The sequence below is a fragment of the Streptomyces sp. NPDC014733 genome, from assembly GCF_043083385.1.
Taxonomy (GTDB): Bacteria; Actinomycetota; Actinomycetes; order Streptomycetales; family Streptomycetaceae; genus Streptomyces.
In genome coordinates this window covers 1-55150 of the sequence record NZ_JBIBYO010000018.1, presented here as the reverse complement: position 1 = coordinate 55150, position 55150 = coordinate 1, and the positions used below count along the sequence as shown (strand labels likewise).

50 protein-coding genes are annotated in these 55150 nt (G+C 72.9%); 19 read left to right on the top strand and 31 right to left on the bottom strand.

The features are described from left to right. The first annotated feature begins 195 nt into the window (after nucleotides 1–195). Entirely contained in the window at nucleotides 196–1440 is a 1245-nt protein-coding gene (locus ACF1BH_RS28455) for a pyridoxal phosphate-dependent aminotransferase (protein ID WP_391647106.1), read from the top strand. A gap of 175 nt (nucleotides 1441–1615) precedes the next feature. On the opposite strand, the gene ACF1BH_RS28450 is transcribed toward ACF1BH_RS28455, so the two are convergent. Both ACF1BH_RS28450 and ACF1BH_RS28445 read right to left on the bottom strand, forming a co-directional pair. After that, nucleotides 1616–2515: a MurR/RpiR family transcriptional regulator gene (locus ACF1BH_RS28450; protein WP_391647051.1), complete on the bottom strand. Its 900-nt coding sequence runs from the start codon at nucleotides 2513–2515 to the stop codon at nucleotides 1616–1618. A 69-nt stretch (nucleotides 2516–2584) separates the two neighbouring features. Next, nucleotides 2585–3724, bottom strand: coding sequence for a C45 family autoproteolytic acyltransferase/hydolase (locus ACF1BH_RS28445; RefSeq protein WP_391647049.1), 1140 nt, complete (start codon nucleotides 3722–3724; stop codon nucleotides 2585–2587). 305 nt (nucleotides 3725–4029) lie between these two features. Between ACF1BH_RS28445 and ACF1BH_RS28440 the strand changes: the two genes are divergently transcribed. The 3 genes from ACF1BH_RS28440 to ACF1BH_RS28430 all read left to right on the top strand — a co-directional run bounded on the left by ACF1BH_RS28440 (nucleotide 4030) and on the right by ACF1BH_RS28430 (nucleotide 5869). Further along, nucleotides 4030–4218: a hypothetical protein gene (locus ACF1BH_RS28440; RefSeq protein ID WP_391647047.1), complete on the top strand. Its 189-nt coding sequence runs from the start codon at nucleotides 4030–4032 to the stop codon at nucleotides 4216–4218. Between the two features lie 62 nt (nucleotides 4219–4280). Beyond that, nucleotides 4281–4907 carry a cytochrome b N-terminal domain-containing protein gene (locus tag ACF1BH_RS28435; protein WP_391647045.1) on the top strand — a complete coding sequence of 209 codons (627 nt, stop codon included), beginning with the start codon at nucleotides 4281–4283 and terminating at the stop codon, nucleotides 4905–4907. After that, a complete protein-coding gene (locus tag ACF1BH_RS28430) occupies nucleotides 4904–5869 on the top strand; it encodes a hypothetical protein (protein ID WP_391647043.1) in 966 nt (321 codons plus the stop codon). The genes ACF1BH_RS28435 and ACF1BH_RS28430 overlap by 4 nt, the downstream gene beginning before the upstream one ends. Nucleotides 5870–6548: 679 nt before the next feature. On the opposite strand, the gene ACF1BH_RS28425 is transcribed toward ACF1BH_RS28430, so the two are convergent. The 11 genes from ACF1BH_RS28425 to ACF1BH_RS28375 all read right to left on the bottom strand — a co-directional run bounded on the left by ACF1BH_RS28425 (nucleotide 6549) and on the right by ACF1BH_RS28375 (nucleotide 17620). Next, nucleotides 6549–7070, bottom strand: coding sequence for a DUF2231 domain-containing protein (locus ACF1BH_RS28425; RefSeq protein ID WP_391647041.1), 522 nt, complete (start codon nucleotides 7068–7070; stop codon nucleotides 6549–6551). Between the two features lie 1017 nt (nucleotides 7071–8087). After that, the gene (locus ACF1BH_RS28420; RefSeq protein WP_391647039.1) at nucleotides 8088–8300 is read right to left on the bottom strand and encodes a ferredoxin; all 213 of its coding nucleotides are present in this window, start codon (nucleotides 8298–8300) and stop codon (nucleotides 8088–8090) included. Further along, the gene (locus tag ACF1BH_RS28415) at nucleotides 8297–9622 is read right to left on the bottom strand and encodes an NADH-ubiquinone oxidoreductase-F iron-sulfur binding region domain-containing protein (RefSeq protein ID WP_391647037.1); all 1326 of its coding nucleotides are present in this window, start codon (nucleotides 9620–9622) and stop codon (nucleotides 8297–8299) included. The genes ACF1BH_RS28420 and ACF1BH_RS28415 overlap by 4 nt, the downstream gene beginning before the upstream one ends. Then, nucleotides 9619–10305 (bottom strand): ferric reductase-like transmembrane domain-containing protein, encoded by a 687-nt coding sequence (locus ACF1BH_RS28410; RefSeq protein WP_391647035.1) that lies wholly within the window; start codon nucleotides 10303–10305, stop codon nucleotides 9619–9621. Before ACF1BH_RS28410 ends, ACF1BH_RS28415 begins: the two co-directional genes overlap by 4 nt. Beyond that, a complete protein-coding gene (locus ACF1BH_RS28405) occupies nucleotides 10302–11273 on the bottom strand; it encodes an FAD:protein FMN transferase (RefSeq protein ID WP_391647033.1) in 972 nt (323 codons plus the stop codon). The genes ACF1BH_RS28410 and ACF1BH_RS28405 overlap by 4 nt, the downstream gene beginning before the upstream one ends. Then, nucleotides 11270–11632: a hypothetical protein gene (locus tag ACF1BH_RS28400; protein WP_391647031.1), complete on the bottom strand. Its 363-nt coding sequence runs from the start codon at nucleotides 11630–11632 to the stop codon at nucleotides 11270–11272. The genes ACF1BH_RS28405 and ACF1BH_RS28400 overlap by 4 nt, the downstream gene beginning before the upstream one ends. A 133-nt stretch (nucleotides 11633–11765) precedes the next feature. Next, nucleotides 11766–13112 (bottom strand): sensor histidine kinase, encoded by a 1347-nt coding sequence (locus tag ACF1BH_RS28395; RefSeq protein ID WP_391647029.1) that lies wholly within the window; start codon nucleotides 13110–13112, stop codon nucleotides 11766–11768. After that, a complete protein-coding gene (locus ACF1BH_RS28390) occupies nucleotides 13109–13813 on the bottom strand; it encodes a response regulator transcription factor (RefSeq protein WP_391647027.1) in 705 nt (234 codons plus the stop codon). Before ACF1BH_RS28390 ends, ACF1BH_RS28395 begins: the two co-directional genes overlap by 4 nt. Nucleotides 13814–14762: 949 nt before the next feature. After that, on the bottom strand, nucleotides 14763–15182 hold the full coding sequence (locus tag ACF1BH_RS28385) for a hypothetical protein (RefSeq protein ID WP_391647025.1): 420 nt from the start codon (nucleotides 15180–15182) through the stop codon (nucleotides 14763–14765). A 250-nt stretch (nucleotides 15183–15432) separates the two neighbouring features. Beyond that, nucleotides 15433–16380, bottom strand: coding sequence for a hypothetical protein (locus ACF1BH_RS28380; RefSeq protein WP_391647023.1), 948 nt, complete (start codon nucleotides 16378–16380; stop codon nucleotides 15433–15435). A 307-nt stretch (nucleotides 16381–16687) separates the two neighbouring features. Next, a complete protein-coding gene (locus tag ACF1BH_RS28375) occupies nucleotides 16688–17620 on the bottom strand; it encodes an NADP-dependent oxidoreductase (protein ID WP_391647021.1) in 933 nt (310 codons plus the stop codon). 88 nt (nucleotides 17621–17708) lie between these two features. Between ACF1BH_RS28375 and ACF1BH_RS28370 the strand changes: the two genes are divergently transcribed. Beyond that, nucleotides 17709–18089 (top strand): winged helix-turn-helix transcriptional regulator, encoded by a 381-nt coding sequence (locus tag ACF1BH_RS28370; RefSeq protein WP_391647019.1) that lies wholly within the window; start codon nucleotides 17709–17711, stop codon nucleotides 18087–18089. Nucleotides 18090–18167: 78 nt separating this feature from the next. Here ACF1BH_RS28370 and ACF1BH_RS28365 read toward each other — a convergent pair whose 3' ends face one another. Continuing rightward, nucleotides 18168–18572 carry an FKBP-type peptidyl-prolyl cis-trans isomerase gene (locus ACF1BH_RS28365; protein WP_391647017.1) on the bottom strand — a complete coding sequence of 135 codons (405 nt, stop codon included), beginning with the start codon at nucleotides 18570–18572 and terminating at the stop codon, nucleotides 18168–18170. A gap of 562 nt (nucleotides 18573–19134) precedes the next feature. Between ACF1BH_RS28365 and ACF1BH_RS28360 the strand changes: the two genes are divergently transcribed. The 3 genes from ACF1BH_RS28360 (at nucleotide 19135) to ACF1BH_RS28350 (ending at nucleotide 20830) form a co-directional block, all read left to right on the top strand. Continuing rightward, the gene (locus ACF1BH_RS28360) at nucleotides 19135–19428 is read left to right on the top strand and encodes a hypothetical protein (RefSeq protein ID WP_391647014.1); all 294 of its coding nucleotides are present in this window, start codon (nucleotides 19135–19137) and stop codon (nucleotides 19426–19428) included. Between the two features lie 12 nt (nucleotides 19429–19440). Continuing rightward, complete coding sequence (locus ACF1BH_RS28355; protein WP_391647012.1) at nucleotides 19441–20553, top strand: hypothetical protein; 1113 nt, start codon at nucleotides 19441–19443, stop codon at nucleotides 20551–20553. A gap of 85 nt (nucleotides 20554–20638) precedes the next feature. Beyond that, nucleotides 20639–20830 carry a hypothetical protein gene (locus ACF1BH_RS28350; protein WP_391647010.1) on the top strand — a complete coding sequence of 64 codons (192 nt, stop codon included), beginning with the start codon at nucleotides 20639–20641 and terminating at the stop codon, nucleotides 20828–20830. 377 nt (nucleotides 20831–21207) lie between these two features. Here ACF1BH_RS28350 and ACF1BH_RS28345 read toward each other — a convergent pair whose 3' ends face one another. After that, a complete protein-coding gene (locus tag ACF1BH_RS28345; RefSeq protein WP_391647008.1) occupies nucleotides 21208–22938 on the bottom strand; it encodes a helix-turn-helix domain-containing protein in 1731 nt (576 codons plus the stop codon). A gap of 72 nt (nucleotides 22939–23010) precedes the next feature. Here ACF1BH_RS28345 and ACF1BH_RS28340 point away from each other — a divergent pair, with 72 nt between their 5' ends. After that, nucleotides 23011–24420 (top strand): FAD-binding oxidoreductase, encoded by a 1410-nt coding sequence (locus ACF1BH_RS28340; RefSeq protein ID WP_391647006.1) that lies wholly within the window; start codon nucleotides 23011–23013, stop codon nucleotides 24418–24420. A gap of 357 nt (nucleotides 24421–24777) precedes the next feature. Here ACF1BH_RS28340 and ACF1BH_RS28335 read toward each other — a convergent pair whose 3' ends face one another. Continuing rightward, nucleotides 24778–25224, bottom strand: coding sequence for a DUF2690 domain-containing protein (locus ACF1BH_RS28335; protein ID WP_391647004.1), 447 nt, complete (start codon nucleotides 25222–25224; stop codon nucleotides 24778–24780). Between the two features lie 161 nt (nucleotides 25225–25385). Here ACF1BH_RS28335 and ACF1BH_RS28330 point away from each other — a divergent pair, with 161 nt between their 5' ends. Next, nucleotides 25386–28223, top strand: coding sequence for a BTAD domain-containing putative transcriptional regulator (locus ACF1BH_RS28330; RefSeq protein WP_391647002.1), 2838 nt, complete (start codon nucleotides 25386–25388; stop codon nucleotides 28221–28223). 21 nt (nucleotides 28224–28244) lie between these two features. Here the strand turns inward: ACF1BH_RS28330 and ACF1BH_RS28325 are convergent, their stop codons facing one another. Further along, nucleotides 28245–28946, bottom strand: a complete 702-nt coding sequence (locus tag ACF1BH_RS28325) for a TetR/AcrR family transcriptional regulator (protein ID WP_391647000.1) — start codon at nucleotides 28944–28946, stop codon at nucleotides 28245–28247. A gap of 102 nt (nucleotides 28947–29048) precedes the next feature. On the opposite strand from ACF1BH_RS28325, the gene ACF1BH_RS28320 reads away from it, so the two are divergent. Beyond that, on the top strand, nucleotides 29049–29789 hold the full coding sequence (locus tag ACF1BH_RS28320) for a nitroreductase family protein (protein WP_391646998.1): 741 nt from the start codon (nucleotides 29049–29051) through the stop codon (nucleotides 29787–29789). A 21-nt stretch (nucleotides 29790–29810) separates the two neighbouring features. Here ACF1BH_RS28320 and ACF1BH_RS28315 read toward each other — a convergent pair whose 3' ends face one another. Further along, nucleotides 29811–30230, bottom strand: a complete 420-nt coding sequence (locus tag ACF1BH_RS28315) for a hypothetical protein (RefSeq protein WP_391646994.1) — start codon at nucleotides 30228–30230, stop codon at nucleotides 29811–29813. A gap of 119 nt (nucleotides 30231–30349) precedes the next feature. On the opposite strand from ACF1BH_RS28315, the gene ACF1BH_RS28310 reads away from it, so the two are divergent. After that, nucleotides 30350–30970 (top strand): flavin reductase family protein, encoded by a 621-nt coding sequence (locus ACF1BH_RS28310; protein WP_391646992.1) that lies wholly within the window; start codon nucleotides 30350–30352, stop codon nucleotides 30968–30970. Between the two features lie 41 nt (nucleotides 30971–31011). On the opposite strand, the gene ACF1BH_RS28305 is transcribed toward ACF1BH_RS28310, so the two are convergent. The 3 genes from ACF1BH_RS28305 to ACF1BH_RS28295 form a co-directional block, all read right to left on the bottom strand. Next, nucleotides 31012–31248, bottom strand: coding sequence for a DUF2277 domain-containing protein (locus ACF1BH_RS28305; protein WP_391646990.1), 237 nt, complete (start codon nucleotides 31246–31248; stop codon nucleotides 31012–31014). A 78-nt stretch (nucleotides 31249–31326) separates the two neighbouring features. Then, entirely contained in the window at nucleotides 31327–32022 is a 696-nt protein-coding gene (locus ACF1BH_RS28300; RefSeq protein WP_391646988.1) for an alpha-ketoglutarate-dependent dioxygenase AlkB family protein, read from the bottom strand. A gap of 64 nt (nucleotides 32023–32086) precedes the next feature. After that, nucleotides 32087–32662 (bottom strand): hypothetical protein, encoded by a 576-nt coding sequence (locus ACF1BH_RS28295; RefSeq protein ID WP_391646986.1) that lies wholly within the window; start codon nucleotides 32660–32662, stop codon nucleotides 32087–32089. 606 nt (nucleotides 32663–33268) lie between these two features. Between ACF1BH_RS28295 and ACF1BH_RS28290 the strand changes: the two genes are divergently transcribed. Both ACF1BH_RS28290 and ACF1BH_RS28285 read left to right on the top strand, forming a co-directional pair. Then, complete coding sequence (locus ACF1BH_RS28290; RefSeq protein ID WP_391646984.1) at nucleotides 33269–34021, top strand: DUF4232 domain-containing protein; 753 nt, start codon at nucleotides 33269–33271, stop codon at nucleotides 34019–34021. A 301-nt stretch (nucleotides 34022–34322) separates the two neighbouring features. Continuing rightward, nucleotides 34323–35096, top strand: coding sequence for a glucose 1-dehydrogenase (locus tag ACF1BH_RS28285; protein WP_391647104.1), 774 nt, complete (start codon nucleotides 34323–34325; stop codon nucleotides 35094–35096). 120 nt (nucleotides 35097–35216) lie between these two features. Here the strand turns inward: ACF1BH_RS28285 and ACF1BH_RS28280 are convergent, their stop codons facing one another. Continuing rightward, entirely contained in the window at nucleotides 35217–36161 is a 945-nt protein-coding gene (locus ACF1BH_RS28280) for a ScbA/BarX family gamma-butyrolactone biosynthesis protein (protein ID WP_391646982.1), read from the bottom strand. A 191-nt stretch (nucleotides 36162–36352) separates the two neighbouring features. On the opposite strand from ACF1BH_RS28280, the gene ACF1BH_RS28275 reads away from it, so the two are divergent. After that, complete coding sequence (locus ACF1BH_RS28275; protein ID WP_391646980.1) at nucleotides 36353–37015, top strand: ScbR family autoregulator-binding transcription factor; 663 nt, start codon at nucleotides 36353–36355, stop codon at nucleotides 37013–37015. A gap of 34 nt (nucleotides 37016–37049) precedes the next feature. Here ACF1BH_RS28275 and ACF1BH_RS28270 read toward each other — a convergent pair whose 3' ends face one another. Further along, nucleotides 37050–37709 (bottom strand): ScbR family autoregulator-binding transcription factor, encoded by a 660-nt coding sequence (locus ACF1BH_RS28270; RefSeq protein ID WP_391646978.1) that lies wholly within the window; start codon nucleotides 37707–37709, stop codon nucleotides 37050–37052. 595 nt (nucleotides 37710–38304) lie between these two features. Between ACF1BH_RS28270 and ACF1BH_RS28265 the strand changes: the two genes are divergently transcribed. Beyond that, a complete protein-coding gene (locus tag ACF1BH_RS28265) occupies nucleotides 38305–39417 on the top strand; it encodes a PP2C family protein-serine/threonine phosphatase (RefSeq protein ID WP_391646976.1) in 1113 nt (370 codons plus the stop codon). A gap of 248 nt (nucleotides 39418–39665) precedes the next feature. Here the strand turns inward: ACF1BH_RS28265 and ACF1BH_RS28260 are convergent, their stop codons facing one another. The 4 genes from ACF1BH_RS28260 to ACF1BH_RS28245 all read right to left on the bottom strand — a co-directional run bounded on the left by ACF1BH_RS28260 (nucleotide 39666) and on the right by ACF1BH_RS28245 (nucleotide 42205). Beyond that, nucleotides 39666–40100: a VOC family protein gene (locus tag ACF1BH_RS28260; protein WP_391646974.1), complete on the bottom strand. Its 435-nt coding sequence runs from the start codon at nucleotides 40098–40100 to the stop codon at nucleotides 39666–39668. Between the two features lie 137 nt (nucleotides 40101–40237). Further along, complete coding sequence (gene gntA, locus ACF1BH_RS28255) at nucleotides 40238–40906, bottom strand: guanitoxin biosynthesis heme-dependent pre-guanitoxin N-hydroxylase GntA (protein ID WP_391646972.1); 669 nt, start codon at nucleotides 40904–40906, stop codon at nucleotides 40238–40240. A gap of 273 nt (nucleotides 40907–41179) precedes the next feature. Next, nucleotides 41180–41845 (bottom strand): DUF4232 domain-containing protein, encoded by a 666-nt coding sequence (locus tag ACF1BH_RS28250; protein WP_391646970.1) that lies wholly within the window; start codon nucleotides 41843–41845, stop codon nucleotides 41180–41182. A 150-nt stretch (nucleotides 41846–41995) separates the two neighbouring features. Then, nucleotides 41996–42205, bottom strand: coding sequence for a hypothetical protein (locus ACF1BH_RS28245; RefSeq protein WP_391646968.1), 210 nt, complete (start codon nucleotides 42203–42205; stop codon nucleotides 41996–41998). Nucleotides 42206–42466: 261 nt separating this feature from the next. Here ACF1BH_RS28245 and ACF1BH_RS28240 point away from each other — a divergent pair, with 261 nt between their 5' ends. After that, nucleotides 42467–43036, top strand: coding sequence for a GNAT family N-acetyltransferase (locus ACF1BH_RS28240; protein ID WP_391646966.1), 570 nt, complete (start codon nucleotides 42467–42469; stop codon nucleotides 43034–43036). A gap of 82 nt (nucleotides 43037–43118) precedes the next feature. Here the strand turns inward: ACF1BH_RS28240 and ACF1BH_RS28235 are convergent, their stop codons facing one another. From ACF1BH_RS28235 to ACF1BH_RS28225, 3 genes are all read right to left on the bottom strand, one after another. Continuing rightward, the gene (locus ACF1BH_RS28235; RefSeq protein ID WP_391646964.1) at nucleotides 43119–44813 is read right to left on the bottom strand and encodes a DUF885 domain-containing protein; all 1695 of its coding nucleotides are present in this window, start codon (nucleotides 44811–44813) and stop codon (nucleotides 43119–43121) included. Between the two features lie 98 nt (nucleotides 44814–44911). After that, on the bottom strand, nucleotides 44912–46348 hold the full coding sequence (locus tag ACF1BH_RS28230; protein WP_391646962.1) for a M1 family metallopeptidase: 1437 nt from the start codon (nucleotides 46346–46348) through the stop codon (nucleotides 44912–44914). A gap of 84 nt (nucleotides 46349–46432) precedes the next feature. Next, nucleotides 46433–50371, bottom strand: a complete 3939-nt coding sequence (locus ACF1BH_RS28225; RefSeq protein ID WP_391646960.1) for a Pls/PosA family non-ribosomal peptide synthetase — start codon at nucleotides 50369–50371, stop codon at nucleotides 46433–46435. A 738-nt stretch (nucleotides 50372–51109) separates the two neighbouring features. On the opposite strand from ACF1BH_RS28225, the gene ACF1BH_RS28220 reads away from it, so the two are divergent. Next, nucleotides 51110–52462, top strand: a complete 1353-nt coding sequence (locus tag ACF1BH_RS28220; protein ID WP_391646958.1) for a hypothetical protein — start codon at nucleotides 51110–51112, stop codon at nucleotides 52460–52462. 293 nt (nucleotides 52463–52755) lie between these two features. Here the strand turns inward: ACF1BH_RS28220 and ACF1BH_RS28215 are convergent, their stop codons facing one another. Beyond that, nucleotides 52756–53073 (bottom strand): hypothetical protein, encoded by a 318-nt coding sequence (locus tag ACF1BH_RS28215; protein ID WP_391646956.1) that lies wholly within the window; start codon nucleotides 53071–53073, stop codon nucleotides 52756–52758. A 492-nt stretch (nucleotides 53074–53565) separates the two neighbouring features. Between ACF1BH_RS28215 and ACF1BH_RS28210 the strand changes: the two genes are divergently transcribed. Next, nucleotides 53566–54726 (top strand): iron-containing alcohol dehydrogenase, encoded by a 1161-nt coding sequence (locus ACF1BH_RS28210; RefSeq protein WP_391646954.1) that lies wholly within the window; start codon nucleotides 53566–53568, stop codon nucleotides 54724–54726. Nucleotides 54727–55150 lie beyond the last annotated feature (424 nt).

Sequence of the window (55150 nt, the reverse complement as noted above, 5' to 3'; positions counted from 1 at the left end):
GGCCCGCCACACAGGGGCCGAACCGGTCCGCGCCGCCGCCGGACGGCCCGTTCGGCAACGGCACGGCGCCGATTCCGCGTCGTGCGCACCGGAAGCCCGCCTGGATGCAAACAAATTTGCATGTAATCTGGCGCGTGCAAGTTCAATTTCTTATGTCGCTATTGATCCGTGTGAGGAGTGTGGGGCGCCGTGACCATGCATTCGGCGACCTTGGCCATCAACGAGACCTTGCAGATCCGCCGGGCGGCAGGTGAGAAGGTGTTGCACCTGGGGTTCGGGGAAGCCGGACTGCCGGTACCGGCCCCGGTCGCGGCGGCGCTGTCGGCGGCGGCCGGGCGCAACGGCTACGGAGCCGTTGTCGGGTCCTCCGAGGCCCGCGAGGCCGCCGCCGGATGGTTCGCCAGGCGGGGCGTGGAGACCCGAGCGGAGCAGGTGCTGTTCGGGCCCGGCAGTAAGGCGCTGCTGTTCGCGCTGCTCGCTGCTCTGCCGGGCGATGTCGTGCTGCCGTGCCCGGCGTGGGTCAGTTACGCGGCTCAGGCCGCACTGGCGGGGAAGAAGACCATCGGTGTGCCCATCCCCGCGCAGGCAGGCGGCGTTCCCGACCCGGCCCTGCTGGAGCAGGCGCTTCGGGACGCGCGCGCGGCCGGTGCGCACCCAGGCGTCCTGGTGCTGACGGTGCCGGACAACCCCACCGGGACGATCGCCCGCGACGAGCACCTCCGCGAGGTCTGCGAGATCGCCGACCGGAACGGGCTGGCGGTGGTGTCCGACGAGATCTACGCCGAGGTCTGTCACTCCGGAAAGGCCCCCAGTGCACTCGGCCACCTGCCGGAACGCACGATCGTCACCAGCGGCTTGAGCAAGTCGATGGCCCTGGGCGGATGGCGCATCGGGTTCGCCCGGGTGCCGTCCGGCCCCTGGGGGGACCGTCTGATGCAGGACCTTGTCGGGGTGGCCAGCGAGGTGTGGTCCAGCCTGGCCGCACCGATGCAGGCCGCCGCCACGCACATCCTGCAGGACCCGCCCGAGGTGCTGGCCCATGTCAACGCCGCCCGCAGGCTCCACGCGACCGTGGCCACGGCGGTGCACTCCGCGTTCACGGCCGCCGGAGCGGTCTGCCGCCGCCCTGAGGCGGGCTTCTACCTCTACCCGGACTTCGAACCGGTGCGCCCCCTGCTCGCGGCCCGGGGCATCGACACCGGCGCCGCACTGGCCGCGGCCCTGCTGGAGGAGCACGGCGTCGGAGTGCTGGCCGGTGAAGCCTTCGGAGACACCGCGGACGGACTGCGCGCCCGGGTGGCGACCAGCCTGCTGTACGGGGACTCCGAAACCGAGCGCTGGGAGGCGCTGCGCAGCGACGACCCGCTCGCCCTGCCGTGGATCGCAGCCTCCCTGGACCATCTGCGCACCGCGCTCGGCGCGCTGACGGCTCAGGGCTGAAACGCAGCAGGCCGCCGGGGCTTCGGTCGGTCGCACGATGCCCGCCGGGCCCCTCGCGCGAACGCCGTGCGGTGGGCCCGGCAGCCGTCCGGCATGCCGGAGCCGGTTCGGCAACGGGTCGATCGGCACCAAGATGAGCAGTGCAAGGCGACCGGCACCAGGTGACCCGGGCCCTTCAGGGCAGCAGCGAGTCGGTGGTGTAGACGCCGAACTCCTCGAGGAGCTCCTCTTCCTGCAGGAGCGTCGAGCGCACCTCGTGGCCACGCAGTTGGGCGACGCCGGCGGCGAGCGCCTGCACCAGCGAGGTGAACGTGGTCAGCGAGCGCAATACGGAAGGGCCCGAAGCATCGACGTAGAAGACCTGCTCGGCCGAGGCCGTCAGCGGCGAGGACGGATCGTCGGTCAGTGCCACGCAGCGGGCACCGCGGGAGTGGGCCCAGGCCGCGGCACGTACGGTCTGCGCGCTGTACCGGCGGATCGAGAGGGCGACGAAGCAGTCGCCTTCCCGTACCCGGCGCAGGTCATCGGTGAGTGTGCCCGCGCCCAGCGTGACGGTCTCGACGTCCTCGCGCACCATCCGCAGCAGGTAGCCGAGCAGGTAGGCCGGCGCGTGGCACTTGCGCAGGCCCATGACGTGGACACGGGGGGCCTCGGCCAGTGCCCGCACCGCGGCTTCCCAGGTCTCGGGGGTGATCCGCGCGAAGGTGCGGGCGATGTTGGCCCGGTCCAGCGCGACGGTGTGTTCAAGCAGGCTCCCGCCGTCGGCGCTCAGCTGCTCCAGCTTGTCGTAACGGCGGAGCAACTGCGCCTGTTCCCGAAGCCGTTCACGGCAGAGCCTGGTCAACCCCGGGTATCCATCGAGGCCGAGGCTGTTGGCGAACCGCACCACGGTGGCCTCATTGACGCCGACGGCCGATGCCAGCTCCGAGACGGTCATGAACGCCACGCCTTCCGGGTCGGCCATGACGCGGTCGGCCAGGAGCCGTTGGGAGCGGGTCAGCGCCGCTTCGGGGTCCTGAAGCTCGGCGAGGAGCTCGTCGTAGGTCTGCGGAGGTCGCCGCGATGCTGTGGCCATGGAGCCAATTGTCCCTCGAAGCGGCCGTGGCGCGGCCAGGGACCTGCGGACCGGCCGTGGTGCCGGCGGCTACGGGCTGACGGTGCCGGCTTCCCCGCGGGCGAATGCGGAGAGTGGCAGGTCAGCGGTGCTGCCTGCCGGTCCGCGCACCGTGATCCGGTCGTCGGTGAGGTCGGCGACCACCGAGCACAGCGTCATCAGCGGGTCGGCGCCCGCGGCCGTGCGGTGCACGCCATGGGGCAGCGGCGCCGAGGTGAGGACGTCCAGGAACCATTGCGCGGCAGGGCCGCCGACCGGGGGCTGCAGACCGGCGAGGACCTCGCCGCGCGCGACGCTCTCCTCGTACGGGCCCAGGCTGCGGGCCGCCCGCGCGGCGTCGGACGCGTCCGCCGTGGCCGCGCCGGACGCGTCCGGCGGGACGGGCAGATGGCGCAGGTGGTTGGTGTGCCAGTGCAGCGGGTGATCCGCGTCGGCCTCCATGACGGCGGTCCTTCCGGCGGCGCTCTCCACCACGACGACCCGGCCGTCGGCTCGGTCGCCGATGGTGTAGGCGAAGCCGCCGGCGCTGGGCCGGCTGCGCAGATGGTCCACGGCGGCGCCCAGGGTCGGTGCCTGCTGCATGGCACGGGCGACGAAGTGCCGCCCCGGGGCGTGGGCCGGGCGCGCTGCCTGGACGTGGTTGATGCCCCAGACCAGTCCGTGGCCCGTGGCGGTGAAGGTGTTGGCGGGCAGGAAGCCCGGATACCACTGGACCGTCACCGGCACATCGCCGTCGACGAGCAGGGTGAGCAGCATCAGGTGGCCGTCGAGCGCGGGCGCCCCGTCCTCGTTGTGCGCCACGTAGGAACGCGTGCCGCGCCAGCCCAGGTCTGTGCAGCCGGTACCGTCGTCGACACCCAGGTCGCCGCGGAGGTTGGCCAGCAGCAGGTCTTCGAAGTCGGCGCCGGCGCCGGCGGCCAGGGCGCGCAGTTCGCCGAGCTGCCGGCCGCATGCCGCACGGGTGGCGTCCAGCAGTCGCTCGACCCGGATCCGCCCCCTTTCGGTGGCGGCCCAGCCGCGCAGCGCGTGACGCTCGGGCAGGGCCTCCTGGACCGCGTGGACGTCGGCGTGGGCCACCCGGCCGAGAGCGCGGAAGACGTCGTCGCGCTCCCCGGAGACGACCAGCCAGCGCATCCCGGCGAGCTCCTGCTCGCGGACTTGAGCACCCATTCCGACCTCCTGGAAGACATGACCGAGGGGGTTCCGGCCAGTCGTTCCACTGCCACAACCTTGGAGCAATTCTAACTGCAAGGATGCTTTGTATTGCAAATGAAATTGCAGGGGAGGCGGGGTGGCTGCGCGAGCACACGCTCGCACTCCGCCGACAGGCCGGCGACGGCGTAGCGCGGACGGTCGCCCGTGGGCTGGGACCGCAAGGGCGAAAGTGTTGCGCCGGATGGCGCAGCCATGGTCGACGGCGGTCCTGGTCGGCGGGTAGTCCTCGCCGTGAACACCTTCCCGGGAGAGAGGCTGCGATGGCCGACGGACCGATGTACCACGGGGGCGCCCTGTCCGCCCCCGTGGATCTGGGCGGCGCCGGACACTACATCCACTGGGGGGTGGTACAGATCTCGGCCGCGAACCTCGCGGTCATCGCCCTGATGGTGATCGTCTTCGTGCTCGCGCTGCTGCTGCCCTTCCCGCGCGGCCGGCAGCAGCGGTGAGCGGCATGGTGCGAGGGCGCTCCGAGGACCCGGACGACCGCGCGGGTGGGTGGACAGGGGCTGTGCGGCGGCGCGCCCTGCGCGCGTTTCCCCCGGAGAAGCTGCTGCCCACCACCCAGCCGGAGTACGTGGCCTCCTGGATCTACGTGTTCGGCGTCCTCACGCTCTCCAGCCTGGTGGTCGTCGTCCTCACCGGCTGCATCCTTGCCCTCAGGGGCCCTGCCTGGTGGCACCTTTCGGACGTCGGGAGGTACGTCAACAGCCTGCACCTGTGGAGTGTGGAGCTGTTCATGTTCGTCATGGTCGTCCACCTGTGGGGACAGTTCTTCATGGCGGCCTGGCGTGGGCGCCGGGGGCTCACCTGGGTCATCGGGGCCGTGGTCTTCCTCGTCTCGATGGGCACCGCCTTCACCGGCTATTCGGTGCAGCAGAACTTCGACTCCCAGTGGATCGCGGACCAGGCCAAGGACGGCCTGAACTCGGTGGGGATCGGCGCCTTTTTCAACGTCCTCGACTTCGGTCAGATGCTCATGTGGCACATCGTGCTGCTCCCCCTGGCCGTGGCCGTTCTGGCGGCGTGGCACATCCTGCTGGTGCGGCTGCGCGGGGTGGTGCCGCCCATCGGGGCCTCGCCCGAGCCGGGCCCCGCCGAACCTGTGGGCCCCGTGCGAGGAGAGGGAGCCGGATGATCGGAAAGCGCAGCCGTCGGACACCGGTCCCCGATCCGGCTTGGTTCCCCCAACGCCCGTACGACCTGGTCATGGAGTTCTCCGTCGCGCTGGTGGCGACCGTTCTGCTCACCGTCGGCCTCGCGGCGGTCTTCTCCTCACCCGACGAAAAGCCGGTCACCCTGGCGCGCTGGGCGAGAGCCTCGCCGGGCGACTTCACCGCCACCGCCGTCGCCGAACTGGGACACACCAGCGGCACCGCGCGCTACGGCCCCCCGTACAACGACACACCGGGTGCCGGGCAGAAGATCGGCCCGGTGAGCCTTCAGCGTGCCGTCGGGGTGACCATCCCGATCGACACCGCACGCGACTTCGTGCTCCGTCCGCTGGCCGACGCGCCGGAACCCCCTGCCGTCACCACTGCGCTGGCCACCTGGAACGCCGCCTCCGCCGGGCTGCGGCAGCAGTGGGCCGGCGCCTACGCCGACGCGCTCGGCAAGGCTCCGGGAGGCGATCCGGGCAGGGTCCAGCCGGGAACCTACGGGCCCGTCCCAGCGCTGACGGCCCGTCTGCTGGAGCTGGCCCGGGCGGGGGCACTCGACGGCCAGCTGCAGGCCGCGGGCCGCTTCTACCAGACGAACTACACCAAACCGCTGCTCTTCCTCGGTGACAGCTCGTACCTGGAGGACCAGGCCCGCGCCCGGCACCTGGCCGGTGACCAGTGGGGGATGATGAACGAGACGGGCAACTGGCCCGGCCAGCCCTGGCTGTGGCTGTTCGCGTTCTGGTACCAGATCGAGCCGTTCCGCAGCTCGGGCAACATCGATGCCCTGGTCTGGGCGCTGATGGCGCTGCTCAGCCTGGCGTTCGTCCTGGTGCCGTTCATCCCGGGTGTCCGCTCCATCCCGAGGTGGACCGGTGTGTACCGCCTGGTCTGGCGCGACTACTACCGCGCGCACCGGCCGGACCGGAGCAGTGAATGACGCGTGCCGCATCGCTGCCCCTGCTGCCCGCCGCACCGGGGCCGGCCTCGGACGCGGTCGGTGCCGGTCGACGTCCGGCTGAGGCGGGCCGCGGGCCCGTCGCGGCCGGAACGTGATCGCGGACGATCAGGACCTGCCTTTCGGCCCGCCCCTCCCGCCGGCCGGCAGGGCGACGTCGCAGTGACCGGCGAACGCGACCGCCTCCGGACGCAGCGGGCCCGCCTCACCTGGAGTTGCCGCCGCGGCGGCGAGCAGGATGAGGACCAGGCCGGGCAGGGCGCGGGAGCTGAGCCGGGCGACTTTGTCCAGGACAGCCGGCAGACCGTCGCGGTGAACTCTTCCGCCGCGGCCGGTGGTTGGCCGGCACTGATCAGGTCCCCGCGGTCGATGCCGACCTCGTCGGAGAGCAGCAGCGTCACCGACTGGCCGCAGGGAGCCTCCGCCACCGGCCCGCCTGGTGAGTCGATGCCTCGATGCGGCTGTGCAGGCCGGACGGCCAGACGGTGACCAACTCCCCTTGGCGGACGGTGCCGGCCGCGATCCGACCGGCGTAGCCGCGGTACTCGTGGTGGGCGGCGGTGCGGGGCCGGATGACGCACTGCACAGGGAACCGGAATGGGGCATCCGGGCGCCCTGCGTCGACCGGCACGGTCTCCAAGTGTTCCAGGAGCGTGGTCGGTCAGTCCTGCTGGCCCAGGCGTCGCTGCACGGGCTGGTGCCATGCTGCCTTCGCGCCCGAATGCCCGGCGTCGTAGGTGACGTAGCCGGCGCCCGCCGCGACGACCAACGTCACCATCACCCCCAGCAGCCGCACCACGAGACGGGGGCCGGCGGACTCCCGAGTCCCGGCCCCGTCCTCAGGTGCGGGGGATGTCCTTCTGCGGTGGGCCCACCACAGCAGGATGCTCACCGCCAACAGTGCCACCGTCCACGGCAGCAGCTGCTCGCCCACCTCGGCGTGCCGCTCCACCAGGTCGTTCTCCTGCACGTGCTCCTCCAGCCACGTCCCGGACCCCGTGGTGAACGGCACCAGCACCACACAGACCAGCGCGAGAAGCGGCAGGACCAGGCCGAAGCGGCGCAACACCAACGGCCGGACGGCGCAGGCCACTGCCGCCAGTGCGGTCAGCGGCACCAGCACCACGACAAAGTGCGCGAACAGCACGTGCGTGGGAATCCCGTCGAACAGCGAGGTCTGCACGGACCACCTCCTGGAAATCGCGAACGGCCCGGGGCTCGGGGGAGGACGTGGTGAGGCGCATCCGGCGGGGCGGGTGGCCCGGCCGCCCGGCCGTGCAACGCCCGGCGGGAGAACGGCCGAAGATCCCGTCCGTGCGACCGGCGGGAGGCGGTGGCTGAACACACCTCCTCGCTCCGGTCACTGCACCTGCCCGAGTCGAAAGGTACGGATGAACGCGCCACCGGCAAGGAAGCACGCCGATCACCGCGCCCGGTCGCACCAACTGCCCCAGCCCTTCCGGCAGGCAGCCGCCATGCCGACACGTCGAAGCCTCGACCATCCAGATGGAGGTGCGATCAAGGATGAGCCGATATGTATTGGTCAACCCCGATGCGACCACGGAATTCCGGGCAGCGGCCCTGCAGGAACTGCGGCCGAGGGGCGAATCCGTACGGCGGCGACACCACCGGCTTCGTCATCGGGTGCTCCCTCTCCGCGGGCTGGCATGCGGTTTCGGGGACGCCTGGGCAAGGGGTCACGTCGCCCCCGGCCGACGCTCCGCGAGCCGCTTCTTCGCCTCCGAGTAGGCATCCGCGTCGATCTCACCCGAGGCGAAGCGACGGTCCAATATCTCCTGTGGCGATTCCCGCCGCCGCTCCTCGCGTGTACCAGGGCCAGAACCTCCGCCGGAGCGCCCATGGACAAGGTGGACGACTGCCCAGACCACCAAGCCGATCAAGACGATCCACACAAGAGGCATGAAGGCCATCCAAGCCCAACCGCCGCCGTCCCAGTACATCACTGCCCTCACCGCCTTCCCCGGCGAATTCTCATCCTCATTCCAGTGTCCGCCTGTGACCACGGAAGCCGCTGCGCAGCGGCTTCCGGACGCCTGGCCGCGGCTGGACACCCGTCAACGCCAGGCGCGGAGAGGAGACAATCCCCTGCGTGATGACCGCACGGCGCACCTCGCCGCAGGCTTCGCGACCACCGTCACCCGGGTTCGCGGGACCCTTGCCGACCAGGGCTCCGGCATCCTTACCGAAACGTTCGGTCGGTGCGGAGAGCGAGGCGGGGGCAGGCGGCGACGGCTCGGCGGGCGTGGGCGCGCAGCTGGTCGGGTACGGTCCGTTCCTTCAGGACGGGGTAGCCCCATTCGTCGAGATCGATCAGTTCGGGGAGGAGTTCGGCGCACAGTCCCTGGCCGGTGCAGGTGATGCGGTCGATGCGCAGGCTTCGGCTTCTGGTCATCGCCATGTCTCCGGGGGCGTTGCGGTTGGGACGGGGATGAAGGGTGACTGGTGGGCTGCGGGGCAGGGGCCGTGGGTGAGGTGGTGGTCGACGTCGTCGGGGAAGGCGTGCAGGGCGGAGGCGGCGAGGCGGGCGGCACCGTCGGGGTGGCGGCAGGCGCCGCGGTCGGGCAGCAGACCGGTGCGACGGCGCAGGCGCGGCAGCAGGCCGGGGTCGGTCCGTCCGGCGGCCAGAGCGGCGAAGTCCTCGGCCACGGCGGGCAGCCCGAGACGGCAGGGGCCGCACTGGCGGGCGCTGTGTGCGGCCAGGTAGGCGAGCATCCGTGCCGTCTCGCGCACCGCGCAGGCCGCTCGGGGGAGCGCGATGAGGACGCCGGCGCCGGGCGCGGCACCCAGTGGGGCGAGGTCGTGCCGGGCGAGGGGCGTGTCCAGATGCGCCGACGGGAGCCAGGTACCGGCGAAACCGCCGAGCAGGACCGCCCGCAGGGGTGCGGTGGGTCCTCCGGCACGGCTGAGAATCGTGGTGAGCGGGGTGCCGAGCGCCACCTCCAGGACACCGGGGGTGGCGACGGCGCCGGAGACGGTGACGAGCGTGGTGCCGGGCTCGTCCGGGGTACCCGCCTGGCGGTACCAGTCGGGTCCGTAGTGGGCGATGAGGGCGAGGTGAGCCAGGGTCTCGGCGTTGCCGACGAGCGTGGGGCGCCGGCCGACGCCGCGTTCGTGGGTGCGCGGCGGGCTGCCCTGCGGGCGGGCCGGACCCCCGCCCAGCCAGCGCACCAAAGATGTCGACTCACTGGAGACGTAGGCGTGGGGAAGGGTGTGCAGCCGCAGCCGGACCCGATCGAGGCGGGCGCGTCGGCGCTCGTCCGAGACCGCACTCAACTGCCGGTACTGGGCATCGCGGTCGCGGGGCAGGCACACATGGACGGTGGCCGCGCCGACCGCGGCGGCGGCCAGCACGGCGCCGTCGAGCACGAGGTGGGGCGCGACGGCAAGGAGGAGCTGGTCCTTGCGGCTGGCCGGTTCGCTCTCCATGGCGTTGACAACGACCACGGCGCGGCCTCGGCCTTTCGCCACGGCGCGCAGCTTGCGGGCGGTGGGGAAGCCCGCGCCGCCGCGCCCGGTGAGCCCCGCCGCCTCGACGGCCTCCACCAGAGGCATCGACGTACGGCTGCCGGCAGCGGTGACAGGGGGCCGCCCGTAGCGCGTCAGGTGGTCGTTCAGGGTGGCCGGCCGCCCGGTGGCGTACCAGTCCGCCAGCAGTCGGGCCTCCCCCGGGGCGGGGAGGAGGGGCGTGAGGGGCGCCGTGGCCGAGGGGGTCATCGGCTGCCACCCAGGACGATCGTCGTGGCGGCCGCGCGCTGGGCCCAGCCGGGCTGCAACGGGCCGGCGGCGAGGAACACGCCGAGCACGGCGGGCACGGCAGCCGCGGCTGTGGCGGCCAGCAGGCGCCCGGTGAGGCGACCTGGGCCGGCCTTCGCCAGCCGCCACCACACGGCGGCCACCGCCGCACCGAGGCATCCGGCGTAGAGCCACAGCTGGAGAGGCAACCGGGTGTCGGTTCCGGTGCCGACACCGTGGAAGAGGGCGAGCGGCCAGGCCGCGTACGCCAGCCAGTGCACGGCTTTCCAGCGCCGCACGCCCAGACGCTGCCGGAGGGCGCTGGTGAGGAGCACCGCGAGCAGCAGGTCGGACGCGGCCGTGCCCAGCCCGAGCCAGAGCGGCCGGTAGGACGCGCCGAACGGCACCGCCAGCACCGCCCACCCCAGGTGGACGAACGGATCGAGCACGGCCGTCACCACGTGCACGGCGAGGAACACCAGCGTGAGCAGGGACAGGTTGCGGTGCAGCATGCCGATCTCGAACCGGCCGATGCGGTGGGGCGCGGCGCGGCCGCCGGAGGCGATGCCGAGGGCCACGGTGGCCGTGAGCAGAATCAGGGCGAGGGTGCCCCCCGCGCGGCTGGCGTACCAAAGCGGGCTGCCCGTGAGAGCCAGGACCGTCATCGCGGGCCTCCTGGCACGGGAGCGGGAGCGTCGGAGTCGGGAGGCCAGCCGCCGACACGAACGACATGGCCGTCGAGGCCGACCAGGCGAGCGGGCAACGCCGTGCCGCGCAGCCATTCGAGGGCCCGGTCACCCAGCACGATCGCCGCCGTGCCGGCGGTGTTGGCGTCCACGCACGTGGCCGCGGCGACGGTGCCCGTGCGCCAGACGGGGGCGGCGGGCTCTCCGGTCGCCGGGTCGACGATGTGGTGCAGGGTGCGGCCGGCGCGCCGCCAGGTGCGCACGCGGATCCCGGAGGTGGCCAGTGCGCCGCCGGTGATGGCGACGGCGGGGGCGTGGCCTGTGGCCGGCCGGGCATGGTCGTCGGCCAGGGCTATGCGCCAGCCGTCCCCGGGCGCCGGTCCTGCCGCCGAGAGGTCGCCGCCGAGGCTGACCAGGACGCCGCAGCCGACGGCCGTGGCGGCGTTGCGGGCGGCACGGTCGGCGGCGAGGGCCTTGGCGGTCGCTCCCAGGTCGAGGTGGGTGCGCGGGGGCAGGCACAGCCGTCGGGTGCGGGGGTCGAAGACGATCCGGCGCCATCCGGGGGCGGGGCGGGGAGATGGCAGAGGGCCGACGTCGTCGGGGCGCAGGGACACGAAGGTGCGGTCGTAGCCGAGCGTGGCCATCGCCCGGCCGACGGTCGGGTCCACGGCTCCGTCGGTGAGCTGGGCGGCCCGAAGAGCGGCCAGGAGGGCCTCGGCGAAGTATGCGCCGACCGTCGTCGGAGTGCCCGCGGCGCGGTTCACCCGGTTCAGTTCGGAGTCGGTGCGGAAACGGCTGCAGGCACGGTCGACTGCGGCCAGTTCGGCGCGCAGGATCACCTCGGCGGTGGGCAGGGCGGCCGGCTCCGTGACGAGCAGCGTGGCCGTGGTCCCCAGAGCAGGGAAGCTGACGTCGGCGGGTGCCGGCTTCGCTGGGTGCGTGGTCATGACGCCCCCGTGGTGGTGTGCGGCTTCTGCTGGGTGGCGGTGGGCGGCTGGGCCGGGGCCTGGGGAGCGGGCTTCGTGACGGATGGCGCCCCCTCGTCGCCCGAAGCGCCCTCCTCGTCCCCCTTGGGCGGGGTGGACGACGTCGGCGGGTCCTGCACGGACGGCGGCGACGGCGCGGTGGAGGGAGAGCTCCCGGGCATCAGGTGGGTGTAGATGCCACCGAGGGCGGCCGTCGCTGCTACGGCGGCGGCGGCGAGCCACCGGGTGAGGCGGCGCGTCCGCCGCAGTCCGCGTTCGCGAGCGCGGGGAGAGCCGGCTGGAGGGAGGGTCTGGTCGAAGTCGTCGGGGGAAGGCGCCATGGCACCGGCTCCTCGTGATGCGGCGGTCCGGATCGGCTGCGTGCCCTCTCAGCCTGCGACGGCGGTGTCCAGGAACTGGCTCGCGTCTTCTTCAGGATCGGTAAAGATCTCGGGTCACCCTGGGCGGTCCGGGTCAGCCCTGCGGCCACAGTGGCAGTTCCAGCACGACGGTCAGCCCGCCGCCCGGGGTGTCCTCCAGCCGTGCCGTACCGCCGTTGGCGGTGATCAGCCGGTGCACGATGGCGAGCCCCAGACCGGTGCCCCTGGCCTCCGGGTTGCCGAACCGGCGAAAGGCGACCGCCTTGGCCCCGGCGCTCATCCCGGGGCCGTCGTCCCGCACGCGCAGCCGAGCCAGCCCTCCGGCGGCCCGGTGGTCGAGCGTCACGCTCCCGCCCTCGGCCACCGCCTCCACGGCGTTGGCGATCAGATTGTCGAGGACCTGTTCCAGATGGCCCGCGCCGAGCGCTACGGACAGGGCGGTCCCTTCGGAGGCGATCAGCCGCACGCCGCGTTCCTCGGCCACCGGCGACCAGGCCGCGACCCGTTCGGCCACCGCCTCGTCGACCCGGACGGCGACCGGCCGGGGCGTCGCCTGCTCGGCGCGCGCGACCGCGAGCAGCCCGTCGACCAGCCGGGACAACCGGACGATTTCCTCCTGCGCGGAGGCCAGCTCCGCGGAGATGTCGCCCTCCGCCCCGGCGGCCATGACGTCGAGCCGCAGCCGCAGCGCGGCCAGCGGGGTCCGCAACTGGTGGGACACGTCGGCGAGCACCGCCCGGTGGCCGTGCACCAGCGTCTCCAAACGGGCCGCCATGGTGTTGAAGGTGGCAGCAAGACGGCGGACCTCCGGCGGTCCGCCGCCGACCTCGGCCCGCTCGTCGAGCGCGCCCTCACCCAGCCGCTGGGCACTGACGTCCAGTCTCGACAGCGGGCGGCTGACCCAGCGGGCCAGACGCAGGGACAGCATCACGGAGGCGGCCAGCCCCACCGCGCCAATCGCGGCGGACCAGCCCCAGAGAGTGGCGATCCGGGCGTTGAGCGGGGCCGCGGAGCGGGCCAGCACGACCACGCCGGAGGGGCCGCGAATCTCACCGGCCGGCTCCGCGGTCAACAGCCGGCCCTCGTTCTCCAGCAGCTCGGGCTCGTGCCCGGACACGACCTCCTCCACCAGTTCTTGCGCCTCCTGGCCCTGGGCCGCTGTACAGGGTGTACTGGCCACCAGGCGCCCGGAGGCGTCGTACACGGCAGCACAGTCCCCCGAGCGGGCCGCGGCGGCCAGTTCCTGATGCATGGCGGTGGCCGGCTTGCGGTCGGAGAGGTGTTCCTCGGCCGCCGCGGCGACCGCCCGGGTGGCCGCCCGCTGGCTGTCGCGGAAGGCGACACGCTCGCCGACCGTCATGGACACCGCGAGCGGTACGACCGCCAGCACCAGCAGCACGGACGTCAGGACCAGGAGCGTCCAGGTGATCCGGCGCGTCACGACCGATCCCGAAGCTCTTGGACCGCCCCGAGCCGGAAACCGTGCCCGTAGACGGTCTCGATCAGCCCCGGCACGGCGAGCTTGCGGCGCAGCGCCGCGACATGCACGTCCACCACCTTGGTCGGGCCGTACCAGTCGGCGTCCCAGGCCCGGTCCAGGATCTGCTGCCGGCTCACCACTCGACCGGGGTCGGCAGCCAAACACTCCAGGATGCCGAACTCCTTCGGCGTCAGCGTGACCACGCGTCCCTCCACCGAGACCTGCCGGGTGCGCAGGTCGAGCGCCAGCGGGCCGTGGCGGAGAATCTCCGGCTCCGCCGGGCGCCGACGGCGCAGCACCGCCCGGATCCGCGCGAGCAGCTCGGCCAGCCCGAACGGCTTGACCAGATAGTCGTCGGCGCCCTCGTCCAGGGCCACCACCCGGTCCGCCTCCTCGCCCCGCGCGGTGACGGCGATGATCGCGGCGTCCGACCGCGCCCGCAGCCTCCGGCACACCTCGACGCCGTCGATGTCGGGCAGCCCGAGATCGAGCAAGACGACGTCGGGGCTGGGCGCGGACAGCGCCGCACGTCCGGAACGGACGCCCTCGACCACGTAGCCGACCTGCCGCAGCCCGCGCACCAACGACTCCGCGATGCCCTTGTCGTCCTCGACGACCAGCACCCGCGTCTCCTCGGCCACACCTGCGTCCCTGTCTCTCATCCCTGATGGCTGACCTCACCGGAGATGAGAGCAGCCGCCTATTCCCCCTGACATCCAGCCTGCCAACTGGCAGCGGATGCGGCGACAGGGCCGTTCGTCCCCGGATCGCACTGCTCGATCACCGCCTCCTCCCGACACCCACGTCGGTCTCTGAAGCGTCTGCGACAGCCGGGCACACCCGTGCAGACGAGGGGCCGCGGCCCGGGCGGGCGCCGCCCGCACCGCGGCCACCTTCCGCTCGCGCGGAGCCGGCCAACGCCCCGACCCCGGGATACGAGCTCCGCCGGGAAGCTGCACACGGTCGGCGATGCCCGCGTCACCGGTAGGCAGTGCCCCTGCGGCACTGCCTACCGGTGAACTGGTCCTTGAGCGACCGCTTTGGGACCGACCGCTTCGGTCAGCGCCTGAGGGGGCACGCGCCCCAACCGGCCGCACCAGAAGCGCTTCAGGCGTCGGACGCGGGCTCGCCTTCGGTGGAGCCGGTGCGACGGCGCCGTCGTCCGGCCGCGCAGATGAGGACCCGCAACAGTCGCCACGCGCGCAGCGGCAGGCGCTCACGAAGCCCACCAACCCGAGGTGATACAGGGAAGATTGGAGAGGGAACGGGAGCGGAAGGGGCGGTTGAGGGCGAGGGCGAGGGCGAGGGCGAGGGCGACGTCGGCGGTGCGCCCTGCGGGGGCACGGACGTGACGGACCCCTTCTGCGGAGCCGGACGACCGTCGTTCTGCGGCCGGGTGGGAGTGGAGGGAGGGGACTCCGGGCGGGTGGGGTTGCGGGTGGCCTCGGCGCGTACGAGCGCGCCGAGGGCGGCGAAGATGTCTGCGGGCATGCCGGAACTCCTGCGGTGCTGAGGCCGTTGACGCGGACACGGCAGGCCGCGGGCACCCCTGGGGCCCCGTCACGAGGAGGGCGGGGTGGGGGCAGGGGCGCGGGGCGCGGCCGGGTCCGCTCAGCAGCGCAGTACGGTCACGCGAGAGGGCGTTCCGGCGTCGGCGGCCGGCAGAACGGCCCAGGGAGCGGCGAGCGCCACTGCGGCCGCGGACACCACCACGGGTGTTTCCCGTACCGCCTTGCCGCTCGGCCCCGTAGGAGCTTGCGGTCGCAGCGGGCACGCGGTGGCGTGGTACAGCCGCCGGAAGCCGTTGCCGGGGTGGCGCGTGTCGCCCTCGGCCTGTCCCCAGACATCGGCCTCGGGGTCGCACGTCCGGTTCGCCGGGCCGGTGGCGGCGGACATTTCGACGGCGGAGCACTTCGCGGCCGTGGGCGGCACCGCATCGGAGTAGGCGCTGGTCAATGCCGTGAACAGCAAGGTCAACAGCGCCAGGAGCCACAGCGTGCGGCCGCGGCCGGTGCTGACGCTGTCACGCATGGTGGTCTCCCAACCCAACGCTCTTCCGTAGAAGGCATCCCCGGGGAAAGATCGGGTATTCGGGAGCCATCGGAATGAGTCGGCTATTCCACTCGTTCCGGTTATGAAGTACGTGCCTGGACGTGCGGGGTTGAGGTCGGAGCGAGCCGGCCGCGGCGCGGGCACCGCGGAGACACCACCCCGCGGATGCACAGCCGGGGCCGCTCCCTCGCCACCTGTGCTGCCTGCTCGGCGGGGTGGGCGCCGCGCGTCAGGGGGTCTGGCGGGCGCGGGCGTAGTGGCGCGAGAAGCCCGTCAGCGGTTCCTCCTCCGCGTTCCACGGCCATGGCGTCGCCACGCCGCCGGTGGCGCGCAGCACGGCCGCGGCGTCGCTCGGTCGCGCGGCCTTGATCAGCGCGTAGGCCAGCAGGTTCAGATCGGCGAGCGCCTGCGCGTGGTGGAGGAAACCGGGACTCGGCCAGTGGTGGGCCGCGCGGTCGAGCGTGGTGACGGCGTCATGGCGGCGCCAGAACTCCCCGGCCCCGAGGGCGGTCACCCCGCCGGAAGCCATGGTGCGCTGGTGGTTGCGGACGAGCGCGGTGAGCTCCAGGCCGGCCGCGGGGGCGTTCGGCGGCATGGCGCGGACGCTGTCGAGCAGGCCCAGCACCTGGCCGCTGGAGCCGCACTCGTCGGGCGAGAGGTACCCCAGCGCCTGGAGGTGGGCCTCCCGGTTCCACGGGTCACGGGCCTTGATCTCGCGCCAGACCGCCGACAGTTCGGTGGACGGGCGGCGCTCCAGGCGCAGCGCCGCCAGGTACACCGTCCAGGGCGTGGGGTCGGCGGGCAGCAGTTCGGCGGCGAGCCGGCAGGACTCCCGGGTCGCGTCGAGGTCGACCCTGGAACCCTCCTGACCGGCCTGGAGCAGATCCGCCCAGGCGTGCAGCAGCACAGCGGACTGGTTGCCCGGGTTGCGTTCCCGCCAGATGCCGGGCAGCGCCCGCCCCGCGGATCCCGCGAGCACCCTCAGGCGGTGTGCCTTGCGGTCCCAGTCCTCACCGGCGTCGTCCAGAACGTCCGCCATCAGGGCCATGACAGGCGTGTCGAGCGAACCGCGGTCCCAGCACGCCTCGACGCGCCGCCGGACCTGCCCCAGGGCGGTGTCGTCAAGTTCGGGTAGCAGGCGGGGGTGACTGCCCTTACGGCGTCCGAATACGGGCATTTCCGCGATGGCCTTCCCGAGGAGATACGGGCGGGACGAAGTTCCGGCATCATACGGGCGGGGGCTCAGCGCGCAATCGGCGCCCGCAATCCGAGACGCGGCCGGATTCCCGGCAGTTCCCGGGGTACGTGGGGGAGCCGGGGAATCACCTTGCAGGGATGCTATTTGAGCGTGGACGCCGGGCGGCAGCGAACCGATGACGACGAAGCCCTGCCGGGCGCCTCGCTGAGCCCCTGGCCACGGCCAGTTGATCAACTTGTGGTGCAACGACCACTGGCACGGAAGCCCGCGAGGGCCCACGGCGGGATCAGACGGTGAGGACGAGCTTGCCCTGGAGGTGACCCTCGTCGAGCAGCCGGTGTGCGACGGCGACGCGCTCGAACGGGAAGGTCTCCTGCACGTGGATCCGGAGCCTGCCCTGTTCGACGAGGCGGACGAGCCCTCGCAGGGCGACCGGATCGGGGTCGACCGCGATGCCGCTGAAGCGCAGGCCGGCCGCCGCGCACGTGGCGCCGAGGGCCGAATCCCCCTCGGCGACCGCCGTCACCAGGTGACCGCCCGGGCGGAGTACGCCGAGCGACCGCTCGGCGGTGTCGCCGCCGATCGTGTCGAGCACGACGTCGATGTCGCGGACCGCCTCGGTCAAGTCGACCGCCGTGTAGTCGATCACCTCGTCCGCGCCGAACTCCTCGACGAACTTCCGCTTGCCCCCGCCGGCGGTCGCGATCACGTGCGCACCGAGCGCTTTCGCGATCTGGACCGCGACGTGGCCGACCCCGCCACCGCCGCCGTGGACCAGGACACGGTCGCCCTCGGTCACGCCGGCGAGGTCGACGAGCCCCTGCCACGCCGTCAGCCCGACGACCGGCAGGGCCGCCGCCTCGACGTGCGAGAGCGACGCGGGCTTGCGTACCAGGTGCAACGCCGGCGCGGACACGACCTCGGCGTAAGCGCTCCCCGCCCGCGGGAACAGCGGCATCCCGAACACCTCGTCGCCGGGCCTGAACCTGTACGTCAGCGACCCCTCCTCGACCACGCCGCTGATGTCCCAGCCGAGGATGAACGGCGGCCGGCCGAGCAGCGGCGGGAACTCGCCGGCGCGCAGGAGCGCCTCCAGCGGGTTCAGCCCGATCGCCTTGACGCGGACGAGAACCTCCGTGGGGAGGGGGCGGGGCTCGGGCGCGTCGACGACGGTGAGCACCTCGGGACCGCCGAGCGTCTGCTGGGTGATGACTCGCATGACTCTCCTGACTCTGGAGGGGGAGAGAACCCAGGCTAGGAATCCGATAGGAACCAGCAGGTACCTTCGGCGCGGGTACCTTTTGCGCATGAGCGGTTTCCGTCCCGGCGATCCCTTTCTCGCCGACTGCCCGGCGCGGTTGGCGGTCGAGGTGATCGCCGACAAGTGGACGGTGGTCGTGCTCTACGGCCTCAGCAGGGGCCCGGTGCGCCACGGCGAGCTGATCGAGCTGATCGGCGGCATCTCCCGCAAGATGCTCACCCAGACGCTCCGACGGCTCGAGGCGTACGGACTCATCCGCCGCCACGCCTATGCCGAGGGGCCGCCCCGCGTCGAGTACGAACTCACTCCGCTCGGGGCCACGCTGATCGAGCCGATCCACATGCTGACCGAGTGGGCCAGGGCGAACGGCGACGCCGTGCTCGATGCGCTCGACGCCGCCCCCGTGCCGGTCGCCCACAGCGACTGAGGCTCCGCGAGGGACCGTCCCTCCAGATGCACCCGAGCCGGGTTCGTCCGGCCCCTGTTGCCCGAGTCGCTGCGGTCGCTATGTGTTGCTCCACCCGGCTGTGCTGGAGTACGAGTCGAGCAGGTCCACCACGAAGACGAGGGTCGAGCCCGCTGGGATCAACGGCGAGGGTGACTGCTTGCCGTAGCCGAGACGCGGGGGAACGATGATCTGGCGCCGGCCGCCGACCTTCATGCCTCGCACTCCCCGGTCCATGCCCTTGATGACCTTGCCGCCGCCCAGGGCGAACTTGAACGGCTCGCCCCGGTCCCAGGAGGTGTCGAACTCCTTCCCGGACTCGTACGTCACTCCGACGTAGTGAACCCTGACCACCATGCCCGGCTTCACCTCGGCCCCGTCCCCGACGACCAGGTCCTGGACGGTCAGTTCGGCGGGGACGTCACCCTCCGGAACGTCGACCTCGGGCTTCGTCGGTTCACTCACTGCAGCCTCATCACTCTCCGCCGGAAGCCCTCGCACGGGCCAACCGGACACATGGACCGTCCAGGCTACCGAGAACGCCGATTCCCGGGGCACATCGAACCCAGCGGTGCACGGCGCCGGCCGGCCTCCCGCGGGGAGGCCCGGTCCGGTGCGGTGGCTCTCCACTGACCTGCCAACGGCTGCTCCGGCCGGGCGTAGACCTGGTCGATCCCGCCGGAGTCGGGAAGCTCCCTGTCGATGTCGGCGGTCAGGCCCGCGAGGGAGCAGGTAGGGAGTAGGTCTGGCCGTCCGTGGTGCGGACGGCCGGCATCTCTGCGCCGGGCGCACCGACCCGGAGGAGTTTCCCGCGCGCGCCGGAACTCCTCGCGCCTCTTGTGCGTCGCACGCCGGGCGCCGCGGTCAGCGGTGGCGATGACCTGGTGCGTACGCCGTCGTGCCGGTTCGGCCGGTGCGCCTGGCTCTTCCGCGGAGGGTTGGTTGCCGGCCTTTCGTGGAGCAACTCCCGCCGGATCCGGTACGGTTCCCCGACAAGGCAGGTCGGCCGCACTGCTCGGGGGGACGCATGGAAGCCGACACACACTGGATGCGCCAATGTGCCGACGACATGGACGCCACGGGCGGTGCCGTGGGAAAACTCCTCGGAAACGCCGATGGGGCGGTCGGTGCGCTCAAGGGCGCGGCGCCGGGATGGACGTTCACCGACAGCGTCGATGAACTGTCCTCGCGCTGGGAGACGCTCAACAAACTCGTCCGCGACGAACTGTCCGAAGCCGCGGAGAACATCCGCTTCAACGCCAGTGACATCGACGGCAACGAAAACATCATCACCGAGACCCTGCACAACATCTTCGGATAGGGGGGGCGACCCGTGGTGGACATGACAGGGTTGCTGACCCTGGACCTAGGAAAGATCCGGAGCGCCGCCTCCGACTGGGGCTGGATCGCCTCCCGCCTGCACCAGGCCAACGAGAGCTACACCGACTCCGTCACCGCACCCCTCAAGGCCGGGGCGCACTGGAGCGGCGACGACGCGGCCGAGGCCAGCCGCACCTGTGAGGGCATCGGCCTCGACATCGACGCCGTCGCCAAGGAGGCCGAAGCACTCAAGGACTTCCTGGACGACATCGTCGACGGCACCGGCGACGGCTTCCGCAGCCTTGCCGAGTTGCAGCGCCAGGCGGCGGAGCTGCAACAGCAGGCCATCGGTGAGGGCTTCAGCGTCAACGGCGACGGTGAGGTCGCCTGGGTGGTCATGCGGGCGCCCGGCCCGCTCTCGCCGGAGGAGCAGCGCACCGAAAAGGAACACAACGACCGGGCCCAGCAGATCGGCGACCAGCTCAAGGACGTGCTCCGCCTGGCGAACGAGGTCGACGGCAGCCTGGAGCGCGGCCTGAAGGTGATCTTCGGTACGGAGGACACCTTCCGCACCGAGAACCGGGACCGCCTCGACCGCGACGACGCCGACATGGGAGACGGCTGGAACGAAGCCCAACTCGGCCTCGTCCGCGGCTACCTCAACGCACAGGGCTGGACCGACGCCGCCGACATGCTCGGCCACTTCCTCGACGGCACCGGCGAGCCGGTCGAGGTCGACGCGGACCGCATGCTCGCCGACATCCCGGCCTTCCGCCGCGACGTGGACACCACCCTCGCCGAGGTGAAGAAGCAGCCGGACGGCACCTTCACCAGCTCCTGGCAGAGCAGCGCCCCCGACACCTCCCAGGGCGACAAGAGCCTGAACTGGTACTACGCGCTCAACCACTTCCAGTACCGTGTCGTCGGCCACAAGGAGGGCGACCACGTCACCTACCAGGTCGAGGTGCAGAAGCGGTACGACTGGGGCGTGCCCAGTGAGCACCGGCGCGACCTCGACAAGGGGCCGCTCCACTTCGAGCAGGCGGACCTGGCCCGGCTGAACATGGTCGGGCTGGCCAAGGACTTCGACGTCAAGGGGCGCAGCACGACGCGGACCGCCGGATAGGGCCGGCCGTGACGCCGGGGCCGGGGCCTCGGCGTCCCGGGCGTCCCGGGCGGTCCGCGTACGGCGGCCCGGATCAGGAATCGATGTGGCGCAACGCAAGACGCTGATCACATGCGGGGTGCTGGCCGCCCTCGGCCTGCTGGCGGCCGGCGTGTTCAGCTGGTGGATGATCAGCACCCTGCGCTCCCCGGTGGAGGGCTGGCAGGACGGCCCGCCTCCCGCCCGGCCGAGCGCACCCGTCTCCTTCAGCGTCAGCCCGGACCCGCCGCAGCGGTAGCGATCCCTCCGCCGCTCCCGTCAGTCACCCTGCCGGAAGGCCGGCCCCGTGGCCTGCCCGCCGAAGCCCAGGGAGGGGCACAGGGCCAGGTGAGGGTAGATCTTGGCGCACGGGCCCCGGCGGAGCGGGGCCCGGCTGTCTTCGGTGTCTTCGAGTACCGGGCACTTTCCGTCGCGCCAGCGGTCGGCCTACCTGGTCACCCTTTGCCCGGGGACAACGTAGTGCCACCGGAGCCGGCGAGCGCGCCGTCACCCTGCTCGACAGGGAGGACGACGCAGCCGCTGAACCGCTCATGGAGCTCGGAAAATTCCTGGGCGGCGCAGCCGTTGAGTTGCGGAACGCAGCGCTCGCGGGCCGGGCCCGACGGTGGGCAGCGCTTACCCCTCCATCGCGTCCAGTGAGTCACTCGCCGTCTTGAGGTGGAGCAGCATCTGCAGTTCCAGCGCCCGTTCCGGGGTGCGCCAGCCCTCGCCGAGCAGGCGGTCCACGGTCGCCAGACGCTGGTAGAGCGTGTTCACGTGGATCGCGAGTGCGGTGGCTGCCGGGCGGGGGCGGCGCCCGTGGTCCAGGAACGCGCGCAGCGTCTCCAGCAGCGGCACCGCGCGGCGTTGCTGCTCGGTCAGTACGGGGCCCAACAAGTCGTCGAACGCCTGGTCCAGGTCGCGTCGCCCGGTGTGGCCGAGCAGGATGCGGTACAGCCCGAGTCGTCCGGCGGTCGCGGCCTCGCCGGTGCGCCCCAGCGTGTTGAGGGCACTCAGCGTCTGGCGCGCCTCGTGGAAGCAGTGCCGCAACTCCCCCTGCCCGCGCGCCGGCCCGGCGATCCCGGCCGTGGGGGCATCCGCACCGCGCGGCCACTCCCGCCGGATCGTGTCGGGATCGGCGGGAGCCACGACGAGCAGGCGACCGTCGTGCTCGGCGACGACCGCGCCCGCCAGCGACGAGGTCCGCTCGACGTGCGCCCTTGCGGAGGCGGGCGCGACGACGAGCACCGAGTACGGCGTCGACGCGTCCAGCCCAGCCTGACGCAGGGCGCGCGGGTGTGGCGACGAAGCGGTGAGCAGGTCGACGAGGAGCGCCGCGCGGGTGTGCCGGGACGCCTCGGCCACCGCCTGCTCGGCGACCAGCGCGAGCGCGAGTGCCGGGGCGGCCCGTTCGAGCAGCAGCCGGTCGTCGGGCGCGGGCTCGCCGTCGAGGACGAGCGCGCCGAAGCGCCGTTCCCCCGCCACGACCGGCTGCGCCGTGGTCGCGGAGTGCGACGGCGGTTCAGGTTCCGGGACGAAGCGGACCTCCCCGCTCGTCATCGAGCTGATCTCGGTGAGCAACTCCTCCACCCCGCCGCCGCCGAGCACCACCCGCGTCAGCCGCTGGTCCCAGCGCAGCGTCTGCTCCAGCTCTTCGGTGCGCCGCGCGAGCTGGTCGTTGGCGGCGTTGAGCGTGCCCATGGCGGTCGCCTTCTCGATCGCGCTGGCAGCGTGCGCGGCCAGCGCCGACAGCAGGGTCACCTCGTGTTCGGTGAAGTCCCGTTCCTGCCGCTTGCCCGCGAACAGGGCGCCCAGGACGCGGCCGCGCAGGTGCAGCGGGACCCCGAGCAGCCCGCGCATGTTCTCGGCGCGCGCCGCGATATCCGCGCTCCCGTCGTGACGAAAACGCCGCTCCTGCCGGTAGTCCGCCGTCCAGCGGGGCGCGGCGTGCTCGATCACCTCACCGGCCAGCCCGGCCGACAGCGGGATCACGACGCCGGCAAGCCCCGGGGTGAACGCGCCGCTGGTGACCTTCAGCCGCAGGTGCCCGTCCTCGATCAGGCCGAGGTAGGCCAGGTCGACGTCGAGCAGCCGGCGTGCCTGGCCGACGATCTCCGGGAGCATGTCGTCCGGCGCGTGGAGGGTGGCCAGCCGGATCGCGATCTCGTTGAGCGCGGCCAGTTCGGCCGCCCGCTGCGCCTGCTGCCGCAGCACCATGGCCAGCCGCAGGGCCTGCGCGGTCTCGCGGCCGGCCGCCTCGGGGCCCCGCGACCGGGCCAGGCCGTCGCCGTGCCGCTGCAACTCGTCCGGCGTCGCGTCGCGCAGCAACAGGTCCAGCCACGACTCGTCCATCAGGGGACGCTCCATCCATTGATCACCGGGAATGGTAGCCGGTTCATCCATTGAGCCGTCCGATCCGGCGCGGCTAGCGTCGCCGCCATGAGCAACGAAGTGTGGCGGCGTGAGCTGACCGACGAACTGGCCCGGGGCCTGCCCGCGGGCCGGATACTGACCGACCGCGCCGTGATCGTGGGTTACGCCCATGACGAGGCCGAATGGGCTCCCTACAGCACCCCTGCGGCGGTGGTCCGGCCGCGCACCGCCGAGGAGGTGCGCCATGTCGTCCAGGTCTGTCTGCGGCTCGGCGCCCCGATCGTGCCGCGCGGTGCGGGCACCGGATTGTCCGGTGGGGCGAACGCGATCGAGGACTGCGTCGTCGTGTCCACCGAGGCGATGACGGCGATCAAGGAGATCGACACGCGGGAGCGGCTCGCGGTGGTCGAGCCGGGGGTCGTCAACGACCACCTGCGCGCGGCCTGTTCCGAGCACGGCCTGTGGTACCCGCCGGATCCGGCGAGCGCGCCGTGGTCGACGCTCGGCGGCAACGTCGCGACCAACGCGGGCGGCCTGTGCTGCGTCAAGTACGGCGTCACGCGCGACTACGTGCTCGGCCTGCAGTTCGTGACCGGGACGGGCGAGCTGGTGCGCGTCGGCCGCCGCACCGCCAAGGGCGTCGCCGGCTACGACCTGGCCGGGCTCATGGTCGGCTCCGAGGGCACGCTCGGCGTCATCACCGAGATCACCGTGCGGCTGCGCCCGGCGCGAGAGCCCGAGCACACGGTCGCGGGCCACTTCTCGTCGGTCGTCGACGCCGGGCACGCGGTCGCCGCCGTCGCGGACGCGGGCCTGATGCCCTCCGCGCTGGAACTCGTCGACCGGCACTGCCTCGCCGCCGTCGACGAATGGAAAAACATGGGGCTGTCGACCGAGGCCGATGTGCTGCTGCTCGGCCGGACCGACAGCGCGGGGCCGGCGGGCGAGGCGGAGGCGGACGCGATGCTGGCCTGCTTCGAGCGGGCGGGGGCGACGTTCGCGGTGCGCTCGACCGACCAGTATGAGGCCGACGCGCTGTTCGAGGCGCGGCGCCTGGCCTACCCGGCGCTCGAACGCCTGGGCCCGGTGCTGACCGAGGACGTCTGCGTGCCGAAGGCCGCGGTGCCCGAGATGCTGGCCCGCATCGAGGAGGCCGCGGCCCGCCACGACACCCTGATCGCCAACATCGCCCACGCCGGCGACGGCAACCTCCATCCGCTGCTGATCACCCGGCCCGGCGACGGGGCGGCGAAACGGCGCGCCCAGGCAGCGTTCGAGGACATCATCGCCGCCGCGCTGGAACTCGGCGGCACGGTGACCGGTGAGCACGGGGTCGGGCTGCTCAAACGGGACGGTTTCAGCACCGAGGCCGGCCCCGCCGTGCTCGCTCTCAACCGGGCGGTCAAGAACGCGCTGGATCCCCGGCACATCTTCAATCCAGGCAAGGTAATGGCACATCAGCAGGAAGGGACGTGACGACGGAACTGGTCATCCACATCGCACAGCGGTCGGTCAGGGGCACAGTGGCGGAAGGGGGCCGGGTCTTCCGGGGCATCCCGTACGCCGCCGCGCCGACGGGTTCGGACCGCTTCGCACCGCAGCGTCGGGGGGCATGCGGCCGTTGTCGGCCGCTCTCGCTGCGGGCGAAGTCGGAGAGCTCGACCGCTTCGAAGGCTTCGGTGTAACGCAGGGGGCGGACGGTGTCGACGTGCCACACGTAGAACGGCAGCCGCTCGCGAGGGTTGGCGTGGCGGACCTGGCCGGGACCGTGGTTCATACCGGCCGGGGGCCCGAGCCTCAGGACCGGCACGCGCGAACGTCCCAGCGGGCTGGCTAGTACCAGGCGGTGCAGCCGGTCACGTTGGTGCGGTGGTTCAGCGCGCAGGCGCGCATCTTGACCTTGCCGTCGTACCGCGAGGCGGTGTGGGTGTCCGAGCCGGACTTGACCTCCGCGATGTCCAGCCGTTCGAAGGTCTTCCCACCGTTGTAGGAGCGCTGGGTCCACACCCAGTCGCCGGGGGTGGCGTGCGTGACGCGGCCCCAGGCGCAGCGGGTGGTGGTGCTGTAGCGCAGCTCGATCTTGACGGTGCCGGCGGAAGCGGTCCGTGCCGTGATCGGGCTGGCGAACGTGCACGTCCCCGCCGGCGATGCCGCCGCGGCCGGTGCGGTCGGCGCGGCGGTGGCCGCGGTCGTGCCGGCGAAGCCCGTGGCCAGCGCCGCGCTCGCCACCAGCAGGGCGGCGCGCCGCGGAGCGCGGGTGAGGGGGAGAAGTGCTCGCATCAGAGGTGTCCTTCCGTCGGCCCGGAGCCGTGCCCGGGCGTGGATCGCGTCGGCCCGCCGTCCGGACGGGCTGCGGCCTTCGTGGTGAAAACCATCCTGGGAGGGCGACCTGGGGCGAACCTGCAGGAGATCTGCAATCTCCTTGGCGACCAGGGGAGTTCGTGCCAGTCTGGGCGGGCGGGACGCGAGGGGGCGCGGTGGTGGAGTTCCGGTTGCTGGGCGGTGTCGAGGCGGTCGTCGACGGTCGGCGGATCGCCCTCGGGCACGCCCGGCAGCGATGCGTACTGGCCGCCCTGCTGGTCCACCGTCCGCTCCCCGTCGAGCGACTTGTCCACCTCGTGTGGGGCGACCACCCGCCCCGGTGCGCCCGCGACACCCTCTACGGCTACCTGTCCCGCCTGCGCTCCGCCCTCGCCGGGGGTGACACCGGCCCGACGATCGTCCGCGGACCCGACGGCTACCTGCTGACCGCGGATCCCCTGGACGTCGACCTGTACCGCTTCCGGGAGCTGATCGACCGGGCGCGTGCCACAGCCGACGATGCACAGGCCGCCGGTCTGTTCGAGCAGGCGCTCGGACTGTGGCGCGGCGAGCCGTTCGGCACCCTGGAGTCGCCCTGGCTGGACACCCTGCGCCCGGCCCTGTCGCAGGAGCGGTTCGCCGCCGAACTGGACCGCACCGACATCGCGTTGCGCTGTGGCCGGCACCGGGAGCAGCTGACCGGGCTGCGGGCGCTGGCCGAGCAGCACCCCCTGGACGAGCGGCTGTGCGGGCAGCTGATGCTGGCCCTGTACCGCTGCGGGCGGGTGGCGGAAGCTCTCCAGCACTACCAGCTCGCCCGGGGGCGGCTCGCCGACGAACTGGGCATCGACCCCGGCGCCCCGCTGCGGCGGCTGCACCAGCGGATCCTGGAGGCCGACCCGGAACTGACCCCGGACACCCCCGCACCCGGCACCCCCGCCCCCGGGCCGCTGCCCGCCACGCCCAGCCAACTGCCGCTGCCGGTGCGGCGCCTGGCGGGCCGCGCCCGTGAGCTGGCGGCGCTGGACCGGTACCTCGACACGGCCGTTCAGGACGGGGCGGCGGTGGCCGTCGCGTCGATCGCGGGCGGCGCGGGCATCGGCAAGACCACGCTCGCGCTGTCCTGGGCCCGGCGGGTGCGCGAGCACTTCCCGGACGGGCAGCTCTACGTGAACCTGCGCGGCTTCGACCCCAGCGGCACACCGATGCCCCCGGAGGAGGCCCTACGGGGCCTGCTGGAGGGGCTCGGTGTCCCCGCCGAACGCCTCCCGGCCACCGCGGCCGCCCGGAGCGGGCTGTACCGCACCCTGGTCGCGGACCGACGGCTGCTGCTCGTCCTGGACAACGCCCACGACGCCGACCAGGTCAGGCCGCTGCTGCCCGGCACCACGAGGTGTCTGGTCATCGTGACCAGCAGGCGGCAGCTGCCCGGCCTGCTCGTTGACGGGTACGTCCAGCAGCTCACCCTCGGCCTGCTGGACGCGGACGGGGCGGGGGAACTGCTCGCGTTCCTGCTCGGCCCGGAGCGCGTCGCCGCCGAACCGGAGGCGGTGGCCGCCGTGGTCGAGCGGTGCGCCCGGCTCCCGTTGGCCCTGAGCATCGCAGCCGCCCGTGCGGCCACCACCGCGCACCTGCCGCTGGCCGCCCTCGCCGAGGAGCTCTCGCAGGAGCGGCACCGGATCGCGGCGCTGTCCACCGGGGACGGCCGCCACACCGACCTGGCGACGGTCTTCTCCTGGTCCTACCGGGCGCTGTCCCCGGCGTCCGCGCACATGTTCCGTCTGCTCGGACTCCACCCCGGCCCCGACGTCGGCGCGCCGGCCGCCGCGGCGCTCGCCGGCCTGCCGGAGCACGGCGCCCGGGCGGCGCTCGCCGAACTGGCCGGCGCCAACCTGCTGCACCACCACGCCCCGGGCTGCTACCAGTTCCACGACCTGCTGCGCGTCTACGCCGCCGAACGCGCCCTCGCCGAGGAGCCGGAGCGGGACCGGCACACGGCCCTCGGGCAGGTCCTCGACCACTATCTGCACACCGCCTGCGCGGCCGACCGACTGCTGGACCCGCACCGCGACCCGATCGCGCTCCGCCCGCCCCGCGCCGCCCCCGAGCAACTGACCGACCAGCGGGAGGCCCAGGCATGGTTCGCCGCGTGGTCGACCGTGCTGCTCGACGCCGTCCGGCAGGCCGCGCGGTCCGGCTTCGACAGCCACGCCTGGCAGTTGGCCTGGTCGATGGCCACCTACCTGCAACGGGTGGGCCACTGGCCGGCCTGGGTGGCCACCGCGCGGACCGCCCTGGAGTCGGCCTGCCGCGCCGGGGATCCTGCGGGGCGGGCACACAGCCACCACGGCCTCGGCCTCGCGCTGGCCTGGACCGGCCGGACCGACGAGGCACGGGTGCAGCTCGACCTGGCGCTGGAGCGGTACGCGGCGCTGGGCGACGACACCGGCCTGGCGCACACCCACCGCACCGTCGCCTTCGTCCTGCAGCGGGCCGGCGACCACCGCGGGGCGCTCGACCACGCCGAGCGGACCCTGGCCCACTACCGGGCGGCCGGGCACCGAGCGGGGCAGGCCAGTGCCCACAACGCGATCGGCTGGTACCGCGCCAAGTCGGGCGACCACGAAGGCGCGCTGGCGGACTGCGAACGGGCCCTGGCGCTGTTTCAGGACGTCGGCAACCGCACCGGCCAGGCATACACCTGGGACAGCCTGGGCTTCGTCCACCTGGGCTCGGGACGGCCCGGCGAAGCGGTCCGCTGCTACGAGCAGGCCCTCGGCCACTTCCGCTACCTGGGCGACCACTCCGGCACGGCGGACACCCTCACCGCCCTCGCCGAGGCCCGGCGGGCCCTGGGCGACCCCGAGCCGGCCCGGCTGGCCTGCCAGGAGGCCCTCGCCCTCAAACAGGAACACGGTCTTCCGGACATCGACCGGGTACGCGCCCTCCTCGCCGAACTCTCCGCGCCCGTGCCCTAGGGTCCGTCTTCCAAAGATCCCCTAGTCCCGAACCCGGGACACCTCCGCTTGCGCGGAGCCGACCCAGGCCGCTGCGGACTCCACCCCAGCCGACCGGTCAGCAGCCGCCACACCGACGCCCGCGACAACGGCACCCCCGTCACTCAGCGCGTTTTCCAGGAGGGTCTCTGCCGCTGTCCGCGCGTGCCGGCCGTAGTTCGACTCGCCCAGCACCATGGCGCGGCTGGCGGCGCCGTCCGCGAGGGTCACGAGTTGCTCGGCGAGGACGGCGGGCTCGCGGCAGCCGAGTTCCGCTACCAGGTCGGTCACCAGCCGCACCATCAGCAGTTTCTGTTCGCGGGCGTAGGAGTGGACCGCGTTCTGGGGGTCGGGGAACTCCGCGGCGGCGTCGATGAACGGGCATCCGCGCACGGGGTCCGTGCCGGTCGGGGGCGGGTCGAACAGCGCGAGGATTCGCTCCTTGGCGGGGATGTCCTCGCGTGCCAGCACGCCCTCCAGGGTGCGTCCCGTCGAGGAGAGGTCCTTGAGATGGGCGAGGACCAGCTCGTCCTTGCTCCTGAAGTGCGCGTAGAGGGTGCGCTTGGACACCGGCGCCCGCTCTGCGATCTGCTCCATGCCGGTCGCGTTGATCCCCTGGGCCGCGAACAGTCCGGCCGCGGCGGCCAGGATGCGCTCCCGCCCTCCGCGCCCCGGCCGTCGAGACACCGTCGTCATCGTGGTCATGGCGTAAGTATACGTTCTTGTTTACTTCGGAGGGGGTGGCTGGCTATAGTGTCGCTTCAAGTAAACGATTGTGTTTACTTTGGCGATCCTGAGGAGAGTTCCATGAGTGGACCGGCCTTCACCCGGACACGCACGAGCGAGGCGCCCACCGGCGGGACACGGCCGGGCGGGACGCGAACGTCGGAGTACGCCGAGCAGCTGATCCGCGGGCGCCGCGCGACCCGCGCATTCCGTCCCGACCCGGTACCCGAGGACACTCTGCGCGAGGTCTTCTCCCTGGCCGGCACCGCGCCGTCCAATTCCAACGCGCAGCCGTGGCGGGTCGAGGTGGTCGGTGGCGCACGGCGAGACCGTCTGGCCGACGCCCTGCGAACGGCCCACGCCGAGCGACGCGTCACGGCCGACTACCCGTACTCCGAGGACATGTACGCCCCCGTCCACCAGGAACGGCGGGCCGCCTTCGGTGCCGGTCTGTACGGAGCGCTGGGCATCGGCCCCGACGACCACCCGGCTCGCGCGGCCTACGACGCGGAAAGTCTGGGCTTCTACGGGGCGCCCCATGCCGCGTTCCTGTTCGTCACCGGCGACGGCGGGCCGCGACTGGCCGCCGACGCCGGCGCTTACCTGCAGACGCTGCTACTGGCCATGACCGGGTACGGCGTGGCCAGTTGCCCGCAGGGCCTGCTCAGCTTCTACGCCGACACCGTCCGCGATCAACTCGGAGTGGACGAGGGGAAGCTGCTTGTGGGTATCTCCTTCGGCTACGCCGACGAGAATGCGCCGGTGAACCAGGTCGCGACCGGCCGGGCGGACCTGGAGGCAACCACCACATTCCACGCCTGAAGTCGGTCCCGAAAGCGCTGGTCACAGCCGCTCGTTGAGGGCTGCGACCAGCGCGGTCGCCTCGTATCGGACGGCGAGTTTGTCGTATCTCGTGGCCACAGCGCGGTTCTGTTTCAGCCGGTTGATCCCGCACCCCACGGTGTGGCGTTCCTTGTGGCCGTCCTTGCCGAAGGCCGGTGGCCGGCCGCCTCGGGAGCCGAGCTTCTTGCGGGTGCGTACCTGGCCGGCCTTCTCCGGGATGGTGCATCCTTCATGCGGCCGCCGGTGGCTCCGGGGGCCTCCAGTCCGTAGCGGGTCGGAGGAGATGCGGAGGTAGGCGGCGGGACGCTTCGGGAGGTAGGAGGCCAGGTGGTCGTGGAGGTTGAGGGTGACCTGTCCGCCGCGGGCGTGGGCGGGGACTTCGAAGTCCTCCCAGGCGGTGGGGAGGGCGGTGGCCGGCACGGTGTCGGCTCCTGGTCCCGATGGTCCCGATACCAGGCACTTTCCGTTGAACTCCGCGGTGGGGCGGTGCCGTGGATCCGTCATGGAATCCGTGGCTCCGCCCATGGATACTGATCATCATGCGCGTTGACTTCGACCCTGCCGAGATGCCCCGTACCGACTTCTACCGGATGCTGACCGCGACCGTCGTGCCCCGCCCCATCGCCTGGGTGTCCACGGTCACCGCCGACGGCACGCCCAATCTGGCGCCGCACTCGTTCTTCACCATCGCCGCCGTCGCCCCGCCCGTCGTGCAGTTCACCTCCGTGGGGCGCAAGGACTCGCTGCGGAATGTCGAGGCCACCGGCGAGTTCGTGGTCAACCTTGCTCCCGAGGGGCTTGCCGCGCAGGTCAACGACACCGGGACGAACTTCCCGCACGGGGTCAACGAGTTCGAGGCCGCCGGGGTCGCTGCCGAGGCCAGTCTGCGCGTCGCGCCGCCGCGGGTTGCCGAGTCGCCGGTGGCGCTGGAATGCGTGCTGCACAGCACGGTGCGGATCGGTGACTCCACCGTCGTCTTCGGGCGCGTGGTGCACGCCGCGATCTCCGAGGAGGTCCTGGTCGACGGGCACGCCGAGATCGGCCGGCTGCGGCCGCTGAGCCGCCTCGGCAAGGACGAATGGGGCACGCTCGGCGAGATCCGCGAACTCTCCCGCATCCGCCATGCGGACTGGCGGGGACCGAGCGCTCCCGGCGCCTGACCCGCGGAAAACGCTCCGGGGCGCGCCGCCCCGGGCGCCCTTTACCGGAGCGCGCCCCCGGTGGCCGCGTGGCCGCCGCGGACCTGGAGGCCGCCCAGCAGCTCCCGGGTGGCGGCGGCCACCGCGTCCACCGCCTCGTCGAACACCTCGCGGTTGTGGGCGGCCGGGGCGCGGAACCCGGAGACCTTACGGACGTACTGCAGGGCCGCCGCCCTGATGTCGTCCTCGGTGACCTCGGACGTCATGGGCGGGCGGAGCGTCTTGATGCTGCGGCACATGCCTCCAGTCTGCCTCCGCCCGGGCCCACCCGGCAGCCGGACGGGAACGGAACCCGCGGCCGACCGGAACGGCCGCGGTCAGCCGAGACCGGTGACCCGCATCGTGATGTTCAGCCGACCGCCCCGCAGCCCGCAGGCGGGATCGCCGCTGCCCGGATACACCTTCGGCACCCCGTGGTACGCGAACCGGGACGGCCCGCCGAACACGAAGAGATCCCCGGACCGCAGCTCCACATCGGTGTACGGACGGCCACGGCTCCCGGTGGTGCCGAACCGGAAGACGCAGCTGTCGCCGATGCTCAGCGACACCACCGGCGCCCCGGACCGCTCCTCCTTGTCCTGGTGCATCCCGAGCCGCGCCGCCTCGTCGTAGAAGTTGATCAGCGCCGTGTCGGGCGTGTAGCGGGCGCCCGCCGCCGCGTCCTCGTACGCCTCGGTCAACGCCCGCCGCCCCAGCGCCACCATCCAGTCCGGGAAGGCGGCCACCCGCGCGCCGTTCACATCGTCGGCGGTGCGGGTGTACGCGTACGGCTGCCAGTGCCAGCCGATGCACACCGTCTGGACCGACATCACCCCGCCGCGCGGCAGCCTGGTGTGCCGGATCGGCACCGGGCCGCGCGCCCACTCCCGGCACGCCGCGACCAGTTCCCGCTGCGCCGCCACGTCCAGCCAGTCCGGGACGTGCACCGCTCCGGGTGCGAGCTGCCGCCGGGCGCGCGGCGCACCGCCTGCCGGGGTGCCGAGCCCCTCGAACCCGGGCAGTGGCGTCGTCATCGGTATCCCTTCGTCCCCGGTGGGTCGCTTGCCTCCCGCATTCCAGGCTGCCACTCCCGGCGTCCTACGCGGGTGGCCCGGGCAGAGTGCGGACCCAGCCCCGGTCGATGCTCCAGGTGCCTCCGTCGGCGGTGGCGCCCCGCATGCCGTCCAGGGTTCCGGGGCCGGCGAGCGTGGCGAGCCGGGAGTCGCCGAGAGCCGCGAAGCCGACCGTACGGGCAGGATCCCAGCCGGTGCTGTGCCGCAGCCGCCTGCTCATCTGCGCCCAGCCCGGCGGCGCCGCGGCGATCACCCAGGCATCCGGCTCCGGAGCGGTCAGCCGGTCCGCGAACCGGAGCCACGAGGCGGCTTCTTCCGGCCAGTCGACGGACGCCCACACCTGCCGCCCGGCCGCCCGCCACGCCCCGGCGAACGCCCGTGCGGCCGCGACCGACGCCGCGTCCCGGCTGTGCCCGACGACGACCGCGTCGATGCGGGAGCGACGGACGCCCGGTGGCTCCGTCAGCAGAGCGAGCACCGCGGCCAGTTCGGCGCTCGTGGCGCCGGCGGGCGCCGGAACGCCGCTGAGCTGCGCGGTCACCTCCGCCGCGAGGAGCAGCGGACTCGCCGTACGCCGTTCCTCGGAGCCGCGTACGGGCATCGTGTCCCTCTCGCCCGGGGGACGCACGGGCGCCCCGGCGGCGCCCGTCACCGGGCTCCGGCCCGGCCGCTGCCGCCTTCTGCCATGGATGGTCACACCCCGATTCTGCTCCGTGCCCCGGCGGCGGACCGGCGGAAATCCGCCATGGTGATCGGCGGCTCCGACGGCCTGTCAGCCTCGCCGCGACGGTGGCGATCATCCGCCTCCCGGTCCTGGACACGGCACGGGTGTCCGCCGTATCGTCCGCCGGCGTACGCCGTGCAGCCCGCCCCCGATCGACGTACCCGCGCTACGCAACGGAGCCGGTCGGCGGATGGACGCTCCGGTCGCAGGTCCCGGGCCGGTCGCCGCCGCGCACCCGGCCCGGGACCTGCGACTTCACGAGGGACGGGGCCGCCCGAAGGCGCCGGGGCGCCGGGAGGTTCATACTGCCGTCGAGGGTCGGCGCGGCCGGCGGGCGACCGAACGCACCGCGTCGTCGTTAGTGAGGCGTTAGCGCCCCGTTAGCCACCTGCCAGCGCCCCGGGGCACGCTGGCCGGGCAGCCGATTCGACCGTGCGTACCCACGCAAGGCGGGTACCCACCCACCACCCGAGGGGGAGCCGCATGTCGCTCACCAGCAAGGCTCTCGGCCGCGGCCGCCGTCTGGCAGCCGGGTCGCTGATCGCCGTCGCCGCGCTCGCACTGACCGCCTGCCAGGAGGGTTCCGGCAGCACCGGCTCGCACGCCGCCCCGGCCTCGTCGCCCACCACCGCCGGTCCGGACGCGCCCCGGTCGTCCGGCAGCGAGGCCCACCCCTCCGCCGGCGGGCCGAGCGCCGGAGCCAAGGAATCCGCCGCGCCCGGTGACGCCCCCGAAGCGGGGAAGTCCGCCCCCGCGAGCCCAGGACACCGGCCCGGCAAGGCCACCCCCGGGGCCGAGGACGGGTCCCCGTCCGCGCTCGCCGCGTCGGACCGCTGCACCTCCGACCAGATGTCGCTGCGCCTGGGCGCCCCCGACGCCGGTGCCGGGAACTTCCGCTACCCGCTGACCTTCACGAACAAGGGCAAGAGGGCCTGCACGCTGCGCGGCTACCCCGGTGTCTCGCTGATCTCCCGGGACGGCACCCGCATCGGCAGGCCCGCCACCCGCGAGGGCGGCGCGGGCGGCGCCGTCCGCCTGGCGCCCGGCGCGAGCGCCCACGCCCTGATCCACACCGTCAACGAAGGCGTCTCCGACACCCCCTGCTGGAAGCGCGGCGACTATGTGTACGTCTACGCGCCGGGCTCGAAGGAGTCCATGACGACGGGCAGCGGCAACCTCCGTGTCTGCGGCGGTGAGTTCACCATCACCGCGGTCGAGCCCGGCACCTTCAGCTGACGCGGCCCGAACGCCGGATCCGGCCCCACGGCGCGGTCACCCCACCGGTGACCGCGCCGTTCGCCTGCGGCGGGGGAGCGGGCCCGGTGCGCCATACCACCCCGCCGCCGCCGAATTCCCGAAATGCGCCGGGCGCGTAATTTCCAAACCGTGCGGTTTGGAAATATCGGCGCCGCGGGCGGCGATGAGGCGTCCGAAAGCCACCTTCCGGGTGTCCGCGTGCGGGCATCGCGCAGGAAACCAGACCACGGTGTCCACTTCTCGGGAAATTCCCCCGAAACGGGCGTGCCACAATCCGGCCGTGACTACCGAACATGGCCTTCTCGCCGGAAAAGTCGTTCTGATCACGGGGGCCAGCAGCGGCATCGGCGCCGCCGCGGCACGGGTCTTCGCCGCCGAACAGGCCACCCTCGTGCTCGCCGCCCGGCGCACCGACCGGCTCGCCGAAATCGCCGCCGAGCTGCGGGAAAAGGGTGCTCAGGTGGCGTACGCGCCGACGGATGTCACCCGGCCCGACGACGTGCGCAGGGTCGTGGATCTCGCACTTGACACCTTCGGACGTCTGGATTCCGCGTTCAACAACGCCGGGGTCGGCGGTGACCAGGACGCCATGCATCTCATGGACGACACGGTCTACGAACAGATCATGGAAACGAATGTGCGCGGCACCTGGAATTGCCTGCGGTACGAAATACGGGCGATGTTGCAGAACCCGCGCGGCGGCTCCATCGTGAACAACAGCAGCGTCGGTGGATTGCAGTCCATTCCGGCCGCCGCACCGTACGTCGCGTCGAAACACGCCGTCGCCGGCTTGACCAAAGCCGCCGCGGCCGAATACGCGAACCGGTCCATCCGCGTCAACAGCGTCGCGCCGGGCACCACCCGGAGCGAGATCATCGCCGACTGGTTCGACCGCAACCCGGAGCTGGAGCCCCGGCTGCACGCCGCCACCCCGCAGGCGCGCACCGCCCGCGCCGAGGAGATCGCCGAGGCCGCGGCCTGGCTGTGCAGTGACCGCTCGTCGTTCGTCACGGGCGTGGTGGTGCCGGTCGACGGCGGCTTCACGATGGTGTGAGCCGTACCGGTCCCGCGCGGCCCGCGCCGAGAGACCGCGCCGCCCCGGCGACGGCCGGAGCGCCGCGGTCCGCGGGGTGCCGCCCACGGACCGGCCGGCCTCCGCCCGCCGGGGCCACCGCTATCCGAGGGTGCTGCGGAAGACCTGCCGGTCGTCCTGGTAGCCGCGCACCACGACCCGGAAACCGTCCCCGTCGGCCGCGTCGCCGAAGGTCTCCGCCTCGATCCAGCAAGGCGCGTCGAACTCGACGTACTGGTCGAACGCCGTCGTGACCGTCCGGGGCACGAACGAGGCCGGTGCCGTCAACCGGGCCGCCTGGTGGGCGGCTTCGATCAGTACCAGCCCCGGAGTGTGGTCGACCGGGTGGTCGTACAGCAGCCGGTTGGAGAAGTCGCACCGCAGCTGCCAGCGCCGGGCCTGCTCGGTCGGCGACAGCGCCACCTCCGCCGGGTCGTGACGCCCCACCCGCTCGGGCGCCACCGGCTCGGGCAGGTACGGCTGGTCCCGGACGGCGTCGACGTGCGTACCGCGCAACCGCCGGTAGACCGCCGGTGCGATCCACTCGAAGTCCGTCGCCCCGCTGCCGATCCGCGCACCTTCCGGGGTGGTCAGCTCCATCTCCAGACGCAGCCCCGTCAGCCGGGCCCCGCGCCGCTGCTGATTTGTACCGGACACGTGCAGGACGAGATCGACCGGTTCGCCCTCGGGGGGCTGGAAGGACGGCTCCAGGAGGAAGTCGAAGGTCCGCAGCAGCACCGCGTGGTTCAGCGGCGCGCCGAACTCCGTATGGGCGATCAGCAGTCCGGCCTGCCGGATGGTCTGCGCCACCACCAGGGATTCGTGCTGTACCCCGCCGTCCCCGGCCCCGGTGAAGCCGGGCCAGCGTGCCGTGAGGGCGAATTCCAGCTCTCCGCGCCGCTCGCACCCCGTCAGGAACACGGAGTCGTCGAAGCTGAGATGGAGGAATTCCTTGCGCACCGCGGAGGTTGCCCGCTCCGGCGCATCGGGCTGACGTGAGCTGTGCGGCAGTTCAGGCCGGCCGGAGTGGCTCGGTATGAGCAACATTGGGCACTCGACTCCCCTGGTGCGGTGGTCTGGTACTGAACCGGCGGTTCCGGCAAATGCTAAGATACGTACTGCCCGGTTTTCTTTGCAATGCGTCGCTGAAGATAATGACGATCCGGTGTTCGAGCCCACCGGACACGGTGCGTTCGGAACCGGAGGCACCGGCGGCGACTGACGAATGAGGTCTCCTGATGGCGCGGCAGGCACGGGCGATCCAGACCCGGCGCACGATTCTGGAGGCGGCCGGTGAGGTCTTCGACGAACGCGGCTACGACGCCGCGACCATCGCGGAGATCCTCGGCCGGGCGGGCGTGACCAAGGGCGCCCTGTACTTCCACTTCACCTCGAAGGAAGACCTCGCCCGGGGCGTACTCGGCGAGGCGCTGACCACCGAGGGCGTCCTGCCGCAGGAGTCCAAGCTGCAGGAGTGGGTCGACGTCGGCATGGTCCTGGCCCACCGCCTGCCCCGGGAACCGCTGCTGCGCGCCTCCATCACGCTCTCCGCCGACCAGCACGCCCGCGCGCTCCTCGGCACCTCCTGGCCCGGCTGGATCGACTACCTCGCCGCGATGCTGCACCAGGCCAAGGCCCAAGGCGAACTCCTGCCGCACATCGACCCGCAGGAGACCGCGGCGCTCTTCGTCGGCGCCTGGACCGGCGTCGAGGTGGTGAACTCCGCCATCGCCGGCGGCCGCCTCGAAGAGAAGATCGCGGCACTCTACGACCACGTCCTGCCGGGCATGGCCGTCCCCGGGGTGCTCGGCCGGCTGGATACCGCCGCCGACCGCGGGGCCCGGATGTGGCGCGCCCACCGGAAGGCCCTCGGCGCGGACGCCTCCGCCGCAGACGCCTGAAACCCCCACCGCGGGGGAGAGCGGCCCGCCCGGCTTACCGCACCAACGCCGAAGCGTCCCGCTGCCGTTCCCGCGGCGCCGTTCGCGGGCCGGACGGCGCCGGGGTCTGCGGCGCCCCGGGGCCCGCGAGTATCGGCAGGAACGACCGCCACAGACCCGTCACCGCGGACGGGGCGAGCCAGGTCGCGTCCTCCCGCGCCAGCACCTCGAAGCCGGTTGTCGCCCCCACCAGCGCGGCCGCCGACTCCTCGGCCGCCAGGCCCGGTACCAGCAGGTTCTGCTCCCCGGCCCGGTCGAGGAGTTCGCATACGCACACATGCCAGCGGGTCCGGAGATCGGGTCCGGAACGGTGTGCGGACTGGCAGTTGAGGCGGTATCCGGCGCGCGCGACGACGTCGGTGGCCAGCTGCCGGGCCAGGACGTGCGTGGTGTCGACGAGCGCCTGGAGCGGATCCGGGGTGAGGTGGCGCACGGTACGGGCGGCCTCGTGCAGCGTACGCGCGGCCTCCTCCTCGACGGCCGCGGCGACCGCCGCCTTGGTGTCGAAATGGAAATGCAGCGCGCCGGTGCTCACCCCGGCCCCCGCACTGATCGCGCTGAGCTTCGCCCGCGGGTAGCCGTGCTCGTCGAAGGTCCGGGCGGCGGAACGGATCAACGCCAGCCGGGTCTGCGCGGACCGGAGCTGCCGGCTCATCGGGCACCGCCCAGGGCCCGGGAATGACGGGCCGGACCGGACGTCGCGCCCGCGGAGCGGCGCGCGAAGGTGGGGGGAAGATGCGGGTGGGGGCGGCTCATGGCCCCATAAAACCAACGCCCCGGTCTGATTTCCACCGCCCGGAAGAGTGGTCGAAGGGCGGGATGACTTGTGCGGAAAGGGAGTTGAGGAGGGGTTTACGTGGAGAGTCCGGTCATGGCGCCAGGGGATGAACTGCGCCGACAGGGGTGTTTCGGGAGAGATGCCCCGGCTCGGTGCCCCCGTCCGGTGCTCGGTCCCGGCCACGCGGATCAGGCCCGGCCCCGTCGCGGTGCTCCGGAGGGCACCGTGGCGCGCCGGCGCCGGACCGGCCCCGCCCCGAGGGAGGCGCGCCGTCCTCGTGCTCCGCACCCGGAGGCGGCCGGGAGGGCCCGCCGTTCGCCCGGAGCGTGGGGCGTTCCGAACGCGCCACAGCCCGTCGCACGGCGTCACCACAGGCGGCGCCCTGCGCGCACTCGGGGGAACAGGCGCGGCGCGGGCCCCGGCCCCGCGCGGGCCACCGGGCGTATCGGGCGCAGCGGTGCGAGCATGACACATGGCCTTTCGTGAGCTGCGCGTGCTGCGGGACCGCCGGGGCCTCACCCGGTATCTCGTGCTGATCCCGCTCGCGCTCATCTGCGCCATCTGCGTGGTCGACAGCCTCTTCCCGCCCGAGGTGCACCTCGGACCGCTGCTGGTGGCCGCCCCCACGTTCACCGCGGCGTTCGCCGGGCCGCTGGTCACGGGGGTGATCGCGGTGCTCGCCGTCGTCGCCCAGGTCGTCATCGGCATCATCAGCGGCGATGCGACCTCCCGCAACCACCAGGTGCAGATCGCCGCGCTGATCATCGTCGGCACCCTGGTGGTGATCTTCACCGTGGTCCGCGACCGTATCGAACGGCGGCTGGCCACCACCCGCTCGGTGGCGGCGGTTGCCCAGCGGGTCCTGCTGCGCCCGCCGCCCGCCCGCAGCGGACCCCTGGAGATCGCGGCCCTCTACCTCGCCGCCGAGGAGGAGGCGGAGATGGGCGGCGACCTGTACGCCGCCGCCCGTACGGACGACTCCACCCGGCTGCTCATCGGCGACGTCCGCGGGAAGGGGCTGCCCGCATACGGGCACGCCGCGCTGCTTCTGGGGGCCTTCCGGGCAGCCGCGCACCGTAAGGCGTCGTTGCCCGCCCTCGCGACGCATCTCGACGGCGCGGTCCGCTGGGACACCGCGCAGTGGGGGAGCGACGCCCCGGACGAGGAGGAGGTCTTCGCCACCGCCACCCTGCTCGACATCCCCGACCGCACCCCACAGGTCCACACCATCACCTGCGGCCACCCGCCGCCGCTGCTGCTGCGCGACGGAGAGGCGCACACCCTCGACGCCCGGCACGTCGCCCTGCCGATCGGCCTCGGCGGGCTCGGCGGACCCGCGTCGTTCCGGGTCGACACCTTCCCCTTCGCGCCGGGCGACCTGCTGCTGCTCTTCACGGACGGCGTCACCGAGGCCCGCAACGCCGAGGGCACCTTCTACCCCCTGACCGAACGCGCCGCCGCGTGGAGCGGAAACGGTCCGCGCGACGTCCTGAAGCTGCTCCACGCGGATCTGCTGGCGTACACCAGCGGCCGGCTCGCCGACGACGCGGCGGCCCTTGCGATCCGGCGCGGAGGGGCGCCGTAGGGGCCCGCCCCGCATCCGGGGCGGACCCGCTCGGCGCGGAGATCGCCGGCGGACCGTCCCCGCGTCCGGACCGGTCCGGACGCCTACGGGACGACCAGGATGCGGCCCAGCTGTGCACGGCTCTCCAGCATCCGATGGACCTTGTCGGTCCCGGTCAACGGCAGCCGGGCGTGCTCGCCGCCCCTACGGGACCGCCGCGGGCCGATACCCGAGGCGGCCGGCTTCCGTCCCTCCGCCGCGGAGGGCGCTCAGTCCAGGCAGAACTCGTTGCCCTCGATGTCCTGCATCACGATGCACGACTCGTTGTACTCATCGGCGACCAGCACGTTCACGCAGACCGCGCCGAGTTCGGTCAGCCGTGCGCGCTCGGCTTCGAGCGCGGCGAGGCGCTCCGCCCCCACGAGCCCGGTGCCGGCGCGTACGCAGAGGTGGACCCGGTTCTTGACGACCTTGCTCTCGGGGACGCGCTGGAAGAACAGCCGCGGGCCCGCACCGGAGGGATCCTCGCAGGCGAACGCCGAACCCTGGCGCTCGGGCGGCAGCGAGCGGTCGAATTCGCCCCAGGAGGCGAACCCCTTCGGCGGCGGCGGAACGACGTACCCCAGTACCTCGCACCAGAAGCGGGCGACGCGCTCGGGGTCCGCGCAGTCGAAGGTGATCTGGACCTGCTTGATCGATGACATCGGCGCACGATAACAGGGGGCGCAGCGGCTCATCTCCCCTTGTGGACAACCGGGTTGCCGGGGAGCAGACGACGATGCCTGCACAAGACGACGGCCCGGCGAGCGTCCCCCACCGGGCCCGTGCCTTCCCGCCCAGGTCAGCTGCTCACCTGGGCGGAGAACGGGCACACCCAGTCCGCCGGCTTCGGGCGGCCCGAGTAGCGCCGGGCCTCCGACAGCTTCTCGTACTCCAGCAGGTTGGGGTTGATGTCGCCCTGCAGGTCGATGTCCTGCTTGCGGATCTTCTCCTGGAGGCGGTCCCAGAGGCCGGCCGCCTTTATCCGGTCGAACTGTGCGTGGGAGTTGAACGCCAGCATCGGGAACGGGGGGCGACGGCCGACCCGGACATGCGTCTCGTGCAGCCCGATCACGAAGAACGGGTGACCGGCGACGCTGAAGGCGAACGCCCCCGACTGCGGATCGTGGTCGTACCCCTCGGCCCAGCCGTGCGTCAGGCTGTCGTGGTCGTGCACGCCCTGCAGCTGCTGCCACATCAGCCGCTCGAACTCGGTCTCCGGCACCTCCAGCGGCCCGGAGAACGTCGCGACGAAGCTGGTGAAGGGCTTGGCCGTCCAGTCCACGGCCGCCACATACGCCTCGAGATCCTCCGCCAGCTGCCGCGCCGCCCCTTCGTCACCGAGCCAGGTGTAATGGCGATGGGTGATCCCGCCCTGCCGCCAGGCCGAACGGCCGGCCAGGCAGGCGAACGAGTCACCGAGCAGGAACTGCCCGACCACTTCGGTGGCGGAGGGGGCGTCAGCCAGCATGTTCACGACCTTCGATGAGAGGTGCCCCGTGGCGGGGATGACCGTGGCAGTCAAGAACGATCACGGCCCCGGCGTCAAGAAAACGCCAGAAGTGCCTGGTCGGCCATGGTGCACGACAAGCCCCCGGCCGCGCACCCGCTTCGCCCCACCGGGAACCCCTACTTCCCGGGCGCCGGGCCGGCCACGGGGTTTCCGGCGGACCCGCCCGGGCCGTCCGCCTCAGCGCCGGACGGCGGGGTGCCGACCGGGGCCGAGACGAGGGAGCAACAGCCCTCAGCGGAGGGCGCCTTCCTCGGTGGACTGCCAGTACGTGACCCGGGTGCTCGGGTTGATCTGCAGACCGGCCGGGCCGGGGGAGGAGACCGCGACGTGGCCGTCCGTGCCGGTGCCGTCCTTGCCGGCGAGCGTGACGTTCAGGGTCCTGGTGCGGTGGTTCTGCGTCGACTCCTGCCGCGCCAGGGTGATCGCCGCGTAGGCCGTCCTGCCCGGCGCCAGCACCACCACGGCCTGCGGCGTGGTGTCCGGATCGGCGGTGAGGTGGTGACCGGCGACCGGGTCCGCGACGAATGGCGCGTGGTACATCGAGCACGGCGTGGAGCCGTTGTCGGTGGCCGTCAGCAGCACCGCTGACGGCGTCCCGCCCGCCTCCTTCAGAGCGAGCTTGGTGGTGCCCGGCTCACAGGCGTCGTCGGCCGAACCGGCGTCGCTCTTCGCATCCCTGGCCGGAGCGGCCGAGGACGCCTGGGCCTCCTCGCGCTCCGCCGGCCGGCCCGGGGAGCTGTCGACGCCCTTCGCCGTGCCGCCCTCGGACCGTGGGGCGGAGCTGCTCGCGGCGTCGGACGCCTTCGCCCCGTCCGCACCTCCGTCACAGGCGGTCAAGCAGAGGTCCGCGACGGAGGCGAGTCCGAGAGCGGAGCGGGTGCGACGTGCGGTGCGCATGATGGTGGTACCCCAGGAGGAACAGACGGTCCGGTGGATCGTGGCTCTCCACAGAATGCGATCCGCTTCTCGCTCTCCATCAACCACGGGTGAATCTTTCACCAATGTTTTTCAGGGCGGCGCATCCGCCGTGGACGGTGAAAATCCTGGTCAGCGCAGGAGACGCAGCCGCGGCGGCGGTGGAGTCTCGTCGTCGGGCCCTTCGTGGGTCTCGGGCTCGGGGGTGCGCCGCCTTTCGTCGCCGGAATCGGGTTCGGGGTCCACCGGATGCCCTTGAAGAGCCGCCATCGCAGCTTCGAGCGATTCCTTCGTCACCTGCATCCGGATCCGGGCCAGCCGTTCCAACTCGCTTCTCGACACGGTGTCAGCTTAGTGGGCTGGCCTGGACCTGTCCTTGATCGGGTCGTTCTCGCGCACCGGATACCGCCTTCCTGCTCCGCAGGCGCCCGCTTCGCGCCCTTTCCCGCCAACTTCTCTCCTTCACAACACCGTTGACATCCGAAAGGTTGCCTGCCGCGCGTGCCCGGGACGAGCGTGCGCGACGCCGTCCCGGAGCACCCGGGGCCCCGGTCCCGCCGGGCGCCGGCCGTGGCCGTGCCCCGTCCGTGGCAGCATCGGCGTATGCAGTACCGCTATGCCACCGAGGCCGACGCGCCCGCCATGGCCGCGCTCTTCGCCGCCAACCACCACGACGCCCTCACCCCGGAACAACGCGCCGACCAGGGATTCGTCCAAGGCAGCCTGGACGAGGGCGCATTGCGGGCGATGGCCGCGCGCGACGGACTCCTCCTCGCGGACGACGACGGACGGATCGCCGGGCTCCTCGCCCTCTCCGCCCCCGAAAGCCTGCCCGCCCCGCCGCCCCCGGTCCGGGCGCTGCTCGCCGCGCAGGACACCCTCCGCTGGCAGGGACGCCCGCTGCGCGCGGTCCGCTGGCTGCTGTACGGACCGCTGGTCGTGGACACCGCCCACCGGGGGCGAGGCGTCGCCCGGCGGTTGTTCACCATGGCGTGCCGCACCGCCGCCGGCCGCGCGGACGCGCTCGTCGCCTTCATCGAAGCCGCCAACCGGCCGTCCTGGCGCGTCCACGTCGACGGCTTCGGCATGACGTCCCTGGGGGAGGTCGCCGTGGGGGACCGCGTCTACCACGTGGTCGCGGTGGCGCCCCGGGCGGACGGTCCGGGGTGCTGACGGGCGGCACCGCGGAGGTGCTTCCCGCCGAGGCGTCCGGCCGGAACGCGGGCGCGGGGGCTCGGGTCCCGGCCGGACGTCCTCAGAGCGCGGAGAGTTCCGCGAGCAGATCGTCCAGGCCCAGCGAACCCTGCGACAGGGCGGCCATGTGCCACGCCTTCAGGTCGAAGGCGGCGCCGTGCCGGGCGCGGGCGGCCTCGCGGCCCTGCAGCCAGATCCGTTCGCCCAGCTTGTAGCCGATCGCCTGCCCGGGGATGCCCTGATAGCGGATGATCTCGCTCTCCACGAAATCGGCCGGGCGGCTGCAGTGGGCCGCCAGGAAGGCGTGCGCCAGCTGCGGGGTCCACCGCTCCCCGGGGTGGAACGGCGAATCGGCCGGGATCTCCAGCTCCAGATGCATACCGATGTCGATGATCACGCGGATCGCCCGCATCATCTGCGCGTCCAGGTAGCCCAGTCGCCGCTCCGGGTCGGTCAGGAAGCCCAACTCGTCCATCAGCCGCTCCGCGTACAGCGCCCAGCCCTCGGCGTTGGCGCTGACCATGCCGCAGGTGGTCTGGTAGCGGGAGAGATCGTCCGCGACCTGTACCCACTGCGCCAGCTGCAGATGGTGGCCCGGCACGCCCTCGTGATACCAGGTGGTCACCAGGTCGTACACCGGGAAACGGGTCTCGCCCATCGTGGGCAGCCAGGTGCGGCCGGGGCGGCTGAAGTCCAGCGACGGCTGGGTGTAGTACGGCGCGGCGGCGCTGCCGGGCGGCGCGATCCGCGACTCGACCCGCCGCACCTGCTCGGACAGCGCGAAATGCGTGCCGTCCAGCTCGGCGACGGTCTCGTCCATCAGCTCCTGGAGCCAGCGCCGGGTCTCCTCGACGCCCTCGATGTGTGTGCCGTTGCCGTCCAGCCAGGCCAGCGCCTCCCACGGGGTGGCGGCACCGGGCAGCACCTTCTCCGCCTCGGTGCGCATCTCCGCCAGCAGCCGGTGGAACTCCGACCAGCCGTAGGCGTACGCCTCGTCGAGATCGAGGTCCATACCGGTGTAGTACCGCGCCAGCCGCGCGTAACGCTCCCGGCCCACCACGTCCGGGACGTCGGCGACAGCCGGGGCGTAGGTGGTGTGCAGCCACTGGCGCAACTCCGCCAGCGCCCCCGTCGCCACGGCCGCCGCCTCCTCCAGCTCGGTGCGCAGCACCTGCGGCCCCGCCGCGACGAACTCGGCGAACCAGCTGCGGGCACCCGCGCCGATCCACTCGTCCAACTGCTCCACGACCGTGGCGACCTGCAGCGGGCCGGCCGGCAGCTCGCGGCGCAGCCCCGCGTCGAGGGCGGCGCGGTACCCCTCCAGCGCGTCCGGGACGGCGCGCAACCGCCGGGCGATGGCCGCCCACTCCTCGTCCGTCCCGGCCGGTGTGAGGGTGAAGATCTCGCGGACGTGGTGCAGCGGCGAGCCCAGATTGCTGACCGCCCGCAGACCCTCGCCCGCCTCGTGCACCGCGAGTTCCGCCTCCAGCCGCTCGCGCAGCAGCCGCGCACAGCGCTGCTCGACCGCGTGCGCCGCCCCCGGCAGCGCCTCGGCGACCGTGAGGCGCTCCAGTGTGGTGCGGGCGAGCTGGGCCAGGGCCTCCTGCCCGGTGGGGGACAGATCGGGCAGCCGGCCGGAGGAGGCGGCGTCGCCGAGGTAGGTGCCGGTGACGGGGTCCAGTGCGACGAGGGCGTCGACGTAGGCGTCGGCGACCTGACGGGGCAGGGAGGTGTCGGATGCGTGGGTGTGCGACATACGGCCATCCTCGTATGTCCTGGCTGTCCGCGTCACGGATTTCGGCCGGGGCGAACAGAGGTCACACAGGAGGACGGAGCGGGGTGTCCCGCCTTCTCCTAGACGCGTTCCGGAGGCAGCGGAGGCAGACGGCGGTCGTAGAGCCAGGCGTGGAGCAGGGAACGCAGCGGGCGGCGGCTGTGGTGTTCGGCGAGGGCGATGAAATCCTCGGTGCCCGCACTGCCGTGGCGGTAGCGCAGGGCCCAGTTCCGCAGGAGGGCGAAGAACGTGGCATCGCCCAGGGTGGTGCGCAGGGCCTGGAGGGTGCAGGCGCCGCGGGAGTAGACGCGGTCGTCGAAGAGGTGTGACGGACCGGGCGCGCCGATCCGCATCCGCTGGGCGTCATCGGCCAGATCGGACCAGTTCGACGCGGCCAGCTCACGGGCGCCCGGCCCGCCGGAGTGTTCCGACCAGAGCCACTCGCCGTAGGTGGCGAACCCCTCGTTGAGCCAGATGTGCCGCCAGTCGGTGAGACTGACGCTGTTGCCGAACCAGTGGTGCACCAACTCGTGCGCCACCAGGTGCTCGCTGGTGCGCCGCCCGTCGAGGTGGTTGGTGCCGAACAGCGCGTACGTCTGGTTCTCCACCGGCTCGTCCAGCTCCGCGTCGACGACGACCGACCCGTAGACCTCGAACGGATACGGGCCGAACAGCCGGCTGAAGAGCGTCATCATCTGCGGCTGGCGGCCGAAGTCATGGGCGAAGTGCTCGGTGAGATGCGGGGGACAGGCGTTGCGCAGCGGCACCGGGCCGCCGTGCTGCCGGCTGAACGCGAACTGCCCGATCTGGACCTGCGCCAGATAGCTGGCCATGGGGAGGGCATGGTCGTACGTCCACGTCCGGGTGGGCCCGGGGCCGGGGGAGTGGCCCTGGAGGACGCCGTTGGCCACCACGTGCAGCCCCTCGGGGACGGTGGCGGTGATGCGGTAGGCGGCTTTGTCGTCGGGCCGGTCGTTGCACGGGAACCACGACGGGGCGCCCAGCGGTTGGCTGGCCACGATCACGCCGGAACCCTGCGTGTAGTCCCAGCCGATCGCCCCGAAGGGACTGCGCACCGGCCCCGGCCGCCCCCGGTAGCGGACGGCCGCGGTGAACGGCTCGCCGGGCAGCAGGGGCGCCGCCGGGGAGAGGCGGAGTTTGCCGTGGCGGTGCCGGAAGCGGGCGGGGGCGCCGTTCACCTCGACGCCGGTCACGTCCAGCCGGGAGGCGAGGTCGAAGGCGACGCGCTCCAGGGGCTCGGCCGGGGAGGCGGTGACGCGGGTGACGGCGTCCAGGGCCCGGCCCCGCGGCCGGTAGGCGAGCCGGATGTCGTAGTGCGCCACGTCGTAACCGGGGTCGCCGTGGGCCGGGAAGTACCCGGCGGCCACAGGCGCGCCCGGCCCCCGCCCGGCGCCCCGGCGGGCGGTGCCGCTGGTGGGGACGCCGTCCGCGGCGAGGCTGAGCGCGGCGGTCGACAGGGCGCCGGTCACGAACGTACGGCGGGTCCAACTGCACATGTCTGGCGGTCTCTCTCAAGGGGGGCGTCAAGGGCGGTGTCCCGCCCCGGGTGCGGCGCCTGTACGCCGCGCCCGGGGCGGGCGTCACGGTCTCGCGGGTTCGGGCTGCGCCGCCCGGGGCCGGCTCCACGACACGACGGGGTTGCCCGACCAGCGGCTCCCCGCGGGCAGCCGTTCGCCGCGCATCACCAGCGACGCCGGACCGACCACCGCGCCGTCCCCGACCGTCGCCGCCGGCAGCACGATGGAGTGCGGGCCCAAGGTCGCGCCCGCGCCGAGCCGGACCTCGTCGACACGCATCAGCCGGTCGTGGAAGAGATGCGTCTGGAGCACACAGCCGCGGTTGACGCTCGCGCCGTCGCCCAGCCGTACGAGATCGGTCTCCGGCAGCCAGTGGCTCTCGCACCAGACGCCGCGCCCGATGCGCGCCCCCAGGGACCGCAGCCAGACGTTGAGCAGCGGGGTACCGACCAGCGCGCCGCCCAGCCACGGCATGGCCAGCTCCTCCACGAAGGCGTCGTACAGCTCGTTGCGCCACACGAACGAGCTCCACAGCGGATGCTCACCCGCCCGGAAACGGCCCATCAGCAGCCACTTCGCGGCCGTCGTCAGCAGACACGCCACCACTCCGGCCAGCAGCAGCACCAGACCGGCGACGGCCGCACCGACCGCCCACCCGTCGAGGTCCACCGTCTCCTGGAGGACCGCGAAGCCGGCGTCGGCGAGGAGCACGGCGCAGCACACGGGGACGAGACGGCACAGCTCGACGGCGGCGCGCGCCAGGACGAGGCGGCGCGGCGGGGCGTACGTGCGCCGGGGGTCGGGCCGGTCGGCCGTGCGGGCGACCGCCGTACCGGGGCGGCCCAGCCAGGAACCGCCCGCGCCGAGCTCCGCCGGCGCGTCGGAGAGCACCCCGACGAGGGCGTCGTCGGGAACGGTCCGCCCCGGGCCGACGATGCCGGAATTACCGACGAACGCGCGGTCGCAGACCTCCGCCGTCCCCAACCGCAGCCAGCCGCCGCGCAGTTCGAACGGGGCGACGAGCGTGTCGTCGGCGAGGAACGCGCCGTCGCCGACGCGGGTGAGCGACGGCAGCGCCAACACCGTGGAGATCTCCGCCCGGCGCCCCACCCGCGCCCCCAGCAACCGCAGCCACGCCGGCGTCAACAGGCTCGCGTACAGCGGGAAGAAGGCCCCCCTGGCCTGGTCCATCAGCCGGGTGGTGAGCCAGGCGCACCAGGCGACGCCGCCGTCCGCCGGGTGGTACCCCGGCCGCAGCGCCCGCCCCGCCGAACGGACGACGAGGGCCAGCAGCGCGGCATGGCACACCAGCGACAGCAGAGTCAGCGGCACCGCGGACAGCACCACATCGTCGACGACGGTGGACAGGTCCGCGGCGTCGTGCGTCAGCCACCACAGCACCGCCAGACCGGGCAGCGCCGCACACAGCGGCAGCGCGGCGAGCCCGGGCAGCGCCGCGGCGTACGCCACGTACCAGCGCCGGGACCGGACGGTACGCGGCGCGGGCCGCCCCGCCTCCGGCGTCTCCGCGACGCGGCGCGCGGGGCTGCCCGCCCACCGCTGCCCCGCGGGCACCGCCCCCATGACGCACGCCCCGGGCGCGACCTCCGCGCCCGCGCCGACGTGCGCCCCCGGCATCAGCGTCGCCCGGGCCGCGACCCGCGCCCCGGCGCCGACCCGCACCGGCCCCAGATGGAGCGTGTCACCGCTCAGCCACCACCCGGCCGCGTCCACCTCCGGCTCCAGGACGCACCCGTCCCCGAAAGCGGCCAGCCCGGTCACCGGCGGCAGGGTGTGCAGGGCGACGTTCCGGCCCACCCGGCAGCCCAGCAGCCGCGCGAACCGGCCCGCCCACGGGGTGCCGGTCAGCGCCGGGACACCGAAAGCGGCGACGGTGCGCTCGGCCGCCCACAGCCGCAGATGCGCCGACCCGCCCCGCGGATGGGCACCGCCCCGCAGTCCGCGGGTGAGCAGCCGCGCCGTGCCCGCACCGATCACCACCCGGGCGGGCGTGCTGCACAGCCCGAGCCACCAGCCGCCGATCGCCCACCAGGAGGCGTGCGGCGCCCAGCGGAGCGGCCCGATGAGGTTGTCGACGGCGGCGAGCAGCAGCACCCACCGCACCCCCGAAACCGCGAACAGCGCCACCAGGACGAGGGACTGCACGACACCGACGCGGCGCGGGACGGGCCGCACTGCGCGGCCCTCGCCCGGCCCCGCGCCGTCGGCGGCGCTGCTCATCAGCCGGTCCAGATGGCCGGCGAGCGCGTCGAGCCGCGGATGCGCGTAGAGGTCGGCGACCGAGACCTGCGGACAGCGTGCGCGGAGCGCGGAGACCAGCCGGGCGGCGCTCAGACTGGTGCCGCCGAGAGCGAAGAAGTCGTCGTCCGCGGCCACCGGGACGCCCAGCAGCTCACGCCAGCACCCGGCGGCCCAGCCCGCGGTCCCCGTCAACCCGGCGTCCTCGCCGGGTAGTTCCTCGGTCCGCTGCTGCGGCAGCGGCCAGGGCAGCGCGGCCCGGTCCACCTTGCCCGACGTACGGGTCGGCAACTGCTCGACCAGGGTCAGCACCGGAACGAGAGCCCGCGGCAGCAGCCCCAGGAGGTGCTGCCGGGCCGCCGCCAGATCGCAGGCGCCCCCGGGAGAGTCCGGATCGGCCACCAGGTAGCCGACCAGCAGCTGATCGCCCGCCGCGGTGGTCCGCACCGCCGCGGCGGCCGCCCGCACCCCGGGCACGGCCCGCAACGCGGCGTCGACCTCCCCCAGTTCGATCCGGCGGCCGGCCACCTTGACCTGGTCGTCGGCGCGCCCGACGAAGACCAGCCCCGCCGGATCGGCCCGCACCAGATCACCGCTGCGGTAGACGCGCCGCCCGGGCAGCGCGGGGTGGGCGGCGAACTTCTCCGCGTCCTTGGCCGGATCCAGATAGCGGGCCGTCCCGGCGCCCGCGATCAGCAGCTCCCCGGTGCCGCCCGGCGCGACGGGCCGCCCCCCGGCATCCACCACGGCCAGCTCCCAGCCGTCCAGCGCCCGCCCGATGCGGACCGGCTCCCCGGGCAGCAGCCGCGCCGCACAGGCGACGACGGTGGTCTCCGTCGGCCCGTACGTGTTCCACATCTCGCGGCCCGTGGCGAGCCGGTCGACCAGACCGGACGGGCACGCCTCGCCGCCGACGACGAGCAGCCGCACCGCGTCGAGCGTCTCGACCGGCCACAGATCGGCCAGCGTCGGCACCGTCGACACGACCGTGACGCCCCGTTCCTTCAGCCACGGGCCGAGGTCGGCGCCGGAGCGGACGAGGGTGCGGGGCGCCGGCACCAGACAGGCGCCGTGTCGCCAGGCCAGCCACATCTCCTCGCAGGAAGCGTCGAACGCGACGGACAGCCCGGCGAGCACCCGGTCACCCGGACCGAGCGGCGCCCCCTGGAGGAACAACGCGGCCTCCGCGTCCACGAACGCCGTCGCGGAGCGGTGGCTGACGGCCACACCCTTGGGGCGGCCCGTGGTACCGGACGTGAAGATGATCCACGCGTCGTCGTCCGGCCCCGGGGGACCGGGGCGGCCGACCGGCGGCACACCGGGCCGTACCGTGACCGACCGCCCGGCGCCGATCACGGCGGCCACCCGGCCCTCACGCCAGATCAGTTCGGCGCGTTCGTCCGGATCGTCGGCGTCCACCGGGACGTACGCGGCGCCGCAGTGCAGCACGGCCAGGATCGCCACGTACAGATCGGCCGTCCCGGACGGCACCCGCACCCCGACCCGGTCGCCGGGGCCGAGGCCGGTGGCCCACAGCTTCTCGGCGAGCGAGGTGACGTCGGCGAGGAGCGTGCGGTAGTCGAGCACCCGTTCTCCGGCATCCAGCGCCGGGGCGGCGGGATGGGCGCGCACGGTGGCCGCCAGGACTCCGGTGAGGGTGCCGGACGCGGCGGGGCGCGGTGGCGCGCCGCCCGGGGGTGGGGGCGGCGCGTGAAGTGAGGTGTGGGGAAGGTGTTCTGGCATCGCGGACATTCCCTTTCCGTCGCCGCCTGTTCCGGCGGACGCACTTCTATCGATGCACGCCCAGATGTCCGCGTTCGCTACGGGAGCGCAAATGCTGGCTCAAGAATGCGTGGTCCGGGGATCAAGGACCTCAGGAAAGAGGAAAAGGCGCTCCGCGCACAGGTTTTCGTCAAAAGGCTGGAATTCCCTTTCCCGGCTGTCGCATTCCGGCCCGCCCGGCCGGAGGGGCCCGGTCCGGCGAGGTGTGCTGCCCTGGCGCCGCGCACGGCCCGTGCACGACAGGGCCGGTGACAGGCCCGGTCGTGACAGTGACAGAGCCGGTCGTGACGGTGACAACGGTCTGGCCGATTCCCGGCCCCGCCCCGGAGCAACTCGGGCCGGAATACACTGCCGCCCGCCCCCGCCAAGAGCACGACTCGGGCGTACGTGCGGAATCCCGCCCACGAGGTGGAGAACATCTGTTGCGCCGTCGCGAAATCCCGACGGCGCCGGAAATTCCCCGCCGAAGAGGCTCTCGGCGCCGCGCGCAGCCCCCGCGCCCGGGCCGCCGGAGTACCTCACGACGCGTTCCGCCGTAGACAAGGGCCGCCCACCGCGGGAACCATGAGGTGAGCCGAGGCGGAACACCTGATCGCAGGGCGGCGGGACAGCGGGGAGAGCCCCTGCGGCGCGTCACTGCGCCACCGGGTACGCCGTGGCCCTCCGGTCCGGACCGACCAGTGAGCGAGGAAGACAGCCATGACGCTCCCGCGCCACCCCAACCGCATGCTGGCGGCCCTGCTGACCGAGGCCGACTGGTCCGCCACCGACCTTGCCCGCGCCGTCAACACCCTCGGCGCCGCCCAGGGCCTGCGCCTGCGCTACGACCACGCCTCGGTGGCCCGCTGGCTCGACGGCGCCCGCCCCCGCCCACCGGTCGCCCACCTCGTCGGTCAGGTTCTCGGGCAGCGCCTCGGCCGCCGGGTCACCCTCCAGGGCACGGGGTTCGCCGAGCCGTCCGCGGGGGTCGCCCCGGTGCTGAGAGCCGCGCTGCGCGGCGGCGATCCGGTCCGCCGCCTGGCCGCCCTCTGCCACGCCGACGCCGACCCCGTCCGGCGCGGCGCCCTCGCCGGCGCCGCGCTCGCGCATCCGCCGCGCCTCCACACCGGATGGGGCGGCCGCCGCCCCGAACTCCCCCCGGCCGACCCCCGCGCACCCCGGGTGCCCGCCGCCGCCCCGGCCCGCCTGGAGGCGGTCGCGCTGCGCACCGCCCTCCTGGGGGAGCGTTATGGCGGCGCCCACGGCAGACCGGCGCTCGCCGCCTTCCTCGCCGCCGAGGCAGTGCCGCTGCTGACCGCGCCCGCCCATCCCGCGGTCCGCCGCGCTCTGTTCACCGGCGCCGCCCAGCTCACGCTGCTGCTCGCCGGACGCACCGGCGAGATCGGCCACCCGGCCCTCGCCCGCCACTACTACGACGTCGCCCTCGCGCTGGCCCGCACCGCGGGCGACCTCACCTCGTACACCGTCGTACTGCGCTGCCTGAGCGTGCAGGCACACCAACGCGGCGACCACCAGGAGGCCGCCGCCCTCGGCGACGCGGCCGTCGACCTCGCGGGCGGCGCGGTGCCCGACGCCGTCCGTGCCTATCTGCACGCCGGGCGCGCGGCGGTCGGCGCCGGTGCGGGCCGGGGGCGCGGGGCCGGGGCCGATCTGCTGGCGGCCGAGACACGCCTCGCCCATGCCACCGGCCCCGAAGGCCCCTTCACCAGCTATCCCGAGACCGCGCTGCGCTACCAACGCGCCGAAGTCCTCTCCTGCCTGGGCGACCACCGCGCCGCCCTCCGCGAGCTGCACCTCTCCCTGGCCTGCCGCCCCGCCGACCACCACAAGGCCCGCGCCCTGCTGCACGCCCGGATCGCGCACACCCTGCTCGCCGTCGACGAGATCGACGGCGCGGCGGACCACGCCTTCCGGGCACTGCGCCACCAGCGCCAGCTGGCGGCGGGCTCCGCCCACGGGACCCTGCCCCGGCTCGCCCACCACCTCGCGCCCTACCAGAGCAACCCGCGGGTCAGGGAGTTCCGGGAGGCCCTGCGGCCGGCCGCAGGGTGAGGCCGGGGCCGTCCGGTTCCGGGCCGCCGGGCCCGTCACCACGCCCGTACGTCGTACGACGTTCCGGCCCGCCGTCCGCCGCGGACACCGTCGGAAAGCCGCCCAGCAGGACCATTGCCATGTCTACGGGATCAGTCACAGTCCATACATGCGGCGCCCGATCCGCCTTTCGGCCCGGACGCGCCCCGTTCCTTGGCACCCTTCACCCGGAAGTACGAAGGGCAGGGGGGTGCGGCACCCCGGGCCGTATCGTGAGATGCCCTGAGCGCCGCCCAAGGGCGAAGGCCGTCGGCTCAGCGCCGCCGCGCCTTCTCCGCGGCCTCCTGCGCCTCCTTCAGACGGGTCGCGACGGTGGTGGCGTGGATGATGGCCACGCCCGCGCTTTGCACGGCCTTGTCGGCGTGGTCCGGATCTCGGGTCGTTTCCTGAAGAGTCGATGTCGCACGGCTGAGGATGAGCGGCATGTGATCAGCTATCTGCTGTAGAGCTTTGTAGACCCGGGCCGCGTTCTTCGGCTCGTTGAAGGCCCCGCGGCCGCTGGTGAGATCCTCGGCAAGGCGCGAGATCTTATCCGCGGCCTCCGTGGCGAGACCGCTGGGTTCGTACGTCATTGCTGTCCCTTGCTTTCGTGGATCACTTCCGTCCTCCCATGAACTCCCCGCCGTGGCACCGGAGTTCCCACATCGAGGGCAATGGCCGGGTCTGTTCCATCCGGCGTGACAGCTGTGCTCGGCCTCTTCGCCCCGCGTCAGGTGTCCTGCACGGGTGGTTGTGCCATGTTTATGTTTCTTTTGTGGTGAATGCTCCGGATGCGGGTTCAGGTGCCTTGGGCTCCCTTGTGCCGGGAGCTGTGCTCGTCGGCTGCCTTCTGCGTCCGCTGGTGGAGGGCTGGTCAGGGGTGACGGCTTGTTCAGGGCTGGGCGAGGGCTGACCGACCAGATCGACATCAGGCTGCCGATCACCCTGGCAGTCCGGCGGGAAGCAATCACACGCCCCGCAGTACGAGCTGTGCGCGAGCGAGCCCGTCCTGGGCGGAGCACCCGTCCTGGGCGGAGCCCCTGTCCTGGGCGGAGCGCCCGTCCCGGTGAGCTGAGAGGTCCTTCATGATTGCGCATCTGTCCCTGCCGCGGATCATGCGTGTCGGCCGCGGCGCAGCCAACGGACTCGGCGATGTCCTCACCGGACTGGGGCTGAGCCGCCCTCTCCTGGTGACAGACAGGTTCCTGGTCGGATCAGGCGCGGCAGAACGCCTGGTGACGGGTCTGCGAAGCGCTGGGCTGCGCCCACGATTGTTCTCCGGCACCGTGCCCGATCCGACGACGGACTCCCTGGTACCTGGCCTGACAGCGCTGCGCGCCCACAAGGCGGACGTGGTGATCGGCTTCGGCGGCGGCAGTCCGATGGACACCGCCAAAGCCCTCGCGCTTCTCGCTGTCCAAGGCGGCCACATGTACGACTACAAAGCCCCCCGCGTCAACTACGGCCCCGCACTCCCGGTGATCGCCGTCCCCACCACGGCCGGCAGTGGATCGGAAGCCACCCAGTTCACCGTCATCACCGACAGCACCACACACGAGAAGATGCTCTGCCCGGGCCCCGCGTTCCTCCCACTCGCCGCGGTCATCGACGCCGAACTGACCACATCGATGCCGCCCCGGCTGACTGCCGATACGGGCCTCGACGCTCTCACTCACGCTGTCGAGGCGTACGTCAGTCGCAAGGCCAATCCTTTCTCCGACAGCTTCGCTCTCACTGCGATCACCACCGTCGGTCACCACTTGCGCCGCGCCTACACCGACGGTACGGACATCCCTGCCCGCGAGGCGATGATGCTCGCCGCCACCCAGGCCGGTATCGCCTTCTCCAACTCCAGCGTGGCCCTCGTCCACGGCATGAGCCGCCCCATCGGCGCCCACTTCCACATCGCCCACGGTCTGTCGAACGCCATGCTCCTCCCCGCCGTGACCGCCTTTTCCGCACACGCGGCGCCTACCCGCTACGCCGACTGCGCCCGCGCCCTGGGCGCGGCGACCGCCACGGACACCGGCACGGCAGCGGCCGGCAAACTCGTCGACGCACTGCGCTGCCTGTGCCGGGACCTGGAGGTCCCCACGCCCCGCACCTACGGCATCGACCAGGGCACCTGGAATCGCCTGACACCTTTAATGGCTGAGCAGGCCCTCGCCTCCGGCTCCCCGGCCCACAACCCCCTCGTCCCCACCACAGAGCAGATCCAGAGCCTTTACCTCCAGATCTACGGGTGACCCCGCCACACCGTTCACGACTGATCACACCGGGAGAGCCAAGCACCGAGGCACGCGAACCCCGCAACGTGCGAAATCCCGTCGGCGACCGCAGCCCAAGAGCAACGGTGAATTCCGACGCTCGCACCCACCAGCCCGCGCTCCGGGATCCGCATCACCGCCTCGGAGCGGGCCCCGCTCCTCGGATCCGCCAGTGGCGGATCCGAAGCCGTTGGCTACGGGGCAGATGCCGGGCACCGGCGTCAGGCAGGCTTCCCGGCCTCGCCGGCGTCCTCTTTTGCAGCCGATGCAACCACGGGGCGAGGTCCATGAGGTGCGCTGACACGACCGCAACCGATCCCGCGGCTGATCTGTTTGATGCCGGCGTCCAGAGGAATTCGGTGTTCCCAGCCCGCTGGTGTTCTCGTTCAGTGCTCGTTCAGTG

Coding starts and splice junctions, on each gene's coding strand:
- ACF1BH_RS28455 (WP_391647106.1), top strand. CDS start 196: ATGCATTCGGCGACCTTGGCCATCAACGAGACCTTGCAGATCCGCCGG.
- ACF1BH_RS28450 (WP_391647051.1), bottom strand. CDS start 2,515: ATGGCCACAGCATCGCGGCGACCTCCGCAGACCTACGACGAGCTCCTC.
- ACF1BH_RS28445 (WP_391647049.1), bottom strand. CDS start 3,724: ATGGGTGCTCAAGTCCGCGAGCAGGAGCTCGCCGGGATGCGCTGGCTG.
- ACF1BH_RS28440 (WP_391647047.1), top strand. CDS start 4,030: ATGGCCGACGGACCGATGTACCACGGGGGCGCCCTGTCCGCCCCCGTG.
- ACF1BH_RS28430 (WP_391647043.1), top strand. CDS start 4,904: ATGATCGGAAAGCGCAGCCGTCGGACACCGGTCCCCGATCCGGCTTGG.
- ACF1BH_RS28420 (WP_391647039.1), bottom strand. CDS start 8,300: ATGACCAGAAGCCGAAGCCTGCGCATCGACCGCATCACCTGCACCGGC.
- ACF1BH_RS28415 (WP_391647037.1), bottom strand. CDS start 9,622: ATGACCCCCTCGGCCACGGCGCCCCTCACGCCCCTCCTCCCCGCCCCG.
- ACF1BH_RS28410 (WP_391647035.1), bottom strand. CDS start 10,305: ATGACGGTCCTGGCTCTCACGGGCAGCCCGCTTTGGTACGCCAGCCGC.
- ACF1BH_RS28405 (WP_391647033.1), bottom strand. CDS start 11,273: ATGACCACGCACCCAGCGAAGCCGGCACCCGCCGACGTCAGCTTCCCT.
- ACF1BH_RS28400 (WP_391647031.1), bottom strand. CDS start 11,632: ATGGCGCCTTCCCCCGACGACTTCGACCAGACCCTCCCTCCAGCCGGC.
- ACF1BH_RS28390 (WP_391647027.1), bottom strand. CDS start 13,813: ATGAGAGACAGGGACGCAGGTGTGGCCGAGGAGACGCGGGTGCTGGTC.
- ACF1BH_RS28385 (WP_391647025.1), bottom strand. CDS start 15,182: ATGCGTGACAGCGTCAGCACCGGCCGCGGCCGCACGCTGTGGCTCCTG.
- ACF1BH_RS28380 (WP_391647023.1), bottom strand. CDS start 16,380: ATGCCCGTATTCGGACGCCGTAAGGGCAGTCACCCCCGCCTGCTACCC.
- ACF1BH_RS28375 (WP_391647021.1), bottom strand. CDS start 17,620: ATGCGAGTCATCACCCAGCAGACGCTCGGCGGTCCCGAGGTGCTCACC.
- ACF1BH_RS28370 (WP_391647019.1), top strand. CDS start 17,709: ATGAGCGGTTTCCGTCCCGGCGATCCCTTTCTCGCCGACTGCCCGGCG.
- ACF1BH_RS28360 (WP_391647014.1), top strand. CDS start 19,135: ATGGAAGCCGACACACACTGGATGCGCCAATGTGCCGACGACATGGAC.
- ACF1BH_RS28345 (WP_391647008.1), bottom strand. CDS start 22,938: ATGGAGCGTCCCCTGATGGACGAGTCGTGGCTGGACCTGTTGCTGCGC.
- ACF1BH_RS28340 (WP_391647006.1), top strand. CDS start 23,011: ATGAGCAACGAAGTGTGGCGGCGTGAGCTGACCGACGAACTGGCCCGG.
- ACF1BH_RS28335 (WP_391647004.1), bottom strand. CDS start 25,224: ATGCGAGCACTTCTCCCCCTCACCCGCGCTCCGCGGCGCGCCGCCCTG.
- ACF1BH_RS28325 (WP_391647000.1), bottom strand. CDS start 28,946: ATGACCACGATGACGACGGTGTCTCGACGGCCGGGGCGCGGAGGGCGG.
- ACF1BH_RS28320 (WP_391646998.1), top strand. CDS start 29,049: ATGAGTGGACCGGCCTTCACCCGGACACGCACGAGCGAGGCGCCCACC.
- ACF1BH_RS28310 (WP_391646992.1), top strand. CDS start 30,350: ATGCGCGTTGACTTCGACCCTGCCGAGATGCCCCGTACCGACTTCTAC.
- ACF1BH_RS28305 (WP_391646990.1), bottom strand. CDS start 31,248: ATGTGCCGCAGCATCAAGACGCTCCGCCCGCCCATGACGTCCGAGGTC.
- ACF1BH_RS28300 (WP_391646988.1), bottom strand. CDS start 32,022: ATGACGACGCCACTGCCCGGGTTCGAGGGGCTCGGCACCCCGGCAGGC.
- ACF1BH_RS28295 (WP_391646986.1), bottom strand. CDS start 32,662: ATGCCCGTACGCGGCTCCGAGGAACGGCGTACGGCGAGTCCGCTGCTC.
- ACF1BH_RS28290 (WP_391646984.1), top strand. CDS start 33,269: ATGTCGCTCACCAGCAAGGCTCTCGGCCGCGGCCGCCGTCTGGCAGCC.
- ACF1BH_RS28280 (WP_391646982.1), bottom strand. CDS start 36,161: ATGTTGCTCATACCGAGCCACTCCGGCCGGCCTGAACTGCCGCACAGC.
- ACF1BH_RS28275 (WP_391646980.1), top strand. CDS start 36,353: ATGGCGCGGCAGGCACGGGCGATCCAGACCCGGCGCACGATTCTGGAG.
- ACF1BH_RS28270 (WP_391646978.1), bottom strand. CDS start 37,709: ATGAGCCGGCAGCTCCGGTCCGCGCAGACCCGGCTGGCGTTGATCCGT.
- ACF1BH_RS28265 (WP_391646976.1), top strand. CDS start 38,305: ATGGCCTTTCGTGAGCTGCGCGTGCTGCGGGACCGCCGGGGCCTCACC.
- ACF1BH_RS28260 (WP_391646974.1), bottom strand. CDS start 40,100: ATGTCATCGATCAAGCAGGTCCAGATCACCTTCGACTGCGCGGACCCC.
- gntA (WP_391646972.1), bottom strand. CDS start 40,906: ATGCTGGCTGACGCCCCCTCCGCCACCGAAGTGGTCGGGCAGTTCCTG.
- ACF1BH_RS28250 (WP_391646970.1), bottom strand. CDS start 41,845: ATGCGCACCGCACGTCGCACCCGCTCCGCTCTCGGACTCGCCTCCGTC.
- ACF1BH_RS28240 (WP_391646966.1), top strand. CDS start 42,467: ATGCAGTACCGCTATGCCACCGAGGCCGACGCGCCCGCCATGGCCGCG.
- ACF1BH_RS28235 (WP_391646964.1), bottom strand. CDS start 44,813: ATGTCGCACACCCACGCATCCGACACCTCCCTGCCCCGTCAGGTCGCC.
- ACF1BH_RS28230 (WP_391646962.1), bottom strand. CDS start 46,348: ATGTGCAGTTGGACCCGCCGTACGTTCGTGACCGGCGCCCTGTCGACC.
- ACF1BH_RS28225 (WP_391646960.1), bottom strand. CDS start 50,371: ATGCCAGAACACCTTCCCCACACCTCACTTCACGCGCCGCCCCCACCC.
- ACF1BH_RS28220 (WP_391646958.1), top strand. CDS start 51,110: ATGACGCTCCCGCGCCACCCCAACCGCATGCTGGCGGCCCTGCTGACC.
- ACF1BH_RS28215 (WP_391646956.1), bottom strand. CDS start 53,073: ATGACGTACGAACCCAGCGGTCTCGCCACGGAGGCCGCGGATAAGATC.
- ACF1BH_RS28210 (WP_391646954.1), top strand. CDS start 53,566: ATGATTGCGCATCTGTCCCTGCCGCGGATCATGCGTGTCGGCCGCGGC.